At 49.0% G+C, this 57671-nt stretch carries 44 protein-coding genes and 4 tRNA genes (2 of these 48 only partly in view); 34 read left to right on the top strand and 14 right to left on the bottom strand.

Annotation, left to right across the window (positions count from 1 at the left end):
* From purL to MHM95_RS16300, 4 genes are all read left to right on the top strand, one after another.
* A protein-coding gene (gene purL / locus MHM95_RS16315; protein ID WP_239385784.1) for a phosphoribosylformylglycinamidine synthase crosses the window boundary here: on the top strand, positions 1–2893 show its 3' portion. Its footprint begins 992 nt before the window's first position; 2893 of the gene's 3885 nt are visible here — the last part of the coding sequence; its start codon lies off the left edge, out of view; its stop codon occupies positions 2891–2893.
* A 137-nt stretch (positions 2894–3030) separates the two neighbouring features.
* Positions 3031–5478, top strand: coding sequence for a YdbH domain-containing protein (locus tag MHM95_RS16310; protein ID WP_239385783.1), 2448 nt, complete (start codon positions 3031–3033; stop codon positions 5476–5478).
* A gap of 4 nt (positions 5479–5482) precedes the next feature.
* Positions 5483–5668 carry a YnbE family lipoprotein gene (locus MHM95_RS16305; protein WP_022944728.1) on the top strand — a complete coding sequence of 62 codons (186 nt, stop codon included), beginning with the start codon at positions 5483–5485 and terminating at the stop codon, positions 5666–5668.
* 8 nt (positions 5669–5676) lie between these two features.
* On the top strand, positions 5677–5997 hold the full coding sequence (locus MHM95_RS16300; RefSeq protein ID WP_022944727.1) for a YdbL family protein: 321 nt from the start codon (positions 5677–5679) through the stop codon (positions 5995–5997).
* 102 nt (positions 5998–6099) lie between these two features.
* On the opposite strand, the gene MHM95_RS16295 is transcribed toward MHM95_RS16300, so the two are convergent.
* Positions 6100–7056, bottom strand: coding sequence for a hypothetical protein (locus tag MHM95_RS16295; protein ID WP_053910646.1), 957 nt, complete (start codon positions 7054–7056; stop codon positions 6100–6102).
* A gap of 260 nt (positions 7057–7316) precedes the next feature.
* Between MHM95_RS16295 and MHM95_RS16290 the strand changes: the two genes are divergently transcribed.
* Together MHM95_RS16290 and MHM95_RS16285 are read left to right on the top strand one after the other, a co-directional pair.
* Positions 7317–10193 (top strand): M16 family metallopeptidase, encoded by a 2877-nt coding sequence (locus MHM95_RS16290; RefSeq protein ID WP_239385782.1) that lies wholly within the window; start codon positions 7317–7319, stop codon positions 10191–10193.
* 105 nt (positions 10194–10298) lie between these two features.
* Positions 10299–11768, top strand: a complete 1470-nt coding sequence (locus MHM95_RS16285) for an alkaline phosphatase D family protein (RefSeq protein WP_239385781.1) — start codon at positions 10299–10301, stop codon at positions 11766–11768.
* Positions 11769–11804: 36 nt separating this feature from the next.
* On the opposite strand, the gene srmB is transcribed toward MHM95_RS16285, so the two are convergent.
* Complete coding sequence (gene srmB / locus MHM95_RS16280; RefSeq protein ID WP_239385780.1) at positions 11805–13040, bottom strand: ATP-dependent RNA helicase SrmB; 1236 nt, start codon at positions 13038–13040, stop codon at positions 11805–11807.
* A gap of 68 nt (positions 13041–13108) precedes the next feature.
* Between srmB and MHM95_RS16275 the strand changes: the two genes are divergently transcribed.
* Both MHM95_RS16275 and MHM95_RS16270 read left to right on the top strand, forming a co-directional pair.
* Positions 13109–13804 carry a methyltransferase gene (locus tag MHM95_RS16275; RefSeq protein ID WP_239385779.1) on the top strand — a complete coding sequence of 232 codons (696 nt, stop codon included), beginning with the start codon at positions 13109–13111 and terminating at the stop codon, positions 13802–13804.
* Positions 13805–13922: 118 nt separating this feature from the next.
* A complete protein-coding gene (locus MHM95_RS16270; RefSeq protein WP_239385778.1) occupies positions 13923–15917 on the top strand; it encodes an alpha-amylase family protein in 1995 nt (664 codons plus the stop codon).
* Positions 15918–16484: 567 nt separating this feature from the next.
* Here the strand turns inward: MHM95_RS16270 and MHM95_RS16265 are convergent.
* A complete protein-coding gene (locus tag MHM95_RS16265; RefSeq protein WP_239385777.1) occupies positions 16485–17159 on the bottom strand; it encodes a cation transporter in 675 nt (224 codons plus the stop codon).
* Positions 17160–17323: 164 nt separating this feature from the next.
* Between MHM95_RS16265 and MHM95_RS16260 the strand changes: the two genes are divergently transcribed.
* On the top strand, positions 17324–18202 hold the full coding sequence (locus MHM95_RS16260; RefSeq protein WP_239385776.1) for a LysR family transcriptional regulator: 879 nt from the start codon (positions 17324–17326) through the stop codon (positions 18200–18202).
* A gap of 34 nt (positions 18203–18236) precedes the next feature.
* Here the strand turns inward: MHM95_RS16260 and fldB are convergent, their stop codons facing one another.
* Positions 18237–18755: a flavodoxin FldB gene (gene fldB / locus MHM95_RS16255; protein WP_045980667.1), complete on the bottom strand. Its 519-nt coding sequence runs from the start codon at positions 18753–18755 to the stop codon at positions 18237–18239.
* Positions 18756–18872: 117 nt separating this feature from the next.
* Between fldB and xerD the strand changes: the two genes are divergently transcribed.
* The 18 genes from xerD (at position 18873) to MHM95_RS16165 (ending at position 35638) form a co-directional block, all read left to right on the top strand.
* Positions 18873–19775 (top strand): site-specific tyrosine recombinase XerD, encoded by a 903-nt coding sequence (xerD, locus tag MHM95_RS16250; protein WP_022943332.1) that lies wholly within the window; start codon positions 18873–18875, stop codon positions 19773–19775.
* A gap of 87 nt (positions 19776–19862) precedes the next feature.
* Positions 19863–20612: a bifunctional protein-disulfide isomerase/oxidoreductase DsbC gene (gene dsbC, locus MHM95_RS16245; RefSeq protein ID WP_239385775.1), complete on the top strand. Its 750-nt coding sequence runs from the start codon at positions 19863–19865 to the stop codon at positions 20610–20612.
* Positions 20613–20680: 68 nt separating this feature from the next.
* Positions 20681–22387 carry a single-stranded-DNA-specific exonuclease RecJ gene (gene recJ / locus MHM95_RS16240; protein WP_239385792.1) on the top strand — a complete coding sequence of 569 codons (1707 nt, stop codon included), beginning with the start codon at positions 20681–20683 and terminating at the stop codon, positions 22385–22387.
* Positions 22388–22584: 197 nt separating this feature from the next.
* Positions 22585–23683 (top strand): peptide chain release factor 2 gene (gene prfB, locus MHM95_RS16235; RefSeq protein WP_100229275.1). Its coding sequence is split into 2 segments (ribosomal slippage): positions 22585–22659 and positions 22661–23683, totalling 1098 coding nucleotides; the frame shifts between segments, so codons are not numbered across the junction.
* A gap of 28 nt (positions 23684–23711) precedes the next feature.
* Positions 23712–25247: a lysine--tRNA ligase gene (gene lysS / locus MHM95_RS16230; protein ID WP_022943328.1), complete on the top strand. Its 1536-nt coding sequence runs from the start codon at positions 23712–23714 to the stop codon at positions 25245–25247.
* A gap of 261 nt (positions 25248–25508) precedes the next feature.
* Entirely contained in the window at positions 25509–25688 is a 180-nt protein-coding gene (locus MHM95_RS16225) for a hypothetical protein (protein WP_022943327.1), read from the top strand.
* Between the two features lie 159 nt (positions 25689–25847).
* Positions 25848–25940, top strand: a tRNA-Ser gene (locus MHM95_RS16220).
* A 34-nt stretch (positions 25941–25974) separates the two neighbouring features.
* Positions 25975–26051: transfer RNA gene (locus MHM95_RS16215), tRNA-Arg, on the top strand.
* Positions 26052–26097: 46 nt separating this feature from the next.
* A tRNA-Arg gene (locus MHM95_RS16210) sits at positions 26098–26174 on the top strand.
* Between the two features lie 42 nt (positions 26175–26216).
* Positions 26217–26293: transfer RNA gene (locus MHM95_RS16205), tRNA-Arg, on the top strand.
* A 656-nt stretch (positions 26294–26949) separates the two neighbouring features.
* Complete coding sequence (locus MHM95_RS16200) at positions 26950–28365, top strand: SH3 domain-containing protein (RefSeq protein WP_239385774.1); 1416 nt, start codon at positions 26950–26952, stop codon at positions 28363–28365.
* Positions 28362–29471 carry a dipeptide epimerase gene (locus MHM95_RS16195; protein WP_239385773.1) on the top strand — a complete coding sequence of 370 codons (1110 nt, stop codon included), beginning with the start codon at positions 28362–28364 and terminating at the stop codon, positions 29469–29471. Before MHM95_RS16200 ends, MHM95_RS16195 begins: the two co-directional genes overlap by 4 nt.
* Positions 29468–30223: a L,D-transpeptidase family protein gene (locus MHM95_RS16190; RefSeq protein WP_239385772.1), complete on the top strand. Its 756-nt coding sequence runs from the start codon at positions 29468–29470 to the stop codon at positions 30221–30223. Before MHM95_RS16195 ends, MHM95_RS16190 begins: the two co-directional genes overlap by 4 nt.
* Positions 30224–30235: 12 nt before the next feature.
* A complete protein-coding gene (locus MHM95_RS16185; protein WP_239385771.1) occupies positions 30236–31807 on the top strand; it encodes a sodium:solute symporter in 1572 nt (523 codons plus the stop codon).
* On the top strand, positions 31800–32669 hold the full coding sequence (locus MHM95_RS16180) for a BadF/BadG/BcrA/BcrD ATPase family protein (protein ID WP_239385770.1): 870 nt from the start codon (positions 31800–31802) through the stop codon (positions 32667–32669). Before MHM95_RS16185 ends, MHM95_RS16180 begins: the two co-directional genes overlap by 8 nt.
* Positions 32670–32673: 4 nt before the next feature.
* Positions 32674–33615 (top strand): N-acetylmuramic acid 6-phosphate etherase, encoded by a 942-nt coding sequence (murQ, locus tag MHM95_RS16175; RefSeq protein WP_239385769.1) that lies wholly within the window; start codon positions 32674–32676, stop codon positions 33613–33615.
* A gap of 37 nt (positions 33616–33652) precedes the next feature.
* Entirely contained in the window at positions 33653–34777 is a 1125-nt protein-coding gene (locus MHM95_RS16170) for a DUF1343 domain-containing protein (RefSeq protein WP_239385791.1), read from the top strand.
* Between the two features lie 87 nt (positions 34778–34864).
* Entirely contained in the window at positions 34865–35638 is a 774-nt protein-coding gene (locus tag MHM95_RS16165) for a delta-class carbonic anhydrase (protein ID WP_239385768.1), read from the top strand.
* Here MHM95_RS16165 and MHM95_RS16160 read toward each other — a convergent pair.
* Positions 35635–36480, bottom strand: a complete 846-nt coding sequence (locus MHM95_RS16160; protein ID WP_022946440.1) for an SIS domain-containing protein — start codon at positions 36478–36480, stop codon at positions 35635–35637. The two genes, MHM95_RS16165 and MHM95_RS16160, sit on opposite strands and share 4 nt — an antisense overlap.
* A gap of 319 nt (positions 36481–36799) precedes the next feature.
* On the opposite strand from MHM95_RS16160, the gene pbp4b reads away from it, so the two are divergent.
* The 4 genes from pbp4b to MHM95_RS16140 all read left to right on the top strand — a co-directional run bounded on the left by pbp4b (position 36800) and on the right by MHM95_RS16140 (position 40831).
* Positions 36800–39244, top strand: coding sequence for a penicillin binding protein PBP4B (gene pbp4b, locus MHM95_RS16155; protein WP_239385767.1), 2445 nt, complete (start codon positions 36800–36802; stop codon positions 39242–39244).
* 232 nt (positions 39245–39476) lie between these two features.
* Complete coding sequence (locus MHM95_RS16150; RefSeq protein WP_235419819.1) at positions 39477–39920, top strand: hypothetical protein; 444 nt, start codon at positions 39477–39479, stop codon at positions 39918–39920.
* Complete coding sequence (locus tag MHM95_RS16145; RefSeq protein ID WP_239385766.1) at positions 39917–40123, top strand: hypothetical protein; 207 nt, start codon at positions 39917–39919, stop codon at positions 40121–40123. The genes MHM95_RS16150 and MHM95_RS16145 overlap by 4 nt, the downstream gene beginning before the upstream one ends.
* Before the next feature lie 75 nt (positions 40124–40198).
* Positions 40199–40831, top strand: coding sequence for a hypothetical protein (locus MHM95_RS16140; RefSeq protein WP_239385765.1), 633 nt, complete (start codon positions 40199–40201; stop codon positions 40829–40831).
* Positions 40832–40875: 44 nt separating this feature from the next.
* Here MHM95_RS16140 and MHM95_RS16135 read toward each other — a convergent pair whose 3' ends face one another.
* Positions 40876–43899 carry a carboxypeptidase regulatory-like domain-containing protein gene (locus MHM95_RS16135; protein ID WP_239385764.1) on the bottom strand — a complete coding sequence of 1008 codons (3024 nt, stop codon included), beginning with the start codon at positions 43897–43899 and terminating at the stop codon, positions 40876–40878.
* A gap of 268 nt (positions 43900–44167) precedes the next feature.
* The gene (lysA, locus tag MHM95_RS16130; RefSeq protein WP_045978495.1) at positions 44168–45430 is read right to left on the bottom strand and encodes a diaminopimelate decarboxylase; all 1263 of its coding nucleotides are present in this window, start codon (positions 45428–45430) and stop codon (positions 44168–44170) included.
* A gap of 91 nt (positions 45431–45521) precedes the next feature.
* On the opposite strand from lysA, the gene MHM95_RS16125 reads away from it, so the two are divergent.
* On the top strand, positions 45522–46895 hold the full coding sequence (locus tag MHM95_RS16125) for a Na+/H+ antiporter NhaC family protein (protein ID WP_045978496.1): 1374 nt from the start codon (positions 45522–45524) through the stop codon (positions 46893–46895).
* A 110-nt stretch (positions 46896–47005) separates the two neighbouring features.
* Complete coding sequence (locus MHM95_RS16120; RefSeq protein WP_022946447.1) at positions 47006–47512, top strand: DUF3087 domain-containing protein; 507 nt, start codon at positions 47006–47008, stop codon at positions 47510–47512.
* A gap of 6 nt (positions 47513–47518) precedes the next feature.
* Here MHM95_RS16120 and MHM95_RS16115 read toward each other — a convergent pair whose 3' ends face one another.
* The 6 genes from MHM95_RS16115 to MHM95_RS16090 form a co-directional block, all read right to left on the bottom strand.
* Positions 47519–48217, bottom strand: a complete 699-nt coding sequence (locus tag MHM95_RS16115) for a manganese efflux pump (RefSeq protein WP_239385763.1) — start codon at positions 48215–48217, stop codon at positions 47519–47521.
* Entirely contained in the window at positions 48217–49920 is a 1704-nt protein-coding gene (locus tag MHM95_RS16110; protein ID WP_239385790.1) for a hypothetical protein, read from the bottom strand. Before MHM95_RS16110 ends, MHM95_RS16115 begins: the two co-directional genes overlap by 1 nt.
* A 67-nt stretch (positions 49921–49987) precedes the next feature.
* Positions 49988–51847, bottom strand: coding sequence for an alkaline phosphatase PhoX (locus tag MHM95_RS16105; protein ID WP_239385762.1), 1860 nt, complete (start codon positions 51845–51847; stop codon positions 49988–49990).
* A gap of 243 nt (positions 51848–52090) precedes the next feature.
* A complete protein-coding gene (locus MHM95_RS16100; protein WP_138547646.1) occupies positions 52091–53641 on the bottom strand; it encodes a sensor domain-containing diguanylate cyclase in 1551 nt (516 codons plus the stop codon).
* Positions 53631–54059, bottom strand: coding sequence for a hypothetical protein (locus tag MHM95_RS16095; RefSeq protein ID WP_022946452.1), 429 nt, complete (start codon positions 54057–54059; stop codon positions 53631–53633). Before MHM95_RS16095 ends, MHM95_RS16100 begins: the two co-directional genes overlap by 11 nt.
* Position 54060: 1 nt before the next feature.
* Entirely contained in the window at positions 54061–55284 is a 1224-nt protein-coding gene (locus MHM95_RS16090) for a porin (RefSeq protein ID WP_239385761.1), read from the bottom strand.
* Between the two features lie 221 nt (positions 55285–55505).
* On the opposite strand from MHM95_RS16090, the gene MHM95_RS16085 reads away from it, so the two are divergent.
* Positions 55506–56747, top strand: coding sequence for a divalent metal cation transporter (locus MHM95_RS16085; protein ID WP_239385760.1), 1242 nt, complete (start codon positions 55506–55508; stop codon positions 56745–56747).
* A gap of 68 nt (positions 56748–56815) precedes the next feature.
* Here MHM95_RS16085 and MHM95_RS16080 read toward each other — a convergent pair whose 3' ends face one another.
* A protein-coding gene (locus MHM95_RS16080; RefSeq protein WP_053910673.1) for a VWA domain-containing protein crosses the window boundary here: on the bottom strand, positions 56816–57671 show its 3' portion. Its footprint extends 344 nt past the window's final position; the window shows 856 of its 1200 coding nt (coding positions 345–1200); the start codon falls outside the window, past its right edge — the gene reads right to left on this strand; it ends in the stop codon at positions 56816–56818.

The raw sequence follows: 57671 nt of genomic DNA, 5'->3' as shown, positions 1-57671 counted from the left end.
CTTTAGCGTATCTAATCTACGTATTCCAGGTTTTGAACAACCATGGGAGAGCGAATACGGTAAACCAGGGCGCATTGTTGAAGCGCTGGATATCATGATTGATGGCCCGCTAGGCGGCGCCGCGTTTAACAATGAGTTTGGTCGTCCAAACCTACTGGGTTACTTCCGTACCTATGAAGAGCGAGTTAATAGCCACAATGGCGAGGAAGTGCGCGGTTATCACAAGCCTATTATGATTGCCGGTGGTTTAGGTAACATTCGTACTGATCATGTACAAAAAGGCGAGATCCCGGTAGGCGCGAAGCTAATTGTGTTGGGCGGCCCGGCAATGAATATTGGCTTGGGAGGCGGGGCGGCTTCGTCCATGGCGTCAGGACAGTCCAATGAAGACCTCGACTTTGCTTCGGTGCAACGTGAAAACCCAGAAATGGAACGTCGCTGTCAAGAAGTCATCGATAAATGCTGGCAGCTAGGCGATGACAACCCGATTGCTTTTATCCACGATGTGGGCGCCGGTGGCCTGTCAAATGCCTTCCCTGAATTAGTGGATGATGGCGGCCGAGGGGGCGATTTTGAATTGCGTAATGTGCCAAACGATGAGCCCGGTATGGCGCCGCACGAGATTTGGTGTAATGAATCACAAGAGCGTTACGTGCTGGCGGTAGCAGAAGAAAACTTCGCTCGCTTTGAGCAAATATGTCAACGTGAGCGCGCCGAGTACGCAGTCATTGGTACTGCGACCGAAGATCGTCACTTACGGGTTTCTGACTCGCACTTCAACAATAGCCCAGTGGATCTGCCGCTTGATGTGTTATTGGGTAAAGCGCCAAAAATGCACCGTGATGTCAGCACCAAGCAGGCTCAGGGTGAAGCGCTTAATACCAACGCGATTACCGTACAAGATGCGGTGCAACGACTACTGCGCTTGCCAGCAGTTGCTGAAAAAACCTTCTTAATCACCATTGGCGACCGCTCGGTAACCGGTTTGGTTGCCCGTGACCAAATGGTTGGCCCTTGGCAGGTGCCGGTGGCCAACTGTGCCGTTACAGCTGCTGCGTACGACACCTATCATGGTGAGGCCATGTCTATGGGTGAGCGCACACCTGCGGCGCTGCTTAATTATGGTGCTTCAGCGCGTTTAGCGGTCGCCGAGTCACTGACCAATATTGCCTGTGCTGACATTGGCTCATTGAATAACATTAAGCTATCAGCAAACTGGATGGCGGCAGCCGGGCACCCCGGTGAAGACGCCGGTTTATATGAAGCGGTTAAGGCCGTGGGTGAAGAGCTGTGTCCAGCCTTGGGTTTAACCATCCCGGTAGGCAAAGACTCAATGTCGATGAAGACCACATGGCAAGATAATGGTGAAGATAAAGCCGTGACTGCGCCGCTGTCTTTGGTAATCACTGCGTTTGGTCGTGTTGAAGACATTCGTAAAACGGTCACGCCACAGCTGCGCACCGATAAGGGCGATTCAACGCTCTTGCTTATCGACTTGGGTGCTGGTCAAAACCGCATGGGGGCATCAAGCTTGGCGCAGGTTTACAAGCAACTGGGTGACAAAACCCCAGATGTTGATAGCCCTGAACTATTAAAAGGCTTCTTCGAAGCGATGCAAGCGCTGGTAAGCAAAGAAAAACTACTGGCTTACCATGACCGCTCCGACGGTGGTTTATTCGTAACTGCTGCGGAGATGGCCTTCGCGGGTCACACTGGCGTAACGCTAGAGCTAGACGCGTTAGCGGGGTCTGATTTAGAGGTCCTATTCAACGAAGAGTTGGGTGCCGTTATTCAGGTTCGCAATGATGACCTAGACGCGGTGAAGGCCATCCTTGCCGAGAACGGTCTTTCGGCGCTAAGCCATGAAATCGGTACGTTGAACGATGCTGATCAGCTGGTTATTAACCGTGGTGGTCATGCACTAGTGGATAATAGCCGTACTGAGCTGCGTTTAGCGTGGGCGGAAACCACTTATCAAATGCAGTCCCTGCGTGATAACCCTGCCTGTGCTCGCCAAGAGCATGATGCCAAAGCTGATGCCAATGACCCAGGTCTTAACGTGAAGCTGAGCTTCGACATTAACGAAGATGTCGCCGCGCCTTATATTGCCACTGGCGCTAAGCCACAAATGGCTATCTTGCGTGAGCAAGGCGTTAACTCACACGTTGAGATGGCGGCGGCATTTAACCGTGCAGGCTTTGCCGCCGTTGACGTACACATGAGTGACATTCTAGAGGGGCGCTTAACGCTAGAGCAATTCAAAGGCCTTGTGGCGTGCGGTGGCTTCTCATATGGTGACGTGCTCGGGGCCGGTGAAGGCTGGGCGAAGTCCATTCTATTTAATGACATGGCACGCGAGCAGTTCCAGCACTTCTTCGAGCGTCAAGATACCTTCAGCTTGGGTGTGTGTAATGGCTGTCAGATGCTATCAACATTGCGCGAGCTGATCCCAGGCACGGAGCATTGGCCACGTTTCGTAACCAACCAAAGCGAGCGTTTTGAAGCGCGTGCAACCTTGGTCGAAGTACAAGACAGCCCATCGGTGTTCTTCAGCGGTATGGCGGGTTCACGTATGCCAATTGCGGTGTCACACGGTGAAGGCCGTGCCGAATTTGCAAATGAGGCGGCTATTCAAACAGCAGTGAACTCGGGTACTGTGGCGGTGAAATACGTAGATAACTACGGTAACCCAACTATGCAATATCCGGCGAACCCCAATGGTTCACCAGAGGCAATCTCGGGTATGACCTCTACAGATGGTCGTGCTACGGTGATGATGCCACACCCAGAGCGGGTATTCCGTGCGGTAGCGAACTCATGGCACCCAGATGAGTGGCAAGAAGACAGCCCATGGATGCGCATGTTCCGGAACGCGCGCAAGCACATTGGCTAACTATCTAGTGCTTATCTAATCTAAAAAGGCTGCCTTGGCAGCCTTTTTTGTTGCTCTTATTGATGTGTTCCAATCTGCTGCGCTTCATGAGAAACTTTTAAAATGATCACCTACCATTTGCCGCTTTAAGGAAAACTATGCTGCGCAAGCTGTTGATTGGATTAGCAGTGATAGGGCTCACTCTAGCTACCGCCTACTTATTTCGCATTGAGCTCACCTTTATGGTAGCGAAACAGTACCTTGATGCCGATGAAACAGAGTTAACCTGTGTTGATTGGCAATGGGGGAGTGGGCTGACCACAATCACAGTCAATAAGTTATGTGTAGGTTATCGCCAGCATCGGCTTGTTATTGAGCAGGCGCGAATCACACCGCAGCATATCGATATTGAAAAAGCAGCCCTAACCCTGGCTAAGCAACAAACTCAACCATCCAGTGGTACTGGTGAACCTCAGGCGCTTAATTTGCCGCTGACAGACAGTCGTCCGTTGGTAACTGTTGAATCCCTTTTCGTGTACACGCCTTATGCCGCTGCGCCTGTGCGTATGACGGTAAGTGAGCCGCAACTCAATCAGTGGGTGTTAAATGGTGATATAGCCGGTGATATCGCCATAACCTCGCAGCATATCGATTATGAACTGCATGCCAATCAAGCCTTAAGAGCCCAGCTTATGGCTGTGGCCGAGCCATCACTCATGCGCTTTAATATCTCTCAGTGGGCATTGCCGGAGCTACAAGTACAAGGGCGCTATTACGGAAACCGCATCGATAACCAGATCACTATTGCCAGCCAAGCTACTTGGCAACATACGCCTTGCCCGGTGCAGGTGAGTAGCCAGGGTCGCATCGAGGTGTGCTCCAAGAATATGCGTCGCTTTAGCTTAGACACCAGTGCACTGACAACGCAATTGCGAGCGCAGGCTCAATGTGACTATCAAGCCAGCCTAAAACCCTATTTCCCAGAGCTGCTCAAGGGGTCATGGCAGCTAACGTTGGCCGAACCAAGGGTGAGTATAGATAAAAGCGAGGTGGAGCTAACGCAAGTGCTGCTTACGCATAACAGCGAACAGACTAAAGTGGGTGTCCGCTTAGAGGCGCCGCGTGCCAATTGGCGCACAGCACAGGTGGCTGCCGAGTATGCTTTACAGCTAGAAACCCAGTCGTTAGGGCGGCTTAGTGTTTCGGGACAGGCAACTGAGCAGCGCATTAGCGGCGCCTTTAAAGGCCAGGTAGCTGCGCCGGTGGGTGAAAACGTGCATGTTGCCCCCGTAAGCGCCACTGGCGAGTTCGACCATAACTTTGCTGGGGCTACTGCGCTGCATGGGCAACTGAAAACCGCACAGTTAACAATGGCGCCTTATTCTGGCGAACAGGTAGCGGTTACTGTTGATGCCACTATCAGCGCAGATAACTCGATTTCAGCGCGCTTAGAGACCGTTGCTGCTGTTGCGGCGAGTGCTGATATTAAACTCCTTGATGTCGAGCAAAATTATCAGGTACAGGCTGATTTAGGGGCAGGGCGGCGCAGCGCTCAGGTTGAGGTGCAAAGCCGTATTGGGCAACTAGATTCTGCGCAGCTGAGGTTAAGTGAGCTCAGTGTCGATAGTCAAGTTGATATTGCTCGCAGCATTGATGGTGAGCACCTTATCTCATGGCAGCAGGCTCAAACTTTGGTTAAGCACAGCTGGCAAGAAACGGCTTTTCCTATCACCGTGGTATTGCCGCCGACGCCTTTGCCTTCATTGCAAGCCATTGCCAGCCAATTGGCCCCTGAGTTGTCACTGACCGCCGGCACACTCAGCGCTCAACTGCACGGTGATGCGCGCCTTCAGCGTATGCAATGGCAGCTAGAGGTGGACGACGCCAGCGTGCTTTATCAGAGTTACTTAGCTGAAAATATCGATACGTCGCCGCAAGGACAGTGGAATTCAGGGCAACTTCAGCTCGATGATACTAGCTTTACTATTTCCCAACTACGCGCTGGACCGGTGTTGTCACAGGTGCAAGGGCTCTGGGGTTATGACCAAGATGCCTACCTCAAAGAGGTGCAGGCCGAGGTGTTAGGTGGCACTTTGTCGCTGGATAAACTTTATGTGACTGGGCTAACGAAGCGTCGTGCTCCCACCTTAGTTGAGGTAGCACAAATTAATGCCCAAAGCCTACTGGCGCTAGAGCCACAGCAGGGCATTGAGATCACAGGGGTATTGGCAGCAAAACTACCAATACGGTTAGAGGAGCAGGGAGTCAGTGTCGAAAATGGCCGTATTTATTCGCAAGCTCCGGGTAAATTGACGATTAAAGATAACGCCGCCTTCGATGCGGTGAAAGCACAGCAGGAAGAGCTTGGGCCGATGTTGGGCATGTTGGAAAACTTAGATATCAACAGCATCAACGCCGATGTTGATTTAAAAACCGATGGTTGGTTAACCATGGCGATGCAATTAAAAGGGGAAAACCCCGAGCACCAGCAAGCTGTAAATTTTAACTATAATCATCAAGAAAATATCTATACCCTATTTAAGGCGCTGCGCTTAAGTGATGAAATCACTAAGAAAGTGGAGCAAGAGTATCAAGCGAAGGAGTAAGCGAATGAGCAAACTATCGCTGGTGGCAGTGGTCGCTATGTTAACTTTAATGGGATGCACCCATAAGGTTGAGGTAGAGAGTAAAGAGCCAATCACCATCAACCTAAATGTCAAAGTCGATCATGAGATCCGCGTCAAAGTGGATAAAGAACTCGACGAATTATTCAGCGATGACAGCGAGCTTTTCTAGGAGGGGTTATGAAACTAGTTAAATGGAGTATGTTAGTCAGTGCCGCCATGTTGGCCTTCAGTGCCTGGGCGCTAACTTTAGACCAAGCTAAGGCGCAAGGTATCGTCGGCGAAACCAGCAACGGTTATTTAGCCTTAGTACAGAATAACAGTGAGGCGCAAAAGCTAATTGCCGAGATTAACGCTAAGCGTAAAGCCAAGTATTTATCATTGGCGAAGAAAAATGGTATCAGTTTGAGCCAAGTGGAGGCGTTAGCAGGCGCCAAAGCTATCGAAAAAACGACCGCAGGGCATATGGTTAAAGTCGACGGCCAGTGGCGTAAAAAGTAGCACTAGGGTGAGCACAGTGCAGTAGCACGCTGCACTTTTTTCCGCTCAAAATGCCCAGCGCTATCAGTAGGTATAGCACTGGGTGGGCAAAAGAAAGGTAACCTAGGCGATTTGTCGTTCTGCCAAGCTCAGCTCCATGGTGGCTTTAAGCAAACGATACAGGTTGATGGATGCATCGATTTCCTGTTTACGGTTCGTTAGTGACTCGATATTCAACCCCAGCGGCACATCCAGATGGGCGCAGCTACGTAAGATCAAATCTAAGTTTTCGCGGCAGATGCGCACCGACTCACTCAAGGTGTTTTCGGCATCAAGCATGCGCCACTTAGTTGCCTCTGGTACGGAAATCCCCAACCACTGCATAAAATCCAGCGTTTTTTCACCGCCACAAGGGGTGAAGGTCAGAATAATACGCTGTGGCGAGAGCCCTTGCTGGCGGCAGCTGCGGGCATAACTGGTGATTAGATCAATGGTCGCTTGCGCATCGTAAACCGCCTGAGAGATAAAAAACTGACACCCTTGCGCCGTTTTGGTCAGCAAGCGCTCATGTTCATTGCGCTTATTGGCATGGCGCTCGGCAATGGTCACGCCACCTAAAAAGAAGTCTTGGTGATGAGCGGCAATCTGGGTGTAGGCATCATTTAAGCTTAGCTTGATATCCCCTTGTGACGACGGACTTCCGACTAAGACTAAGTTATTTAAATCATGGTCATTGGCGGTGCTATCAAGCCATTGATTAAATTCATCCTGATTGCGCTGAGCCACACTTTTATAGGTGATCACATCGGCGCGTGATAAGCGCCGCAATAACTGGCCATAATCACGTGGGTCAATGGTGTGTTTGAATGGAAAGGGGCGCGGCGTACTGATGCGGCTGCTCTCGTCCTGAATGTCATAAACCACCACACCGTCATATTCAATTTCGTGTAAACGCCCAAGCAACTTTTCGGCAATTGCGCGCATAGCGACTTCATCAGTATCTGCTTTAGGTGGCGTAGTGCCAATTAAATACACGCCCTGACGGGGGTCCTCTATTTTTTCTCGCAGTGATAAAGCCATGGTTCTCATTCCCAGCAATTGACAATGAAATAACTATAACAGCCATTTAGACGTCTAAACAGCTTTTTATAATGAAACTTACTCAACTCGAGTGAATTTGCTTCAAGTTAAAGCGTTATTCAGCATGAGCTGACCGTTATACCCATTTTGTCGTGGCTGACATATTTGTTTACAGCAAAGTGACGCCCCTAAGGTGCGTTTGCGATGTGATTTATTGCATAATGAGGAAGCTAAAAAACAACAAAACATCAAGGTTGAAGATGAAACTTTCTCTATTAGCGACAGGTGTCGCCTTCGCGCTCACTCTTGGCGGTTGCCAAAGCACGCAAACGACGACCAGCACCCGAACGGCTGCTGAGGCCGCGCCACAGTCACAAGCGGTGTTCTCCCAAGACTATGTACTTGAAGAGCTTGATAATGGCCTGCGAGTCATGGTGGTGAAAACAGACTACCCCGATGTCGTGTCATTACAAATCCCGGTGTCCGTAGGCTCACGTAATGAGGTGGAACCAGGAAAAACCGGCTTTGCACACTTCTTTGAACACATGATGTTCAAAGGCTCTGAGAAATTTCCTGCACACGTATATGCAGATATCTTGAAAAACTCCGGGGTCGATAACCGCGCCTACACCACGAATGATTACACCAATTATCACCTTAACTTCTCCAAAGAGCACCTCGATAAGGTGCTAGAAATTGAAGCGGATATCTTCCAAAACTTAAGTTACAGTGAAGAGCAATTCCGTACCGAAGCGCTGACCGTAAAAGGCGAATACTTAAAGAATAACGCCAGTCCTATCCGTAAATTACTAGCGGCGGTGCGTAATGAGGCCTTTGACAAGCATACCTATAAACACACCACCATGGGCTTTTTTGCCGATATTGAAGCCATGCCAGATCAAAGTGAATACGGGCAAACCTTTTTCGAGCGCTTTTATAAGCCGGAATATGTCTCTTTGGTAATTGTCGGTGATGTTGACCCGCAAGCGACCATCGCGATGGTGAAAAAGCACTGGGGCAATTGGCAGCAAGGGGATTATCAAGCCGATATTCCTGTTGAACCGCAACAACAGGCGCCTCGTTATGTGCATGAGCAATACGAAGGGCTACCCGGACACTGGTTATTAGTATCATACAAAGGTGCAGCGTGGCAGCCGCAGAAAAAAGACCGCGCGGCGCTCGATTTGCTCTCACAACTATACTTTTCTGAGAACTCAGATTTGTATCAAGAGCTGGTTGTTGATAAACAAATTGCTAGCCAAATGTTCACCTACAACCCGGAAACCAAAGATCCAGGCTTGATGCATGTGTTTGTGAAGGTAGATGATGAGCAGCACCTCACCACCGTGCGCGATGCTATCAACCGCACTTATGCCAAGGCACGTACAGAGTTGGTCGATGAAAGCCGACTACAAGCCTTGAAATCTCACCAAAAGTATAGCTTTATTAATAGCTTAGATTCATCACAAAGCATCGCTTCAACCCTTGCGCGGTACATGCATTTCGAGCGTGACCCTGAAGTGATCAACAGCTTGTATGCCACTGCCGATAACATTAGTGCCGAAGATATTCGCGCCATGGCGAATAAGTACTTTGTCGATAGTAATCGTACCACGGTGACGATGTCGGCTAGTGAGTCGGTCGCAGGCTTTGCCAACGAGGTGCGCCTTGATGCTTTAGTCGCTGAGCATCAAAATAAGCCCACCGAGCGCCATTTCACCGTGCTCGATAACACGAATAGTTCACCGCTGGTGGATGTTAACTGGTTATTCTACACCGGCGCTGCTGCCGACCCAGAGGGCAAAAAAGGTCTGGCGGCACTGACTGCGGCAATGATTGCCAAAGGCGGCAGTGAGTCACAAAGCTATAAAGATATTCAAAAGGCTTTATATCCCATGGCGGGGAGCTTTAGCTATCAAATTGATAAGGAAATGATGTCGTTTCGTGGTCGTATTCATAAAGACAATGCTGACAAATGGTATGCCTTGGTGAGCGAGCAATTGCTAAACCCTGGGTTTCGCGAAGACGATTTCCAGCGACTGCAAAAGGAGCTTGTCGATAGCATTAAATCAGGCTTAAAAGCGTCTAACGATGAAGAGCTGGGCAAGGAGGTACTGTATAGCAAGCTGTATCAAGGTCACCCCTATGAAAGTTATAATTACGGCGACTTATCTGATCTGGAAAATATTACCTTAGCGGATGTGCGGGCCTTTTATCAGCAACAGCTGACCCAAAGTAAACTGCACTTGGGTATTACTGGAGCCATGCCAGAAGAGCTGAAAACGCAGCTGTTAACGGACCTACAGGGCTTACCAAAAGGTGAGCAACGCCGCCTTAATGTGCCTGACGCTCCAGCGCTTGACGGACGTTACGCGACTATTGTCGAAAAGTCGGCAAAATCAACGGCAGTGTCGTTTGGCTTCCCTATTGATACCACGCGATCGCATAAAGACTGGACAGCATTATGGTTAGTGCGTTCATACTTAGGTGAGCACCGTAACTCGAACGCCCAGTTATTCCAGCGTATTCGTCAGGTTCGGGGGATGAACTATGGCGACTATGCCTACATCGAGTACTTCCCTCGTGGTATGTTCCAAACTAAACCGGATGCCAACCTAGGGCGCTCTGAGCAAATCTTCCAGGTATGGCTAAGGCCGCTGCGCTCAAATAACGATGCTCACTTTGCTACTCGCACCGCTTTATTCGAGCTCGATAAACTCATTGCGAATGGCATGAGCGAAGCGGACTTTGAAGCAACGCGAAACTTCTTAAGTAACTATGTGCCGCAACTGGTAGCCAGCCAAGACCGACAGCTAGGCTATGCCCTAGATAGTCGTTTTTACGACACCGATAACTTTGTCGACTATGTGCGTGAGCAGCTCAGTAGCCTAAGCGTCGAAGATGTAAATCGGGTGATCAGTGAGAATCTACAAAGCGACAATATGCACTATGTGTTTGTTACTGGAGATGGCGCCGATATGCAGCAACGACTAGCCTCGGAGCAGGAATCACCGCTGCAGTACAACACTGAGAAACCGCAATCGCTGCTTGACGAAGACAAGCAAATTCAAAGCTATCCTTTGCGTATTCCCGCTGAGAATATAGAGGTGTTGGCGGTCGACACCATCTTTGAATAAGCATTAATCTGCACGAAAAGCCGCTGTTGATGAGCGGCTTTTTTATTGCTGTGTTTCTGCTATGGTAATGAGCGACAACTCATTTGTATGCCATGGAGGGAGATAATGTCAGCCAAGCTATTATTGGGGCCTATTCTTGGCCTTGAATCAGATATCCTATACACCTTTGTCTTTGTGACCGATAACAATGTGCAGCAATGTCATGTCGCGGTGGGTGGGCAGAACCTAGAGGCGGTTGAAATCGGTTCCCTCAGTGCGGGGAAGGTATGGAAAGCTCGTATCGAACTTGACACCTCAGGTTACCTTGATTACCACATTACTATCAACGGCGAGGACGCCGCAGACCAACAAGGCCAACAGCTTTGGACATTTTACGTGCCTGAGCAGGGAGAAAAACCGCGCTTAGCCTATGCCTCATGTAATGGCTTTTCCGATTATAAGATGATGAATGCCACAGAAAAGCCTTACTACTTATGGCGTGAAATGCACGCACAACACCAGCAGGCACCATTTTCGCTGCTGTTAATGGGAGGCGATCAGGTTTACGCCGACTCCATATGGTCTCAAGTCCCCACATTACAGCGTTGGAATGAACTTGATAAAGAGCAGAAAATAACGCGCCAAGTTAGCAAAGAGATGCGCAACCAAGTGACGCGATTTTATAGCCAACTGTATTTAGCTCGCTGGAATAAAGCGCCAATGGCGGCAATGCTGGCTTCAGTGCCATCGTTAATGATGTGGGATGATCACGATATTTTCGATGGCTGGGGGAGTTACCCTGATGATTTGCAGAGTTGCCCCGTGTATCAGTGTATCTATGAGGCGGCGCGTGAGGTGTTCACTTTGTTGCAATTACGCGGCAGCGATAACCACGGTTTACTTGCCGGTGAACAAGGTTGTGACTTTTCATTTGCGCTGAGATTTCGCGACTATCATATTTTGGCCCTGGATAACCGCTCTGAGCGCAGTTTAAGCCAAGTGATGTCGGATACTTGTTGGGCTCATGTGACCGATTACCTCGATAGCCAATGCCAGCAAGGAGATTTGTTGGTGATGACGGCTGTGCCTGTGGTCTATCGTGATTTCTCTTTCGCTGAGCGTGCGGTTGATGCCACCCCTTGGCAAGAAGAGCTGACTGATGATTTAAAAGATCATTGGCGGGCAAAAGAGCATGAAGGGGAGCGCGCTCGTTTAATTATGCGACTCATTGATAATGCCAAGCAACGTCAAGGCAAAACCGTGTTGCTTTCGGGGGATGTGCATGTGGGGGCTTTGGGAGTGATCAGGGCGCCACAATCTCAAGGCGCGGTGAAAATTCACCAAGTGGTATCCTCGGGGATTGTGCACCCGGCGCCGACCTTTATGCAGTGGCTCGGGATTTGTGCGATCACCAATGACGATTTGGAATACATTGATGAAGGGGAGCAAATTACGGCTTCCATGCTGCGCCCATTTGGCTCAGCAAAGTACATTCGCGCTCGTAATTTTGTGTCCATGTGCCAAGGTGATGACGGCAAACTTTGGGTCAATTGGCTCATTGAGGGCAAAGACAAGCCGAGTTACCCCATTAACTAGAGAGTAAAAAGGCCTCTTTAGGGAGGCCTTTTTTAACTACTTTTTGGCTTTGATTTTAGCCTTGGCTTTTTTGCGCTTGGCTTTGATCTTGGCTGGATCTTTTTTCTTTTTCGGTGGCAACTTAGGCTCTTTATGTTGTGGCTCTAAGCCCTTTATTTTGCGCCGTTTCAGTACTTGATCGGTATAACGCTCTATTTTGCCAACCATGGCCACATCATGGGCCTCAACTAAGGAAATTGCGGTGCCTTTTTTACCTGCACGGGCCGTGCGGCCAATGCGGTGCACGTATACATCGGCCGTGCGTGGCATATCAAAGTTGATGACATGGCTGATATCGCTGACATCAATGCCGCGTGCGGCGACATCTGTGGCCACCAAAATATTAGTGCGACCACTGTGAAAGCTAGCCATGGCTGCCATGCGTTTATCCTGTGGCATCTCGCCACGTAGCCATGTGGTTTTTATATCATTGGTATAAAGCTCGCCCACTAACTTTTCTAAACGCTCGCGGGTTTTCACAAACACCACGGCCTTTTCCACATCACTTTGTTTCAATAGATGGGTGAGTAGTGCCAACTTGTGCTCGTAATCATCGGCCAAGTGAACCCATTGTAAGATCTTGCCGCGCTCGCGGCGCGAGGGCGAAGCTTCAAGTTTTGCGGGTTCATTAAGGATTCGCGCGGAGAACTTTTCTACCGCTTCGCCTTCTAAGGTGGCCGAAAACAGCAGACATTGGCGTCGGTTTTTGGCTTCTTCACAGATGCGCAGCATTTCTTTACGAAAGCCCATATCTAGCATGCGATCGGCTTCATCGAGGATCAACATTTCCACATCCTCGGCATGGAAGTTTTCGGTATCCAAATACTCCATTAACCGTCCAGGAGTGGCAATCAGCACATCGTTGTTCTTTTCAAAGATTTCTTTATGACTGCCGTAGTTGATGCCGCCGGTCACCACGCCAATTTTTAGGTGCGTGTGGGCTGCGAGCTTTTCGCACTGCTCATGGACTTGGTAAGCAAGTTCGCGCGTTGGTGCCATGATCAGCACGCGAGCGAAACCAGGGTTGCGACGCGGGTGGTCGAGTAAGTATTGAATTGCAGGGATCAAGAACGCTGCCGTTTTCCCTGTGCCCGTTGGTGCACCCGCAAGTACGTCGCGACCATCAAGGGCCTCTGGGATGGCGAGCTGTTGGATGCTGGTGGCTTTGCTAAAGCCCATGGCATCAATGGCTTTTAAAAGCGCGGCATCAAGATCAAAATCGGCAAATTGCATAAAGGAGTCAAAATGAAGGACAATTGCGTTAATTATACGTGGCACATACACAAACACAAAGGGCAAAAGTGGCAGGATTTAACTTTAAACGCTTCTCCATCGCACAAGACAACGTCGCCATGAAGGTCTCAACCGATGGCATCATGCTCGGTGCGTGGGCCGATGTCAGCCAGGCGCGGCGTATATTGGATGTAGGCACGGGCACAGGGCTACTGGCGTTAATGTCTAAGCAGCGGGCGCCTGACGCGTGGGTGCACGGCATTGATATTGAACCGGATGCTTGCACTCAAGCGCAGCTTAATGTTGCTGCGAGCCCTTGGCCTGAGGTGGCTATAAGCCGCTGTGATGCTAATACCTTCACGCCCGAGCAAGCGGTTGATTTAGTGATCAGTAATCCACCGTATTTCGATAATGCTCTTAAAGCCGGTAGCGACAAACGCACGTTGGCGCGCCATACCGATAGTTTACCTTTTAGTGAACTACTGGGTGTGTGGCAGCGAGCCAGCCACAGCCAGACTGAATTGGCGGTGATTTTGCCACTATCCGGCGCCGAGCAATTGCACCAATTGGTGCTGCAACAAGGGGGGTATTTACGCCGTTGTTGTCGAGTGAAAACCACCGCCACTAAAGCCGTAACGCGCTGTTTAATGCAGTGGAGCTGGCAGCCAAGTGATTGCCACTATAGCGAGCTGGTGATCCATCAAGGTGATGATTACAGCGCCGAGTATCGCGCATTGTGTCAGGATTTTTATCTGCGTTTTTGATTTTTCAGCGCCTTTGTCTCGGTAATGAATACGTATTCAATTGCCACAGTGATGCGCTCAGTCTAGTGTTAAATTTTTGTAAATTAAGCGCAGGCTAATAACGAAAATGAGACACACTATGACAACTAAAACCCTCCTTGCTGCGAGCCTCTCGTTAGGTCTTGCAATCCCGGCGACAAGTTATGCCGCCCCGACCACCTTTGTTCACTTGTTTGAATGGAGTTGGCCGGACATCGCTCAAGAATGTGAGCAGTTCTTAGGCCCCAAAGGCTATGCTGCTGTGCAGGTGTCACCGCCCAATGAGCATATCCAAGGCAGCCAATGGTGGACTCGCTACCAACCGGTCAGTTATGAGCTCACCAGTCGCGGTGGCAATCGCAGCGAGTTCATTGATATGGTCAAGCGTTGTGGCGAGGCCGGCGTGGATATCTATGTTGATACCCTGATTAATCACATGGCGGCGGGCAGTGGTGTTGGCACGGCAGGACACAGCTATGGGGATAAATATTTCCCAGATTACAGCCCACAAGACTTCCATACTAGCTGCGCTATCAATCCTGAAGATTATGGCAATGACCGTTGGCGGGTGCAGCATTGTGAATTGGTGGGCCTCGCGGACCTAGACACCGATGCCGAGTATGTGCAAAACACCTTAGCCAATTACATTAACTCACTGCAAAGCCTAGGGGTGAAAGGGTTTCGTTTTGATGCTGCGAAACATGTTGCAGCAGATGATATTGCCAGCTTAATGAGCAAGGTGGTAGGCAACCCAGTGGTATTCCAAGAGGTGATTGATCAAGGCGGTGAAGCTGTCAGCGCTTCGGAATATCTGGCCACAGGCTTGGTCACCGAATTTAAATACAGCACCGAGCTTGGCAACACCTTTCGCAATGGCAAACTCGCCTGGCTGAGCAATTTTGGTGAAGGGTGGGGGTTTATGCCGAGCTCCTCAGCAGTGGTGTTCGTCGATAATCACGACAACCAACGTGGTCACGGTGGGGGCGGTAATGTGATCACCTATGCCGATGGCCGTTTATATGATTTAGCGAACGTGTTTATGCTTGCCTATCCCTATGGTTACCCTAAGGTGATGTCGAGTTATGACTATCACGGCGATACCGATGCTGGCGGGCCCAGTGTGCCGGTGCATAATAACGGCGAGTTAGCGTGCTTTGGCAGCAATTGGCAGTGCGAACACCGGTGGTCTTATATCGCCGGTGGCGTGGATTTTCGCAATAACACCACCGAGCACTGGCAAGTGACGCAGTGGTGGGATAATGGCAATAACCAAATTGCCTTTGGTCGGGCGGATGCCGGGCATGTGGCCATTAACAAAGAAGAGTTCGCGTTGCAGGCGACGATCGCCACCGACATGGCTCCAGGGCGCTATTGCAATGTACTTAAAGGTGCGCTGAGTGAAGATGGCAGTCGCTGTAGCGCTGAGGTCATTACCGTACAACCCGATGGTACTATTAACCTTGATGTGGCCCCTTGGGATGCGATGGCTATTCATCATCAAGCCAAATTACCTGCCGTCGATGACGGTGACTGGCAGCGTACGGTGATCTTTATCAACGCACCCACCGCAAGCGGCGAGGATCTATTTCTACGCGGCGGCATTGACCACCACTATGCTAACACCACACAAGGGCGCGATTGCCAAACCAGTAACTACCAATGTGCCATGCCTATTCGTCAAAACAACCTACGGAACGCCACCACAGCGCCGTGGAAAATCAATGATAACTACCTTGATTGGTATGGTAGTGAGGAGGGGCAAAGCAGTGATGCTCCCGGCAGTGCGACCGACTGGACCACCGACCTTTGGCCCAGCGACTGGGGCACTGAGCGCACCGTGAGTGTTGATGGTTATGGGATGACAGCGCTTAATACGTGGGGGCCGCATTATTGGATGCTGGATGTTGAGATGGATTGCAGCCGCGCGGTAAATGGCTGGTTTGAAATTAAAGCCTTTGTGCGCAATGGCCAAGGCTGGGAGGGAGATATTAACCAGCCGAATACCCCTTATGCGAGCGCAAATCACTTTGCACAATGTGGCAAAATAAACACCTTTGAATTCAATAGCGATACCGCACTCATACAAAGTTTTTAGCCTTTATTACCCAAGTCAGGAGCGGCTAAATCACCCTGACTTGGGTTAGCCGATAGGTTAAAGCCCATTTTTGACCTTATGTACTAAGGTAAAATTGTAGCCCTAAGGTTTTGGGTTCAATCGGCATGTACAAAAGTTACTCTTTCGATAACTTATATAAGCCAGGGATCAATAATGAAACGCCTAGCGAGAGTAGCAATACTAACGCCACTCTTAACACATCCAAGGCAATGAAATCACTCAGCGCTCTTTCTAAAGCGAGCATCAAGAGGATTGAAATAGCCGATGTGTATTTTCTTCTTTGAGTAAACTCATGAAGCGACTTGCACTTCACGCACCTGTACTTGGTGGAATGAGAAGATAGCTCAAACCATGCGAGAGATAGTTTGTGTCCACAGTTTAGGCATGTTATAGACATTTAGAGCATCCTTCTCAATTTTAAACCCTTGTCTACGGGTTTATGGCCCATTCCTCCATGATAACACCACAATCCTAAAGATGAATCTAGATAGCAAAGGCTTAGTAAGACTTTTATTACCGCAATTTCTTGCCTAGTTAATTGTCCATTTAATCCAACTCACAGCTACAGTAACTATGCTGCACTGGGCAGGTTTGTAATTGCTTAAGCGCTGCTAGCATCATTTTTACAGGCACAACAATAAAGTAGACGGAGGCAACAATCACCATAATGGGGTCGGCGTAGGCCGCATACACACTTAAATTGAAATAAGTGAGCAGGGCTGCGATGAAAAATCCGGCGATAACCGCAGCGCTGATCACCGCATCCATAAACCATTGCTTGGTTTCAGCTATTACCAAAGCAGATGCACTAGCTTGGGCTTTAATCACTGTGTAAGCACCTATACAAGCAAGCAGGTTGATGACACCAAATAGCAGTGCGGCCGAAGTATTGATAGTGCGACCACCATCCATCATAGCCAGCAGGGCAGAGATAAAAGACACACTGCACATCAGTGCGATAACAAACCCCTTAAAAGCAATAACAATGGAGGGTAAGCGCTGACTTAATAAGGCACGTCGTTGAGAGCTTAGCGAATTTAGATATGCGGCGGTAAGCAGTGAGATAGCCGTTAATAACACACTGACAAGGGAGTAAGCACCGTCAAATAAAATCACCAAGGAGTCTAACCATAGACCCAAAATGAGGCCTAATAAGGCTAATAAAAGCGCGCTGATGCAAGAAAACAGCAATAGCTTCTGAGTATTTAAAGGAGACATCATAAACCACCTCACAATGGGGATGTGTTCAATAGCAATTAACAACTTGCTGCCAGCGTAATGTCATAGAACTCACTTCCAAAGCCGCTGAGCGACGATATTTACGTCGCTGAAAAGGCATAAACTTGCTATGGTAAATAAAACCAGCAAGATATCTGCGGCACGGTATGAAAGTCAGTCAAATTGAAATATTTCTCGCTATCAGCGAATCGGGCTCGATTGCAGACGCGGCGCGACGAATTGGCAAAAGCCGCACGACGTTAAGCTCGGCACTTACCGCCCTTGAGGATGAACTTGGCGTTGAGCTGCTCACTCGCACCGGTAATCAAGTCTCGTTAACGAATATTGGTGAGGTGATTAAAAATGACTGTGAACGCTTGGCGATGATCGCCAACGACATCACCGGTCGCTGTCATCAGCACTTGCAAGGCGTTGAAGCCTCGCTGCGCATTGCCCGTGACGATGCTCTCCCTGAGGCTTATTGGCGACAACTGATTCATGAAATGAGCAGACAATTTCCTAGTATTAGCGTTTCTGTGTATATGGCGCCGCCGCCGGAGCTCAACGATATGGTGGAGCAAGGGGTCGTCGATATTGCTTATTGTCTGTTACCCCAAAGCCAGCAACTAACAAGTAGCCATCAAGTCAAGCTAGGTGAAATTCGTATGATGACCGTGGCCAGCAAAGCCCACCCGCTCACGACACTCAGCCAAGTAGTTAAAGCCGACCTGTCCAGGTATACCGAATTTGCGTTAGCAACTATTGATGAAACGGGGCTGCATGCGGTTACTCCAGTCTCAGGAAATTACATCGCGTTGCCTTTTTATGAGCACCTGCGCAATGCCGTGCTTGATGGCACCGGCTTTGCCAGTGTGCCCTCGGTTTTAATTAATCCCTATTTACGCGACGGCAGTGTTAAAGTTTTGAAGTACGATCAAGCGATGACATCGCAAGCTTATGGCATGATTCAAACCCGCTATAGCCAGCTTGGTCGGCTAAGCCAGTGGCTAGCGCAACAAATTGCTGCCTACCTGAGCGAATCTTAGCGGCTGGTTGAGAAAAATGAGAAAGCAAACAAGGTTATAACGCGCTGTACTCATTCATGATTTGTTCTATCCAAGTAGCAATGCGTTCATCGCTTTTATCGTACTGGCTGTCCTCATCTAGCGCTAAGCCAACAAAGTGAGATTGATCCTCTGTTAATGCTTTAGACGCTTCGAACTCATAGTCATCGCCATTGGGCCATTGGCCAATAAAGTGCACACCTTGTGGCTTAATTTCGTCGTGGAGCATACCCAGTGCATCTTGGAACCACTGGCCATAACCTTGCTGATCGCCCATTCCGAAAAGTGCGATCACTTTGCCACTCAAATTGACGCCACTGATATCATCCCAGTGCGACTCCCAATCTTCTTGGATTTCACCAAAGTCCCATGTTGATATCCCGAAGATTAGAAATTCGTAATCTTCAGCTTTTTTCAAAGGCTCATCTTGGATGTTGTATAAGTCCACCACCTCAGCACCAATGATGTCGCGGATTTTTTCCGCTGCTATTTCGGTGTAGCAGGTAGTCGAGCCATAAAATAAACCAATCTTCATAATCGCCGTACAACTGAGTGAGTAATGGCCGCAGTTTAACGTATCGGCTCGCGACTATCTATGGCGTGCTTTATGATATGATGGCAAATAGGTAAATACACACTAAGCGCCTTACTTGTGAACAAGCAACCAATACACAGCGATAATATCGAGCATATAGAAATGTTCTTAGATGCGTTATATCTGGAGCAGGGTAGTAGTGAGAATACGCTGTCAGCTTATCGCACGGATCTCGTTAAGTTCAGCGAGTTTATAGCGCCGCAAGCGCTGCTGGCAATTGATAGCACCGACGTAGAACACTACTTAGCCTATCGTGTAGACAAAGGCCTTAGTCCGCGTAGTACGGCACGGAGTATCAGTGCACTAAAGCGCTTTTATCAATATCAGGTGCAAGAAAAGCGTTTGCCCAGCTCCCCTATGGAAACCATATCTCGGCCTAAACCAAGCCAGTCATTGCCTAAAACGCTAAGCGAAACAGACGTTGAAGCTCTCCTAGCAGCACCGGATTGTGATGAGGCGATGGGCCTTAGAGACCGCGCAATGTTAGAGCTTCTTTATGCTACAGGCCTGCGTGTCAGCGAGCTGATAGGCTTACGCATGGAGCATGTTAATCAGCGTCAGGCGGTGGTGTTTGTAAAGGGTAAGGGGAACAAAGAGCGTCTAGTGCCTATGGGGGAGGAGGCACTGTTGTGGCTAGAGCGTTATTTAAAGTACGCGCGCCCATCATTGGTTAAGCTCGCTACTGACTTTGTATTTGTCTCTAAGCGGGGCATTGGCATGACGCGGCAAACCTTTTGGCATCGCATTAAACACTATGCTATGTTGGCGAACATTAAATCAGATTTGTCCCCGCATACCCTACGTCATGCATTTGCAACACATTTGTTGAATCATGGAGCTGACTTACGGGTTGTACAAATGATGTTAGGGCACAGTGACTTGTCGACCACACAAATTTATACTCATGTGGCGAATGAAAGGTTAAAATCGGTCCATGCTGAACATCACCCCCGTGCCTAGGCAACAGGTTAAATTGCTCAGGTGCTGGAATTTATTTGTATAAGCGCGGTCTAGTTTATTGTGCAAGAAGCAGTTAGAGATTTTATTATGAAAAAGTTAGTTGTTGCGCTGGCGTTTGCTGGTGCCAGTGCCGGAGCGTTTGCTCAAGGCGTCAGTGTAGAGCCGCAAGACACCATGGAGCAGCAGGTGAGTGTGATCCAAAGCAAGCTGGCAGAGCTTGGGGTGAATGTAAAGCAAGTGCATCCAAGTCCGGTGCAAGGTTTACAGGAAGTGATCACCGATAAGGGCGTGTTTTATGCCAGTGCTGACGGCCGTTATCTTGTGCAAGGTACGATGATTGACCTTGTTAACCGTGAAAACTTAACAGAAAGTGCACTGAGTCATGTGCGCCTTGAAGGTGTCGCACAATACCAAAACTCAATGATCACCTATAAAGCAGATAACGAAAAAGGCAAGATCACCGTCTTTACCGATATCACTTGTGGCTACTGCCGTAAGTTACACCGTGAGCTGGATGACTACCTAGATGCTGGCATTACCGTGCAATATTTGGCATTTCCGCGTGGCGGACTGCGTGGCTCTGGGTACACAGACCTGATGAATGTGTGGTGTGCTGATAACAAGCAAGAGGCACTGACGGAAGCAAAAGCAGGTGAAAAACCAGAAAAAATTGAAAACTGTAACGCACCGGTGGCAGAGCACTATCAATTAGGGCAAAGCTTTGGTATCAGCGGTACTCCAGCCATTATTTTATCTGATGGCAGCATGATCCCAGGTTATCAGCCTGCGGCTGCAATCAGCTCAGCGATTGATGAGTTAAATAATAACAAATCTTAATGTAGAATGGGCCGCATCTAACGACGGCCCTTTTTTTGGAGTTTGCCTTGCAGGCGCATACCACCATAATGGCTCGCCCGCGAGTCGATGACAGCCACCTAAGCGATAAGCTTCACCCCGTTATTCGTCAAATCTATGCCTCTCGTGGCGTCAATAGTAATGAGCAAATAGATAACCGTGCCAATACCTTGCACGATTTCCGGCTATTTAAAGACATTGAATTAGCAGCAGAAATACTCAGTGACAGTTTACAGCGCCAAGACAAGGTGCTGATTGTCGGAGACTTTGATGCTGATGGTGCCACCAGTACTGCCACCTTAATGCAAGGCTTGGGTATGTTTGGGTTTAGCCAATTGGATTACCTGGTGCCGGACCGTTTTAACTTTGGCTATGGGCTAAGTGTGGAGTTGGCAGAGCATATTGTCGCCATGGCTCCTGATTTGGTGATCACCGTCGATAGTGGCATTTCGTGCTTAAAAGGTATCGAGCACGTCAAGGCTGCCGGTATTAAGGTCATTGTCACCGACCACCATTTACAAGGTGAACAATTACCCAACGCTGATGCTATTGTTAACCCCAATCGTCACGATTGTACTTTCCCATCAAAATCGATAGCTGGTGTCGGTGTGGCTTTTTATGTGCTTATTGCATTGCGCCATACGCTGCGTGAGCGTCGTTATTTTAATGAGCAGCGTCCTGAGCCGAATTTAGCCAACCTCCTCGATCTTGTTGCTCTTGGCACGGTTGCCGATGTGGTGGCGCTGGATGCGAATAATCGCACCTTGGTGCATCAAGGGCTGGCGCGCATCCGCAGTGGTAAGACTCGCCCTGGTATCGAAGCGCTGGTTGATGTGGCACGGCGCACGCAAGCGCGTTTAAGCGCCTCAGATTTTGGCTTTGCTCTAGCGCCACGGTTAAATGCGGCGGGTCGATTAGATGATATGAGCTTAGGCATTGCTTGTTTGCTATCACCGGATATTAATCACGCTCGGCGCATTGCCGGTGAACTGGATATGCTTAATGCCGAGCGCAAAGAAATAGAGCAGGGCATGCAACAAGAAGCGCAAGCGGCGCTGGCCAAGCTCTCTTTAACAAGTGCGCAAACGCCCGATGCGTTATGTCTGTACCAGTCCGATTGGCACCAGGGTGTTATTGGTATTCTCGCCGGGCGTTTAAAAGAGCACTATCACCGCCCCACGGCGATTTTTGCCGCCGGAGATAATGGCCTACTGAAAGGGTCTTGTCGCTCCATTGATGGCGTGCATATGCGTGATGTATTGGCGCATATCGATGGTCAATACCCAGGGCTGATCGCTAAATTCGGCGGCCACGCCATGGCTGCGGGGTTAAGTATTGAGGAAGCGCGATTCAACGAGTTTCAACAAGCCTTTGCGCAAGAGATAGGTAAAGTGCTTACCGAAGAAGCGAAGGAGTGTATTTTACTCACTGATGGTGAACTGCCCAGTGATTGTTTGAATATGGAGTTTGCTGAGTTGCTGCGTCAAAGTGGGCCTTTTGGTCAGCATTTTCCAGAGCCCATTTTTGAGCATACCTTTGAGTTGCTGCAACAGCGCGTTGTTGGTGATAAACACCTTAAGCTAGTGCTGCGCCATAGCAGCGGCCGAGTGCTTGATGCTATCGCTTTTAATGTCGATGTACGCGCTTGGCCTGATACCCAAGTGCGCTATGTGCACCTAGCTTACCAGCTCGACATTAATGAATTTCGTGGCCAATTTTCTTTGCAGTTGATCGTTCGAGAGCTGCAAAAACAATAGCCACAGCAAGTTGGCTTAGAGCAAATAAAATTAGATAAAATCATGTGAAAGCGCTAATAAATGCAGCAGTTTTTTGCTAAAATCGAGCGCTTTTATTGATGCGCCGAATTCTCAGTATACTTGAAGTGTAAATGCTTACATCAAGATGGCTAAAGAGATAGACCTTGGCGCCACCATCATTTTGCGGAGTGACATGCATGTTTGAAGTGAATCCTGTGATTAATCAAATCAAGGAAATTCGCGAGCGCACAGAGCTTCTTCGGGGGTATCTTTGACTACGCTCTTAAGAAAGAGCGCTTAGAAGAAGTGAATGCTGAACTCGAAGACCCAGCAGTGTGGAATGAACCTGAAAAAGCCCAGGCTTTAGGTAAAGAAAAAGCCAGTCTTGAGGTGATTGTTGAGACTATCGGCAAGCTTGAAGACGGTACTGACGATGTCGAAGGGCTGGTGGAGTTGGCTGTTGAGGCCGAAGATCAAGAGACCTTCGAAGAAGCCCAAGCTGAACTTGAAGAACTCAATGCCCACCTTGAAAAACTCGAGTTCCGTCGTATGTTTAGTGGCGATCAAGACGCTAACGATGCGTACTTAGACTTGCAAGCGGGTTCGGGTGGTACAGAAGCACAAGATTGGTGCAACATGTTATTGCGCATGTACTTGCGTTGGGCCGAGGCGAAAGGCTTTAAGGCTGAAATCGTTGAAGCAACTGACGGCGATGTGGCTGGTATTAAAGGCGCTACAGTAAAAATTAGCGGTGAATATGCCTATGGCTGGCTGCGCACGGAAACAGGCGTGCACCGTTTAGTCCGTAAGAGTCCTTTCGATTCTGGCGGACGCCGCCATACCTCGTTTGCCTCAGCGTTTGTTTACCCAGAGATTGACGACAATATCGAAATCGATATCAATCCAGCCGATTTACGCATTGATGTATATCGGGCTTCGGGGGCTGGGGGTCAGCACGTTAACCGGACAGAGTCAGCGGTGCGAATTACCCACTTGCCAACCAATACCGTGGTACAGTGCCAAAATGACCGCTCGCAGCACAAAAACAAAGACCAAGCGATGAAACAGTTAAAAGCAAAACTGTTTGAGCTGGAGTTGAAAAAGCAAAACGCTGAGAAGCAAGCGCAAGAAGAAGCAAAGTCAGACATCGGTTGGGGCTCGCAAATTCGCTCCTACGTACTTGATGACTCACGCATTAAAGATTTGCGCACCGGTGTTGAGAACCGCAATACCCAAGCGGTACTCGATGGAGACCTTGATAAATTTATTGAAGCAAGCCTTAAATCAGGCCTGTAATGTAACGCCAAACCAATAGAGCTAGAAAATGACAGATCAAATTCAAGACGAAAATAAACTAATTGCTGAGCGTCGTGCCAAGCTCGACGCCATTCGCGAAAACTGCAGTGCTAACGGCCACCCAAATGGTTTCCGTCGAAAACATTACACTGCTGATCTTCAAGCCGAGTTTGGCGACAAGTCGAAAGAAGAATTAGTTGAGCTTGATCATCAGGTGGCCGTTGCTGGGCGTATTCTTGCTAAGCGTGGTCCATTTATGGTGTTGCAAGACATGAAAGGTCGCGTACAAGCCTACGCTTCAAAAGATGTACAAAAAGATCTTAAAGCTAAATATGGGCAACTAGATATCGGTGATATTATTGGCGTTGCTGGACCTTTGCATAAATCAGGCAAGGGTGACCTCTATGTTGATATGCATGAGTACGAGTTACTGACTAAGTCTTTACGTCCATTGCCAGAGAAATTCCATGGCTTGTCTGATCAGGAAACCAAATATCGCCAGCGTTACGTTGACTTGATCACCAACATGGATACGCGTGAGACTTTCCGCGTTCGCTCGAAGATCATAGAGGGGATCCGTCGCTTCTTGGCTGAGCGTGATTTTATGGAAGTAGAAACCCCTATGCTGCAGGTCATCCCTGGTGGTGCAACAGCGCGTCCGTTTGTGACTCATCACAACGCGTTAGACATCGATATGTATTTGCGTATCGCTCCTGAGCTTTACTTAAAGCGTTTGGTCGTCGGTGGTTTTGACCGGGTATTTGAGATTAACCGCAACTTCCGTAACGAAGGGTTATCAACACGCCATAATCCTGAATTCACCATGATCGAGTTCTATCAGGCCTATGCTGATTACAATGATCTAATGAACTTGACCGAAGATATGCTGCGCACCGTAGCGCAAGACGTATTGGGTACAACCACTATCGTCAATACCACTAAGAATGACGACGGTGAAGTAATCGACAGTGTAGAATATGACTTTGGTCAGCCATTTACGCGTTTGAGCATGGCCGATGCAATCATCAAGTACAACCCTGATTTTGACGCTCAGGTATTTGCAGACCCTGAAAATCACCTAGAGCAGTTGATTGCCTATGCCAAGCAAGTTCATGTCAAGATCCCTGACAACTGTGTATGGGGCGCGGGCAAGTACATGTGTGAAATCTTTGAAGAAACAGCAGAACACCAGTTGATTCAACCGACTTTCATTACCGAATACCCATGGGAAGTTTCACCATTGGCACGTCGTAACGATGCTAACCCATTCGTTACCGACCGGTTTGAGTTCTTCGTCGGTGGACGTGAGTTAGCCAACGGCTTCTCTGAGCTTAATGATGCTGAAGACCAAGCCGCACGTTTTGCTCGTCAAGTTGAAGAAAAAGATGCCGGCGATGATGAAGCCATGCACTTCGATGATGACTATATTCGTGCACTTGAATATGGTTTGCCACCAACAGCAGGTGAGGGCATCGGTATTGATCGTCTAGTAATGTTGTTTACTGACTCGCCGACGATTAAAGACGTTATTTTGTTCCCGCATATGCGCCCTGAACAAGAGTAACAACTTAAATTGTTTAAAAAACGCGGCCTTAGTGCCGCGTTTTTTGTACCTCTTGTGTGCGATATGTCTCAAAAAGTCCCTCGTCCCCTCGTAAATGAGTCCCTGTTTTCTGTATTGCTTTTTGTTAAAATCATGATATATATAGGTTTTTAATTTCAGCTTTAATTAAGCTGTGATTTGCCACGCTATTATTTGTAAGTCCTTAGGCTAATATTTAGGCGTAGTCGATGCGCTAAATAAAATTAAAAGGGAGTGTGGCAAATGGAAAACGACGATTTTTTACCAGAAATTCCAGTGGATAAGAAGCGCCAAGCTTATTACCGCGAGTGTATTCGCGAGTTTGAATTACTCGGATATCGCGACCAGTTTCTACGCGAAATTAGCGAGGATTTAGAAGCCGTCGAGAGAATGCAGAGTGATAAGCCAACAAGCGATCAATAGTGCTTATTTTTAGATGTTTAACGCCCCAAAAATGGCCCTTAAGGGTCATTTTTTATGCCTTTTTAGCGGTTGTGGGTAAAGTCTGAGCAGATGGATTGATTTTGCTATAAAAGTGTTTGACATATTTGCTCAGACCTTTATTATACGCCCCACAAAGACGGAGAGGTGGCCGAGTGGCTGAAGGCGCTCCCCTGCTAAGGGAGTATAGGGTTTGTAGCCCTATCGAGGGTTCGAATCCCTCCTTCTCCGCCATTTATTTTAAATGGCTTTCTTTGTTTATAGATACGGACGCATAGCTCAGCTGGATAGAGTACCTGGCTACGAACCAGGCGGTCGGAGGTTCGAATCCTCCTGCGTCCGCCATCTTCCTTCAAGATGGTCTAATATCTATAAATCACTTTTATGTACCGGACGCATAGCTCAGCTGGATAGAGTACCTGGCTACGAACCAGGCGGTCGGAGGTTCGAATCCTCCTGCGTCCGCCATCATTTAAGTGAAAATTAAGAACGTAAGTTCACACATATAACGGACGCATAGCTCAGCTGGATAGAGTACCTGGCTACGAACCAGGCGGTCGGAGGTTCGAATCCTCCTGCGTCCGCCACTTCCTTTAAAGAGAAGTGATAATAAACCAACGCAAGTTGGTTTTTTTATGCCTGAAATATAACCCTCGACTCTTTACTTGAAAGTTAAACCGCTCAGCTACTTATCCATCGGTTTATCTTACGTTGTAGGTCAGACTTCAGTCTGACAATTTTGCCGTCCTACACCCGCCACTTCCTTTAAAGAGGAGTGATAACAAACCAACGATAAGTTGGTTCTTTTGTGCCTGAAATATAACCCTTTATTCTTTACTTAATAGTTAAATCGCTCAGCTATTTATCCATCGGTCTATCCCACGTTGTAGGTCAGACTTCAGTCTGACTACTTCGTCGTCCTGCACCTGTTTCTGCTTTTATCTACCTTTTGTCTCACTGCGAAAATAGCGCGCTAGCTGGGATTGTCCTCTTGCTTGTTTGTCACCTACCTATGTCAATAAACTAAAGCTTCGCTCCAAAGTTATTGCCTAGAGCAGGTTACAGCTCGTTAAGGCTAAATTGAAATCATGACCCATGGACGATTTATTGTTAAAAAGGAATAAAGTATTCCTTTTTGTTGTTTGTTTTTATAATATTTTGATAGGATGAATTTAAGCCATTTATTTAATCTGTGACGGTTGCGCCCAATCGGCGCGCTATCAAGGTGATGCGGAGCATAACAATGACAAAAACCCCAGTATCGATAGTGTGTGCGTTAGTTTTAGGTTGTACATTAGGTGCAGGGCACAGTGTTGCCCAACAAAGCAATTACGCCCCTTTTGTAAGTGATGTGCCTTTAGTTCAGCAACCTATGCTTAATCCTGAATTTTGGTTGCAACGCCAAAGTGACAGTAAACCGCTGATGTCGCAGTCGCAAATCCAAGCCTTCAATCGCAGCCTCATCAATAATAACCCTTACATTATCGATCCCCTAGCAATGCCTGATACGCTCTCTGCTAAGGCGTTACGCAGTTATATCCGTAACACCAGTAGTACGCCTTCAAGTCCTCGCTTTTATGTTGATGGCAAGCAACTTGAACGGGCCGATTTTGCGCGTTATCACGCCAATACCAATATTGATGCTGTGACTGATAGTAATCCGGTGCGCTTTGGACTGATTGTTGAGCGCACCTCATTGCGTACCTTCCCAACCGCCGACAGGGTGTTAAACAGTGAAATGGATATCGACTTAGACCGCTTTCAAGAAACCGGGGCGTTTCCGGCGGAGCCTGTCGCTGTATTGCATGAAAGTGCTGATGGTCAGTGGTATTTGGTGGCAGCCTATAACTATACCGCTTGGGTCAAACGCTCCGCAGTGGCGGTAGGTGATAAGAACCGCATCCGTACCTTCACTCAAGCTGATGACTTTATCGTAGTGACCGGTGATAAAATAGAAACCACTTATGTTCCTAATGAGCCGCGTGTTTCCGAGGTGCAATTGGATATGGGTGTGCGTTTGCCGCTAGCCCCAAAAGAGCAGGTCAAACACCTAACTCATGGGCAAAATAGCTTTGCCAGTTTTATTGTGATGTTGCCTGTGCGCAATGACGATGGCACCTTGAGCTTTGCTCAAGGCTTGATACCGCGCAGTGCCGATGTGCATTTAGGTTATTTGCCGCTCACTGCGCACCATTTAATAGCTCAAGGGTTTAAGTTTTTAGGTGAACGCTACGGCTGGGGGCATGACTATAATGCCCGTGACTGTACCGGCTTTGTCGGTGAAATTTACAAGGCCTTTGGCGTGTGGATGCCGCGAAATTCATCGTGGCAAGGTAAAACCGACTATGGCCACAACTGGCGCTTTGATAAAGACAGTACTGAGGCACAAAAGCGCGAGGTTATCGCGCAAATGCAGGTGGGCGACCTTATTTACATCCCTGGCCATGTAATGATGTATATAGGTTCATACCAAGGCCAACCTTATGTCATTCATGATGTGAAAGGTCTAGGTTATATCAAGCAAAATGGCGAGTTTTACGATGGCGAGCTCAATGGCGTGTCGGTAACGCCCCTATTACCCTTGCACCTAAATAGCACCACTTCTTACCTTGAGCGCACCTATGCGATTAAGCGCATTGCTCAAGGAGCAGAGCAATGATCATTCAGTCTGTGCGTTTTGCACGCTTATCGGTGCCATTACATACGCCATTTAAAACGGCGCTGCGCACGGTGACGCATATTGATGACCTAGTGCTGATTATTGACACTCGATGTGGCCGCCGAGGTTATGGTAGTGCACCCTCGACGCCTGTTATCACCGGCGACACCCACCAGTCGATACTAAGTGTTATCGAGCATGTCCTTCAACATCAGCTTATTGGCCAGCACATACAAGATATCAATCGCTTATGTGATGACCTAGCGGCGGCAGTGGTGGGTAATTATTCCGCCAAAGCGGCGTGTGAAATCGCCCTCTATGATTTATGGAGCCAAAGCTTAGGTGTGCCGCTTTATCAGGCTCTGGGAGGGCACCAAAGTGAACTGAAAACCGATGTCACCATCAGTGTAGATAGCATAGATAAAATGCTCAGCGACTGTGATAGGGCACTGAGCAACGGTTTTGATGTGCTTAAAATTAAAATTGGCAACGAGCTTGAGCAAGACATTAAGCGGGTGCAGGCCATTGCTGCTCATGTCGATAGCAAAGCGTCTTTACGTTTAGATGTGAATCAAGGCTGGGATGCCAAGCAAAGCGTGCGTGCACTGCAAGCAATTGAAAGCCAAGGTATTGTACTGGAATTGGTCGAGCAGCCCGTGCCAGCTCATGATATTGATGGCCTGTGCTACATCAGTGAGCGCGTGCAATCGAAGATTATGGCCGACGAAAGCGCCTTTTCTGCTAAACAAGTGCTTACCCTATTGGCGCGCGGCGCCGTTGATATCATTAATATTAAATTGATGAAAAGTGGCGGTTTAAGCCGTGCAATCCGCATTGGCGAGGTTGCGGCAACTTATGACTGCCCGTGCATGATTGGCTGCATGCTAGAGGGCAGTATTGCGGTGTCGGCAGCGGCTCACCTGGCTGCAGCAAAGACACGGCAAATTAGTCTCATTGATTTAGATGGTCCGGCTCTGGGGCAATATGACCCCATCCAGGGTGGGACGAGGTTTTCAGGCCCTGTGATCAGCCTTAATCAAACAGCCGGGCTTGGTATAGCGGCGATAGACGGCCTTATCGAACTAGCTGATGGAGTATGGCAATGAATAACACATTACTAAGCTTGCTACTGCTAATAAGTACCTTAATGAGCGGTGGCGCCGCATCTAAGCCACAACCCATAACGCTGAACAACCAGCAATTGGTGGTGGTGGTAACTGACTCATGGACCGATATAAAAGGCGACATGCTCTTATTTGAGCGCAACGAACAAAAGCGCTGGCAGAGGGTGGGCGAGCCCAGTGCCGTGGTCATTGGTCGTACTGGATTGGCCTGGGGTCTAGGTCTGCACCCCGCACAACCAGGTCAACAAAAAGTCGAAGGCGATGGTAAAGCACCCGCCGGGATATTTGCTTTAGGTGAGGCCTTTGGTTACTTACCGTCGCTGAAGACCGGGCTTGAATACCAGGCCATGGATGCCGGCGATTACTGTATAGACGTTAAAGGCTCGCCCTATTATAACCAGATGGTCAATACGCGGGAGGTGGGGAGTCAGGCCGTTGAAGGCTCATCTGAAGCCATGCGTCGAGATATACATAGCCAAGATGAGCTATACAAAAAAGGCGTTATCGTCGCGCATAATCCCGACAATATAGATGGGGCCGGCAGTTGTATCTTTATACATTTGTGGCGTGCCGCAGATAAGCCCACAGCAGGGTGTACGGCAATGGACGAGGCGGATATGGACCGTTTACTAGCCTGGCTCGATAAACGCAAACATCCGCTGATGGTGATTGTACCGCGTGTGGAATATGCTCTCAAACGTGCACACTGGCAACTGCCAGCACTGCCACGATAGGCGTATACGGTTATGAATGCGCATTATCAACCTCTAGATTGGCTGGTCTTTGCCGCCTATGCCTTACTTATCGGCGCCACCGCTTGGTGGTTTAACCGCAAAAAAGCCACCACTAGCTCAGAGTATTTCCTCGGTGGTAATGCGATGCCCACGTGGATGGTGGCTGTCTCGGTGTTGGCCACCTCGCAGTCGGCGGCGACCTTTATCGGCGGTCCGGACCAAGGTTATCAGGGGGATTTATCCTATTTAGCGACTAACATTGGCGCCTTTATCGCCGCTGTCATTGTTGCCAAGGTGCTGATCCCGCGCTTTTATCGCTACCGAGTGTATACCGTGTACGAGTTGCTGGAGCAGCAAATTGGCCCCAAAGCCAAACGCAGTGCGGGCTTTATGTATTTATTTGGGCGCGTTTTTGCCAGTGGCGCGCGGCTGTATATGGCGGCCATTGCCGTGGCGATGATTCTTTATGGCAATATTGCCGCTAGCAGCGTGATCATGGCCACCTTAGTGCTGGTTTTGGTGGGCCTGCTGTACACCGTGTTTGGCGGCATTCGTACGGTGATCTACTCAGACGTGATCCAATGTGCCGTTTATACCGGCGCCGCCCTATGCGTCATTGTGAGTTTATGGCTGGCGATCCCGGCCGACTTCAGCACCGTGATTGAAGCGTTGCAAAACCCCGCCCCCGGGCAGCCTTCGAAGCTAGCACTGCTAAAGTTTGAACTCGATTTTAGTGCCAGCGGGGTATTTAATATATGGTCCGTGTTTACTGGCTTTGTGCTGCTCAATATTGCCGCCTTTGGTCTCGACCAAGATATGACCCAGCGGGTGCTCACCTGTAAAGACGCTAAATCAGGTAGCCGTGCGATGCTATTATCCATCGCCTTAGTGATCCCGGTGATGTTGCTGTTTATTATTATTGGTTTGCTGTTGTTTGTTTTCTACCAACGCCCAGACATTATGGCGCAAGGGGTGGCTAGCCAAGGCGTGGGGCAGTTCCAAGGTGAGAAAATCACGGTGTTTATGCACTATGTACTTAACGAGATCCCCGCAGGTGTGAGGGGGTTGGTTACCATAGGTATTATTGCGGCGGCCATTTCTACGTTGAACTCTGGGCTAAGCTCAATGGCATCGGTATTAGTGCAAGATTTATATAAACCTTGGCGGCAAAAACGCAAACCAGATCAACACGATAGTCACTATGTGGTGGCCGGACGCTGGGCCATGTTAGTGGTGTCTCTGGCGCTGGGAGGGATGGCGGTTATTTGCTATTTTTGGCAGCAATACTCGCAAATGCCGTTATTAAAATTTGCCCTCAGCGTCATGGTGTTCTCTTATTCCGGATTATTAGGGGTGTACATTAATTCGGTGTTTTTCCATCGCGGCAGCGAGTCATCGGTGTTAGCGGCACTGGTTATTGGCTTTGTCGCCACCTTATTGATGCAGCCTTATGTGCAAGCGGCGCTATTGCCAAACGCTTGGCACTTTAACCTCGGATTTACTTGGCAGTTATGTTTAGGCACCTTACTTGCCACGTTAGTGTGTGCTTTGGGTCGCCCCAATAGGCGGAGCAGCCATGAATAATTATGTGTTAGCGGTTGATGGCGGCGGCAGTAAAACCGCCCTAGCAGTATTTAATCGCAATGGCGAAGTGATTGCTTCTGAGCAAGGCGCGGGGAGCTCATTGAGTTACGATTTACAGTTGAGCTGTGAGCGTATGATGCAGCAAGTGGCAAGCATTATGAACACTACAGCCATACCAGCGCATCATACCCAGTGTATAATAGGTGTTGCTGGCGCTGGGAATCCGTATAATCGAGCCGCATTGCTGCAGCGTTTAGAGACATTCGCTTTTGCTGATACCCGTGTGACCTCGGATGCCGTGACCGCTGCCCTGGGCGCAAATTTAGGTGCGCCGGTGGCTTGCGTGGCATTAGGGACCGGCTCGGTGGGGGCACGTTTAGATAGCCATGGCCAGTTACAGCTCGTCGGCGGCTGGGGATTTACACTGGGCGATGGTGGCAGCGGAGCGCGATTAGGGGCCATGGCGGTACAAGCACTGATGCAGGCGGTAGACAGGCAGCAGCCGCTACATGGGCTGATAGCCACTATAGCTAAAGAGGTGGGGGAGACCCGGGCCGATATCAGTGCCTGGGTGCGCCAAGCCACAGCCAAAGAGTTTGCCACACTCAGTGAGCGAGTATGGCCGCACGCTAATCATTGCCCCATTGCTTCGGAGATCCTTGCTCGGCATAAAAGCGCGGTGCTGCAACTTATTGCTGATACTCGCCAAGATACTGAGCTGCCGGTGATGTTACTGGGTGGACTGGCAGACAAAAGCAGGCAGTTACTAAGCGACAGCGAACAACGAATTATTATGCCAGCACGCGGCAATGCCTTAGATGGCGCCTGGGTGCTGGCAACACAGAATATACAAGTGGAATAACTACATGAGTTTACTGGATGATCAACGATCGAAATTATTACATGAGCTAAATAGCATCGTGTCGGAAGGGCAAAACCCCGAGACCCTCGATATCGATTTATTAGCGACAGACGATATCTTGTATAAGCTCAATGATGAAGACCACAAGGTTGCTCCAGCAGTACGCGCCATTATCCCAGATATTGCTAAAGCCGTGGATGCGATTGTGCATGCCTTTAGCAAAGGGGCGCGGCTGATCTACATTGGTGCGGGCACCAGCGGTCGGTTAGGTATTCTTGATGCATCCGAATGTCCGCCGACATTCAGTGTTGACCCCAGCCAAGTGGTGGGCATTATTGCCGGTGGCGCCAAAGCGATTCAAACCGCTGTCGAGGGAGCCGAGGATAATGCCGAACAAGCCATCGCCGATCTTAAAGCGCATAACCTGTGCGCCGACGATGTGTTAGTGGGTATTGCCGCCAGTGGCCGCACTCCCTATGTGGTATCGGCACTGAATTATGCCCGGCAATTAGGGTGTGTGACAGCGGGGATCAGCTGCTCGCCCAATGCCCCAGTCCTTGAAGCCGCACAGATCCCATTGGGGGCAATCGTAGGCCCAGAAGCGCTTGCCGGTTCTACTCGATTGAAATCAGGCTCGGCACAAAAGCTTATTCTTAACATGTTAACGACAGCCAGTATGATCCGCAGCGGCAAGGTGTATCGCAACCTAATGGTCGATGTTAATGCCAGTAATGACAAGCTTAAAGCGCGCGCGGTACGCATTGTCATGCAGGCGACAGAGTGCACCGCAGAACAGGCGGCTGAAGCCTTGATGCGCAGCGAGCACAGCGCCAAACTCGCGATTTTGATGCTGCTCAGCGGCGTTGATGCGCGCCAGGGTAAAAGCATGCTAGCCAAGCAACAAGGCTTTTTACGTGCCGCCGTACAAGGTAAAGCTCATGATTAGAGCGTTGGCGCTGATACTGGCCTGCATCGTCGCGCTTATGGGCTGTGCGCAGACACACAAGGAGGATGGTGCAATTCGCGTGGGCGCTGAACAATTCGGCAAATATGCTCCCTTACTTGCAGGCAAGCGTGTTGGCCTGGTGGTGAATCAAACCTCGCGGGTACAAGACAGCCACTTGGTTGACTTTTTGCTGGCGCAGCAGGTAAATGTAACCACTATTTTCGCGCCTGAGCACGGCTTTCGTGGCGATCATGATGCCGGGGCCCATGTTCAATCTGGCGTAGATGCACGCACCGGTATCCCCATCGTTTCCATTTATGGCGCCAATAAGCAGCCTGCTGCGCAAGAGATGGCAGACATCGATGTGGTGGTGTTTGATATTCAAGATGTCGGGGTGCGATTCTACACCTATATCAGCTCCATGCACTATATGATGCAGGCCAGTGCTGATGCGGGGGCTGAGTTTATTGTTTTAGACCGGCCGAATCCGAATATTGCCTATGTTGATGGGCCCATTCTCGACCCTGACTTTCGCTCCTTTGTAGGTATGCATCCCATTCCCATTTTACATGGTATGACTGTAGGCGAGTTGGCACAGATGATTTTAGGAGAGGGCTGGCTTAACAGTGATGCGCAGCTACAGCTTAGTGTGGTGCCGGTGGCGCACTATAATCGCACTATGAAGTATTCGTTGCCCCTCAAGCCGAGTCCTAATTTGCCAAACGACCAAGCCGTTGGCTTGTATCCATCATTGTGTTTTTTCGAGGCGACCCCGGTGAGCATCGGCCGAGGCACTGACTTCCCATTTCAAGTGATGGGCCATGACAGTGTCGCATTAGGCGATTTTGCTTTTCGCCCCCGCAGCATTGTTGGCGCGGCGGCATCACCGAAGTTGCAGGGCAAGCTCGTCAAAGGCGTCGACTTGCGACAAAGCTCTGTGCGTGGTTTGGATTTGACGTGGTTGATTAGCGCTCAGCGGCAATTTGCGCAAGCGCAGCAGCTGCTATTTACCCGCCCTGACTTTATGGACAAACTTGCCGGTACCGATAAGTTACGTCAGGCCATTACTGAGGGGCACAGTAGCGAACAAATAAAGCAAAGTTGGCAGCAACCCTTGCAGCAGTTTAAACGCCAGCGTGCTCCATACCTACTTTATCCTTGAATTTTTTACATATTCGTTGAGTTCTTGTACCTTTTTTAGGTTGGGCATGATACACAGTTGTTGGCAAACAATAACAAGGGATCAATCATGCCTAAACGCTTTCTATTGTTCATGGCCGCCGTTACCACGTCGCCCGTGTTCGCGGCGCAATGTGATTTGGCTGGGCCGCAGTCACCGCGCGATATTAACCTTAGCGAGGGGAGTAATCCGGTGCATTTTGCATCAGCTCCTAACTATAATGAGCTCAACCTTTGTAATATCCATTTTCATAAAAATGCTGAGCATCGCGCCGCAGCCTTTTCGGTGACTGCTCACTCCAGCCCAACAAACACTGGCTATCAGTGCCAATTGAGTAAAGCGCTTGCTGAGCAGGAAAAAAAGCCATTGCTTACGCCGGCCTGTGATAATCTACAAAGTGGCGATACCATTGAGGTGCATTGGGTATATAGTTCGGCGCGGGTTTCCCCAGGGCCAGGCTTGGGTAGTTGCGTCAGTACCGCTAGCGCGAACCCCGATTTGCGCGTTGAAGCCCAAGTATTCACTTTGGTGAATGACACCGGCGCCTTAAACTTTACTGAGATGACGCGCATCGTCCAGCGTCACGGCCGTTACCAGAGCAATGAAATTCCACACGACAGTGGCGAGCCGGTGCGCTACCTCGGGTCCACCACTGGGCCCAGTTACTCGCAACATCAATGCTCGCCTTATCAAGTAAGTTGGTCGGTGCGTCCGGATTGTCGCAAGCTTGATATTCATAGCTTGGCTAAGTGGTGTGAGGACAACCCCTTTAACGAGCATCAGGCGCACGGGGTGCGCCAACTAGTGATTGATGCGCAGCAATTATCAACGATTGATGATTAACTCTCGCGGAACGCTTTGACCACATCGTTGGAGTGTTCCAGCAACTTACGCCCTGGACGTGTGGCTTGCGTCAACGCGATAAAGACAATATCGATAACAAAGTCTTGCGCGGTACGCGCCAAAATCGATGATAAGCGAATAGACTCTTCCTCAGCGACGGAGTAAAGGTTAACGGTGGCGCAATCGGCCACTGGGTTGGCGCCAAACTTAGTAACAGCGATCACCGGGCAGCCATTGGCTTTGGCCTGACTGGCTGCTTCTGCCACTTCGCGGGTTTTCCCGGACTCACTGATAGCGACGACTAAATCGTCTTTGCCTAGGGTTGATACGTAGGCCAGCTGTGCATGACCATCGGCATCGGCGATAGCGGCAATGCCAAGCTTTTGCAATTTAAAAGCAAAGTCTTTGGCCACCAATGCCGAGCCACCGAGGCCACATAAAGCCACACGCTTCGCGTTTTTTAACAAGCTGACCGCTTGTTCAACCGCTTCAGCCTCATTGAGGTTTTTAGTTTCACTCAGGACCGCCATTTTACTGCTGAGCAGCTTTTCTGCTATTTGCTCTAAGCTATCATTTAGGGTGATTTTACCGTGCAGCTTAGGTGCGGGTGTCTCGGTGTTTAGGGCATCAATTACCGCGAGCTTAAAGGCCGGAAAGCCTTTATAACCGAGCTTTTGAGCAAACTTCACAACGCTGGACTGACTAACACCAACCACCTTGGCCAGCTCAATAGAGGAGAGGTCGCGAATGGCATTAGCAGAATTAAGGGTGAAGTCCGCTAATTTTGCTTCACTGCTAGAAAACGATTTACGCAGTGCTTTGATTTTTACAAATGTCGACATAAGAAGGTACTTTATTGTTAGATTATATTGGTGCTAATGAGCGCTTATGGGCTCATCGAATGCACACTTACAACGACGTTAATTACAGTGTAACCCGATATTCCTACACAAAGGAATAAATAATTTGATATACACTAGTACCTATATCTTTACTTTGGCAACCGTACAAACGGCCATAACCGAACATAATTTAAATCCATGAATATTGTTTTCGCCTATTTTTAATTGAGCGAAATAAAATATTATTATACTGTGGTCATTATTTGTATTAACCCAGTGCCTAGGAACAGGCGGGCAGCAAAACATAATGTAGGCTGATATGAATTTTCCATACTTTGATACGCCAATGCGAACGTGCTTAGTGCTGCTAATGTGCATGGCTTCCCTTAGTTGCGTTAACCACTACCCCATGGAGCCGTCACACAATTATTCAAAACGTATTAAGTTTTTGGTGATGCATTATACCGCCATTGATTATCAAAAGTCGGAGCGGGTGCTGGTTGATGAAGGCGGGCTCAGTGCCCATTATCTGGTGCCACAAAGTGGCGATCCGAGTTATCAACGCAGTGAGCTTGAAGTGGTGCAGTTGGTGGCTGAGCAAGATAGAGCTTGGCATGCCGGTAACAGTTTTTGGCAAGGTCGCAGCGATTTAAACGATCATTCCATTGGTATTGAAGTGGTGAATGTACCGCGCTGTGCTGCGGCTGAGCGCACCGCCAAGGCCGCAGCAGGGCAAGAGCAAAAGCTGTGCATGTACCCCGATTACGACCCACAACAGGTGCAGTTATTGATTGCCCTGAGCCAAGATATTCTTGCCCGTAACCCGGATATTGGACCAACACAAGTTGTCGGTCACTCCGATATTGCGCCTGGGCGCAAAAGCGACCCAGGCCCGCGCTTCCCTTGGTATCAATTATATAAAGCCGGCGTCGGCGCTTGGTACAAACAAGCGGATGTCGAGCATTATTGGCAGCACTTCAGTACCGCAGCGCCGACGACTGCCTTGATGCAGCAAGCACTGCGTGATTATGGCTATGGTGTTGACGTTAGCGGCCAGCTAGATAGAAAAACGGTAGCAGTTATCAAAGCCTTCCAGGCTCACTTTCTGCCGTGGCAGGTGCATGGTCAAGCAGATGGCAAAACGGCAGCGGTGTTGTTCGCCTTATTACACCGCTATAAGCCGGATAAAGCCCAAGCACGTTTTCGTGACTATCAGGCCTTGAATACAGCGCAGCCAGCACCCAGTAAACCTTTGGGTCATGAGCAGCTATTGGCGAGCTATCCCGCAAAGGCGCTGAGCTCGCGAAAAGATGTTAACAACAAGTACCGCTTTAAGGCGTACCAAGGCCGTGGCGAGATCATTATTGATAACGTGAATGCCGTTGCTGCTGAGCTTGTCGTCAATGGCCAAACTCTGAATATCGCAAAGCCGCTAACGGCGGATACCCAATACCGTTATTCGCTTAGTAAGCGCACTCGCACCGGGGTGAATAGTTTGCATATTAAGTCGGTAACACCAGAAGATGCGCAACTGCATATTCGTATTCCTGCGCCAGTGTTAACGCAGCGCCCAATACCTAAACGTTTTGAACAGGTTGATGCGCTGATTAATGCTGAAATTGAGCAAGGGTTTCCCGGAGCCGTGTTGGCGGTCGTGCACCAAGGGGAATTGGTTAAGCTTTCGGCTTACGGTGAGGCGCGTAAATATCATGATGGCGGCGAGATGATGGCCACACCGCAGCCCATGCAAACCGATACCTTGTTTGATATTGCCTCGAACACGAAAATGTTTGCCACCAACCTGGCGTTGATGCATTTGGTATCGCAAGGGCACTTGGATGTCTCATTGCCGGTGAGCTTTTATTTGCCCGAATATCGCGGTCAAGGGCGGGAGTTACGGCGTGTCAGTGATTTACTCGAACACAGCGCTGGCTACCCTGCTGTGGTGGACTTTCATCGTCGTGATAACCAGCTTGGCGAGCAATTCTATTCCATTAGTAGCGATTGGACCAAGCAGCTTATTGTCCAAGGAGTGCCTTTCACGGCGATGCGCAAGCAACGCCACCTGTACAGTGATATTGACTATATGTTGTTAGGGTTGCTGGTGGAACGTATCAGCGGTATGCCCTTAGATGCATATGTTGAAAGCCGGCTCTATGCGCCCCTTGGGATCACCTCAATGATGTTTAACCCGCTGCAAAAAGGGGTGTTAGCACAGCAAATTGCAGCCACCGAAATTCAGGGAAATACGCGGGGTGGGCGGGTGCACTTCGAGGGCGTGCGCGATTACGTATTACAAGGTGAGGTGCATGATGAAAAAGCTTTCTACTCACTTGCTGGGGTCGCAGGCCATGCTGGGCTATTCGCCGATGCCAAAAGCCTAGCGCAATTGTGTCAGCTACTGCTTAATCGCGGCACTTACGGTGAAAAACAGCTATTTACTGCGTCGGTGCTGGATCAGTTTACTAAACCGAGTAGGAGCGACGAAAGTTATGGCTTGGGTTGGCGCCGAGCGGGAAATGGCGCGCGTAAATGGCACTTTGGCCCTTATGCCAGTACGCAAGCGTATGGACACACAGGCTGGACAGGCACAGTTACGGTTATCGACCCAGAGTATGATTTAGCCATAGTGCTGCTGACCAACGCCCGGCATAGCCCGGTGATGGGCACTGAGCAGCAGTATCAATTTGTGGGTAAACAGTTTGAGACCGGCCAATATGGTTCGGTGGTCACTCGCGTTTACGAGGCTATACTTGGATTGTAGTGAACGTTAACGACTAACACAGGATGCCCCTGCCAGGGCACCTGACCCAAATGGCATCGTTTAGATGCCATTTTCTTTTTCCTTTAGCGCCTCAGTCATTTGCTAATTCAATGCATTCGTTATTAAATAACTGGCTAATTATTTTACTTACCCAAGGAAGAGACATGCCGATTAGGATTGCATGTAAGTCCAGTCCGTTCGCTATTTATGAGCCGCCTGGGCTGGAGATAGGATGACTAAACTTTCACACTGGCTGTTATTAATGTTGCCGCTGTTCGCGCACGGCGCAGAGCTGCGCCCATTTACCACTGATGGTTGTAGCTTGTTCCCCGATGGTACCCTAACAAACAGCGTTAAGTGGCAGCATTGTTGTATTAGTCATGACTTGGCCTATTGGCAGGGTGGAACTCAGACACAGCGCGATGCCGCCGATGCTGCATTAGCGCAGTGTGTGCGCGATTTGGATGAGCCTGCAATCGCTACTTTGATGCATATCGGCGTTCAGCTCGGTGGTGGGCCACTTTATCCAACTTGGTATCGCTGGGGCTATGGCTGGCCTTATGTTCGCAGCTATGGAGCATTAACGATTGACGAACAACAGCAGGTGCAAAAGCGATTGGCAGAGTTAGTGCCTGACTCACTACCTAAAGATCCCTCCGATGAGGAGCGACCATGACCGAGAAATTTGCACGGCATTTGGGGATTGTTCTGGGCGCTCTGTATGGCCTCGGCTTTCGGCTGTTATGGGAAGTAGAAGCGCTACAATCACTGGGGAGTTTGGTGACCCTGTCGTTTATGTTCTTAGTCCCTTTTGTGATCGGGTTTATTCGTATTTATTGTCAATGTAGAGTCACTCCTTCGCTGTCTTATACAAAATGATTGCCCTAGCGTGGCAGCCTATTTTTGTATTTTTAGTGGTCAGTGTCGTGACCTTACTGGAAGGCAGGATTATGTGTGCGCTTGGTGCATCGTAAAAAGCGTGGCGCCTTATTCAGCATCGTCGTTTTACCTGTGATTGTTGCCCCGTTAGAGCTGCACTTTTTAACTCGTTCAGCCACCTATGTGATTGAAGACAGTATTGATATTAACGCTCCAGCGGCAGCGGTTTGGCGACAGCTGGCAACGGTATCAACGATTGAGAGTAATGAGTTACCCACCACCTTCGCATCGCTCATTGGCGTACCTAAGCCCATCGCCGCAGATATGTCTGGTCAAGGTGTGGGCGCTGTGCGTACCAGTCACTGGCAAAAGCAGGTGCAATTTAATGAAGTGATCACTTCATGGGTCGAAAATCAGCAAATGACCTATCGTTTTGATATTGACCCAGAGCGTATCCCTGATAACGCCTTGGACAAACATGTCAAACTTGGTGGCAAGTACTTTGCCCCACTTGATGGTGGTTATTTTATAGAAGTACTTGATAGTAAAAGAAGTCGTTTAACGTTACGAACTCGCGTTGAAGACAACACTCATTTTGGCCTGTATTCGCGCCTATGGGGAGAAGTCATTTTTCATGATTTTCATACTTCATTGCTACAGCTTATGAAAACCAGAGCGCAAGCTGATTTTGCTGAACATCAAAGCTAAAAAAAGCGCCGCAAGCGGCGCTTTACGTGGTTGCTGGGGGGAGCTTAGAACTCGACTTTGACCGACAGTTGAACTCGGCGAGGGCTATAGTATTGGCGCGGCTCAGCGAAGTTTTCATCATCAAAATAGGGATTGTTGTTATACCCAGTTTGACGGTCAAAAACATTGAAAATATCGGCGCGAAATTGCATCGCCACATCGTTATACACCGTGAATTCTTGAGTGTAATTGAGGTCTAACTGCCAATGACTGGCACTACGACGACTGCCGGCGGGCTCGGCATAGCGGCTGGTATCGCTAGCATAACCGTAGGGGGTGCCATGCCACTTTTCCCAAGGCTTACCGGATTGAAACACAAAGTAGGCACCGACGTTCGCATCCCAAGGGGTGGTGTAATAGCCGTAGACTTTAAATAAGTGTGGCTTATCCCCAGCTAGGGTGCCATAGCGGTAATCCCAAGGGTAACGGCCGCGACCGTCACCGTAAAATGACGAACCGACGAAGTTATTGGCATCGTTGGTCGCAGTGGTGTTGTCTTGGTCAAAATTACCATAGTAATGACTCCACACATAGGAGGCGTTGACATAGGTGTTATCGCCCATGTATTCAGCTTCAAGACTGGCTTCCCAGTATTTGGTTTCGCCTCCCGGCACTTCGGCGATAACATAAGAAGAGCCACCAATTTCCTCGCGAATGGCATCGAGGTTATCAATGAAGAGTCCTTGCTCGGCGATATCGGCAGGAATACCTGGCACATCAAGGCCACTGTAATCGGTTAATCTGGCGTTATTGGGCATATCTTCCCAAAAGTGCATGCCTCGGCGGTGACGCACATGGGCGCGTACCACCAAGTCACTGCCAATGTATTTGGTTGTGCCCACGGTGAACTCATTAATACGCCGTGGTTTTAAGCCTTTCTCGAACGCTTTACCTGATGAGCCACCGCGTGGCTCGGCATAAATAATATTGCCATCGCTATCGAATTCGATTTCTTGCTCGCCACGGGTATTACGGTCCCACGATGCAGCACGAGCCAGTGAGCTAGTATCGGGGTTATACATGGCAAAGTTGGCAAATACCGAGTCTTCGCCTGCATAATTCCAAGTGACGCCGAGGCGGGGTTGCACCATATCGGCCCAGTCGGTCTGGTACATTTGATATTTATTACCCGGGGCTAATTCATACCCAGAAACCGTTCCTGATTTTGCTCTTAACCCTTGGCCATAGTAGGTATCTTGGCTGAACATAACGCCAATGTTGTAGGTCCAATCGCCGATTTCAATGGTATCGTTAATTTCAAAGTTAAGGGTTTCGGTGCTCGAGATAATAGATGGCACCGTATCGCCTTGGTTATCAACTAGGCTCATTTGCTCAACGAAGGCGCGGTAAATCACCGGTGTGCTACTGCCTTGCTCTAAGCTTTCGTCCAAGCCGCCAACGTATTCTATACGGCCCCAACCATTTGATAAGCGAGTGAGCACTTCCTCACCTTCAGACCATTGGCCACCGAAGTGTAGAGTGTGGTAGCTGTCGCCCCAACTAAATTCATGGTCGAGGGCGAGCTCGAAGGAGTCGCGGTAGAAGTCTTGGCTATCATAGCGATAATACGCACCAACACCGCCGCCGCCTTTTTTAACACCATTTTCGCTGTATCCATATTGTTCAATAAGCGCATTCGCGGCACTGTTAAAAGCGGCTATTTGCTCTGCGGTGTAGCCTGAGTCAGCATCCAGTGGTGTGGGGACACTAAAGTAACCCATTTGCTCAAGGTTATTGATATCGAGTTGCGCCGATAGCGAAGGCTGCACGCTAAGTTCAGTATCAGGGCGTGAGCCGCTTTCTAGCTCAAATTTACTGTATTGAAACGAGAGAGTGGTGGCCGAGCCGACCAGCCACGAGCCATCAACAGTGAAAATATCTTGGTCGGTTTGTCCGCCCACCGAGACGCTGTCGGCTTCAAACTGACCGATGGAGTCGCCCTCAAGGGTTTTCTCCGACATCCGCTGCGAGATATTAAACAGCAAGTCGTCAGTGGGGGCCCAGGTCAGCTTGCCAAAGTACTCATCGCGCACGCTCTTATAATTTTTGACCTCGCCATAAGCAGTGCCCTTGTTGCTGCGCTCTTCCTCCGGGCGGTAGTAAGAAGTGTAGAAATACAGTGTATCTTCAATCAGCGGGCCGCCTAGGCTGGCTGTCAGCCAGCTTTTATCGAGCTCATAACTTTCCTCGCCAACAGGGCTCGCTACGAGGCTTTTGGGCTGCACTTTATATTCCACGCCACCGCGAAACTCGTCGGTGCCAGATTTCGACACGGTATTGATAGCAAAGCCTCCGGAGCGGTTAAAGTCCACAGCCTTAGCGCCGCCGCGATCCATGGTTACGTACTCAATATCATGCGTCGAGGGCTCGGAGGCGAGGTTGCCGAACATCGGCAATGAGACATTGACGCCGTCGAAACCATAAGAGTTATCGACCCCAGACCCGCCGGCTGAGGGGCCAAGGATGGAGTTTTCAGAAAGCTCGACACCGGGGACCAATTTCAGTAGATCGCGATAATCTTGGCCGATGGGGACGCCTTCAATGGCGCTTTCTCCTAAGGAGTTGGTTAACGATGAATTACCCTGGCGGTATAGTCGGCTGCCAGTAACGGTGATCACTTCGGTGTTGCTGCCGGTCATGCTTAGCGCCACATCCACCTTTGAGGTTTGCTCCAAGAGCACTTGTACCGTCATACGCTGACTGGCACCGTCTTTATTGGTAAAGGTCAGCTCGTAAGTACCCGGTTTGAGTTGCGGGAGGTCATAGCTACCATCTGCTCGGGTTACGGCTCGTCGCGGTTTTGGCATGACGTTACTGGTGGCGATGACTGTGACTCCGGCCATGGATTGGTCGGTTTGCTCGGCAATCACCTTGCCTTTGATGCCACCGGTGAGCGCCGCCAGCGCTGGGGCGCTAACAAAGGCTGCAGCGATTAAAGTGGAGGTGAGTGCCGTTTTTGGTGCGCGCAGCGCCAGGCCAGTAGCCTGTGTTAATGCGCTAAGGCTAAACCCGGATGTGATCTGTTTCATTGTATCCCCGTCCTTATAATAAATTATTTATCGGTTGGACTTTTTACCCTGTGATGTATAAGAGCAACGTCAAATGTTGCTTAACTATTAAACAAGTGTTGCCATCATTAATCAAGAATAAAATTTTCTAACTATTCTTTAAAGTAAAAATAAAATATATAAAAGGAGTCGCGCTTAAGCACCTGAGGTGCCCCTGGGCTTCTGTAGGTTATCTATATAAAAGTTATAAGTATGAATTGATTAGAGCCAAGTAGGCTTGGCTCTAAGGCTATAACCAAGAGGGCAGGGAATCCATGGCAATAAGAGTATCGTAATCGATACGCTCGCGAATAATACTGTATTGATCATCCTTTACCAGTACTTCTGGAGCATTAAGGCGGGAATTGTAATGTGAGGCCATCACTGCACCATAGGCGCCTGCGCCCATAATCGCTACCAAATCGCCACTTTGGCACTGGCCAATGGTGCGGCCTTTGGCAAAAGTGTCCCCCGTTTCACACACCGGACCGACAATATCATAAGTGACCTTTTGCGTTTGCTCGGTGACCGTGACAATGTGATGATAGGCATCGTACATACTGGGGCGAATAAGGTCATTCATGGCCGCATCTAAAATTAAAAAGTGACGCTGTTGTCCGGTTTTCACATACTCAACGCGTGACACTAACACCCCGGCATTGCCAAGTATTGAACGCCCCGGCTCGACGATAATTTTACAACCAAGGTGGCCTAAATGGGCTTTGGCAAAGCTAGCATAGGTGGTGATATCTGGCTCTTGGGATTGCTCTCCATAGTTGATCCCGAGCCCGCCGCCAATATCGATGACCTGAATATCAATACCGTGATGCTGCAGGCTTGTCACCAGGTCAGCAACTTTACTAAAGGCCTGGTCAAACGGGGTCAGCTCGGTTAACTGCGAGCCGATATGTACGTCAACACCACTCACCTCGATGCCCGGCAGATTGGCGGCCCGTTTATACAGTGCAGGAGCTAAGTCGATGGCAATACCGAATTTATTCTCGGCCATTCCCGTGGTGATTTTGGCATGGGTCTTGGCTTCAACATCCGGGTTAACACGAATCGAGACCCGCGCGCGTTTGCCCATGCTGTGCGCTTGTTCGCTGATGCGCATCAGCTCCGGTTCGGATTCTACGTTGAACTGTAAAATGTCCTGCGCCAAAGCGTAGCGTATTTCAGCAACACTTTTGCCTACGCCGGCAAAGACGATTTTATCAGCGCTGATCCCGGCGGCTAGGGCACGCCGTATTTCGCCTTCAGAGACGGTGTCGGCACCGGCGCCTAAACGCGCTAAGGTCGCCAATATTGCCTGATTGGAGTTGGCTTTTACGGCATAACAAATTAAGCTATCCAACCCTGCAAATGCGTCACTGTAGCGCTGGTAATTGCTGGCAATCGCTTTACTGGAATAACAGTAAAAGGGCGTTGGCACCTGCTGAGCAAGCGCTTCTATAGCAAGGCCTTCGACTTGCATTTGCTGACCCACGTAGGGGAAGTAGGGAAGTGGATGCATAACTAAAAAATTACAGTAAATTTAAAATTAATTGAATAATCTATGCTCATTTGCAAGACTATTCAAGCTTTATAAGAACAAGGATAACAACATGTCTTGGTATTCCATTTTGCCGCCGTTGATTGCCATTGCAATCGTATTTTGGCGCAAAGAGGTCATAATGGCGCTGTTAGTCGCGGTGGCCTCTTCGGAGTTTTTGCTTGCACTCCAGGGTGACGGTAACACACTTTTCTTCACTTTTATTAATACTATAGAACGTGTGGTGGCAACGGCGTCCTCTGCGGGGAATAGTCGCGTGCTGTTATTCAGTATTCTTATCGGTGCACTGCTTGCCTACATTCGCGAGTCTGGCGGGGTGGCGGCAACCGTAAACCTGTTAATAGGCAAAGGGGTGGCAAAGTCAAAGCGGCAGGTGGGCTTTTTGACCATGTTTTCCGGTATTGCCGTATTTATCGAGTCAAACCTCAGTGTCTTAACTGCGGGGATCCTCTCACGCGGCCTATTCGATAAATTTAAAATGAGCCGGGCGCGTCTGGCCTATATTATTGATAGCACCAGTGCTCCAGTGTGTATTTTAATTCTGCTTAATGGCTGGGGCGCTTATGTGCTTGGGCTGTTAGAAAACTATGAGCTGGAGCAGTCTGCGGTGTCTATCTTATGGGGCAGCATTGGTTATAACTTTTATGCCATTATCGCCTTATTGATCGTGGCCTACACTATCGCCTTCGATAAAGTACACGGACCAATGAAAGTGGCCGAGCAAAAGTTGGAGCGCCTAGAGGTTAACGAAACAGCGGACAAAGGCACTAAAGCACGCTTTATGCTGGTGCCCTTGGCGACATTGATAGTTTCTATGGTTGGTTTTATGTTCTGGACTGGTAACGGTGATATTGCCAGTGGCAGTGGCTCGAAATCAGTGTTGTATGCGACTATTTTAGCCTGTGTTGTTGCTTATTTCTTACTCAGTACAAGCCGCCAATTCAGCCATCACCAATTGGTGGACATGGGCTTTAAAGGCATGGGCGAGCTATTGCCATTGGTGGCGATTGTTTTGCTATCGATGACCTTGGGCGCGAGTTTAAAAGAGCTCGGTACAGGGGTGTTTGTTGCTTCATTGGTAGGCGATTACCTGCCGTTGGTATTGGTGGTGCCAATGCTGTTTGTAACCGGCGCGGTGATCTCCTTTACCACCGGCACCTCGTGGGGCACCTTTGCTATTTTAATACCCATAGGTGTGCCGCTGATCCAAGCGTTAGGATTACCACCTTCACTGGTGATAGCCGCTATTTTAGGGGGTGGCGTGTTCGGCGATCACTGCTCGCCAATTTCTGATACCAGTGCGGTGTCTGCCATTGCTTCGGGCTCCGATCTGCTTACTCACGTAAAAACGCAAATGCCTTATGCTTTATTCGGCGGTGCATTAACTTTTATTGCATACCTATTGGTGAGTTTCATCGTTATTTAACAACTAGGCCCATAGCCAACGACTGTGGGCCAGTGTTTATCCATAAGTGATAGTACTTTGCTCGCAGCGCTTGCTATAATCGCTGCGTTTTTATATCTGTGGTTGCCCTTATGAAGTTACAGCAAATCGATAAAGCGCGTTATAGAAAGCATTTAAACCGAGTTTTAGCTGCCTGTATTGGTGCCTTGGTCTTGGGGAGTCTCGGCATTGCGCGATTACTGATTATCGCTTTTCCCAGTGCATCCGGCAGTCATTTTCACTGGAACTTGCTCGGCGTGATTATCACCTGTGCGGCCATTGCCTTGGTACTAAAGCGTGTGCAACACCACCCGTATTTGCGAGAAGTGCTGTATGTATGGCACTTAAAGCAGGCGCTGAATCAGATCACGCGCCGCCTGCGTAAAATTAAGGCGGCGGCGGAACAAGGCAATGTCGAGGCCATGCATGCCTTGCAATTCAGTTATTCTGGTTCGCGCCAGCTTTGGCAACTTGACGATAACACCATCACCATGGACGAATTAGCACTGGAGCAGGCCAAACTGGACACCTTAGCCGAACGTTACCAAGTAGAGCCCAGCGCGGAGCGTTATCACAGCAGCACCCTTAAGCAATTTTAAGCTTGGCTAAGCACACTTAGGTGTGCCTGCTTGGCCTACCTTGCGAAGCGCTAATAGCAGTGCGTTAATAATTGCACACAGTGCCCAAATAGCCCACCAAGGGGTATCCCAAGCAAAGGTATAACGCAGCAAAGCCAGTACCGCGAAATAGCTAATCACCGAATACTGTAACCACAGGCCAAGCTGGTGGCTGAAGTGTGTTGGCGCATAAAGCACAGCTTTGCGGCCAAGGTGTAAGCTAGCGACTGCCAAGAGCGCGACCACCAGACCCACTATCACAAATGACAACCACACCATCCACTGCGCCCAGTCGATGACTTGTGCAGATTTAGCCGGCCCCGACCATAGTGCATCCCAACTAACGGTAACGATCAGTGCCGCACTCAGTAATTTGGGGTCTATACTAGGGGCGTGCTCGCTATTGCTGCGATACTCACTGAGCAAGTAATAACCTACAAATATGAATGCGATAACTCCAACAATTGGAGTGAGTACGGGGACTTGCTGCACGCTAAAATAAGCCGCGAGGTAACCAAGCATAGGAAACATCGTATGTGTTAGTGTGACCCCCGCTATCCAAGTGAATACACTACGCCGGCTCGAGAGCTGCTTCGCTTGGGTTAGGGTGGCGATGGCGACATCAGCACCAATCCCTAAGCCCATGAGCAGACTTGCTAATACAAAAGCTTCTATGGGTGTGCCCATCACTCACTCTCCTGAACAGTGGGTGTGCGGGCTTCATCGCGTCGCTGAGCATGCTCCCAGTCTAGGCGCATATCCCATACGTACCGATGTTGCTCTTCGAGTGGTGCCTGGGATTCATCTACTTGCTGTAATACGTTAGTGGCTTTGGCAATAGTTGCATCACGGCCAAATAAATAGCTCTGCTCAGCGACAATTGTGCGATACGCTTTATTTAGGTCCAGTGCTCGGCGTGGTGAGGGAGTGATCAACTCGTAAATGCTGTCGATGGCTGTCACCTTAGCTTTATTCACACTGCCATCTGAGTTGAACCAACGCCGCAGCATTTCTTTGTTCTGTCGGAATTCATCGCCACCTCCCACTCGTTGAAGGTAAGTTAAAAACTCGCCTTGGGTTTCACCAATGTTGGGTGCATCGTGCATACTTGCCAAGTTTATATAGCCCCAACCTTCTCGCCCTGTGACTTTGCGTGGAAAGGAAAAGGTTTGATCAAACGTCGCTCCCACGGTTTTATGGCAGCCATTGCAAAATGCCATTTCCTGAATGTCTTGGTGGCGTAGTTGCCCTTGCTCATCTTCGATATAGCCATTGATGGTCCACCCAAACATATTATTAATGCCTTTATCACCTAATGGTCGAGTGCGTGGCAACTTTTCGAAATGCTTCTCTTTCGCCTCACTGTAATAGAAAGAGGCCAAGCGTGCTTTTGATTTAAAGTTGTGTTTGCGCATGTAGCGTACTTCTTTCATGCGTGGTGCATTATAAATACGCCCTTGTGGGTCCACGCCAATGTAACGCACGGTGTGCAAAAACTCAGTATCTTGAGGGTAGAGCTGGTAAGCCAACTCGATATCTTGGGCATCGCCTAAGTAGTGACTGCGTTTGCTAATAGCGTGTATTTGCTTTTCGAGTCGGTTGTTGCCGTTAAGATCTACACCGATCGCTTGCTCGGAGATAGAAGGCGTACTCAATTGCTCTAAGCCCTTAATGGCCATCTCCACTAAGCTGAGGTTGGCAATGTATACATCTTGATTATATTGCCCGTTAAGTTCACGAAAGGGGGCACCAAGGCGGATCATCACATCACCGGTGGAGCCGTTGGTGGGCCAAAAGGTGCTAGGGAAGGGTTTATAATTAAACGCAACCCAGTGGCTCTTGTCGCGAGCAAAACCAAGCTCATCAAAGGCTTGCTGCGGATAAGCAAGGTTTTGAATATGCGCTATTTCACCTTGCCACTCGCTGTCTGCCAGCAGTTTTTCAATAAATGGCGAATAGTTATCTTCGTTTATCCACTGCTTTATTTCTTCATCGGAAATAGATGCGATCATCTCACTGCGATCAATAAATAAATTACGCCAATGATTCTTCATTCCCAAATCCGAGAACTGGTATTCACCTTGCAGATTACCATCATTCATTTGGTTCGGACGTTTGCTATCTTGGCGGTCTGTCTGATGACAGGCGTAGCAAGGATTATGTTTACCTTGTGTTTTAGTGTAGCACTGCGGCGGGATCACCGACTCAGGATTATACACTGCACCATGCTCTAAATAGGCGGTTGCAGGAATTTGCTCTGTGGGTTGGTAGGCAAAGTCTGCGCCCTCACTGGTAGTTGTGGTCGTTAATAATGGTTGCGTACGCTGTTGTTCCGAGCATGCACACAGCAAAACAGCCAGTGCAAGGGCCAGCGCCGAGTTAAGTTTCATCATAATGGCACACCGATGGGAAGTTATAGGTAAATGAGGGGGGCAACCCCCTCATAGAGTGCGAGGATTAGTTGCCTGCTGGGTCGTACAACCAAAGGGTGTTGTTTTCTTGGAATCCATCCTCACCGATGATCACGCGACCATCGCGCATGACGATGGTGTTATCTGGTTGTGATAACTGCTCTACGTCACAACGTGCTGCGCCATCAAGACTGCGGCGATAGGTGGAGCCCATTACCACAGGTTCAATACGGGTGAGGCTGTAGTTGCTATCTATGTGTGCACGATATAAGCCACCACAGTCTTCCACGCGATTGGATAATTGCATGTCTCCTTCATCGTCAATCATGGTGTTATCGATATCAGCGATACCAATATACATAAACGCTTCGGTGACGATTTCATCGGCAATCATATCTTGGCCAGTGATTGCTTCCATAACGCGGTCATGATTGATACTAATGCCTTCGAGCTTACGCCACTCTGCGGTGGCTCCTTTTAAGCGAGCTGCTTGGCGAGACTCTAAAAAGGCCGCACGGTCATCCATAGGCTCACCAGCGGTAACAGGGCTTCCGCCTTGTGCTTCACTTGGGTAATGAGTGGCGCCATCAGCCCAGGCCTGTACGTCAGCCATGCTCATATAGCTGGTTTTACCTGCAACATAATCACTGGTATCAATGCCATCATAATCAGCAATCCAAGCTGCAATTGTGGTGTTATCGCCACTGGCCAGAGCTATCCATTCAACATCAAATCCTGTGACCGCTGGGTCACTAAGGCCTTCATCCTGAGTCAATTTTGCCCCGTATAATGTGCCAGCAGTCAAATCTTCCGGGGTATCGGCGACAAATTTAAACAACACCCCACCGGTATCATCTTGTGACGAGTACACGGTTTTTCTATCCGGCATAACCACTGAGTTTTCATGCTCATAGCGGCCAATAGTGTAGTGTTTTACCACTTCTGGATTGGCGCTGGTGGGCGCGGTGATTTCAGCAATGTAACCATAACGGTAGGGGTTAGGGAAATCCGGTGCTGTAAGCATCTCAAGACCATCGGTACTAGTGTCTGCTGGGTCATTCCAGCTGGCATCGGTGGTTGAGTCAACGCTTGAGCGCACAATCCACTCTTCTGAGGTTAATGGGGTGCCCCAAGGAGACACTGAACCAAAGCAGTTAGCTGCGGTGCCCCAAACATTATCGAAATCAACCATCATGGCTTCAGCGATTGACCAAGTACCTTGAGTATTTTTGCTTAGCTTTAAGCGGCTAACTCCCCCAGGGTATGACTCCCAGTTAGTGAATAAGTAGCCCTCACTGTCGCTAGTAGGGATAAAACCGTTAAAATCTGGGTTTTCATTCTCAATAATTTTCTCATTGCCGACCATGGAGTAATGCACACCTAACCCACCGGGCAAGCCTTTATCACCTAAATCAGCAAAGGTATCACCGGTCTGGCCTAACACTTGGTATTGGCCTACCGCTGACACTACGGTTTGACGCTCATAATCCGATTCTGGCACTGGTGAGCTAACGATATTTTTAGGCAGCTGGTTGAAGTTTACGCCCGCTAGTACGCCTACGGTACCACGATTAATAGCGCGGCCATTGAACTCATCCATGGCGGCATTGGTGTCATCAGGGTGCTGAACATTGAAAAACAAATCGCCCTGACGAGTTAAGAATGCACCGGTCACTTCAGCTCCAGCAGGTACCGTTGCCAAGCGTGTTAATTTGCCACTTGCTTGTGCATTTGCGCTGTCTTCGCCACTTGCTCCATCTTGGCCATCGGCGCCATCCTGTCCAGCTGGGCCTTGTTCGCCAACTGGGCCTTGCGGACCTTGTTCACCGTCGTCGCCATCGCAGGCTGCCAACGCTAAGGCCATGGAAGCAGTCAAAAAAGATAATTTTAGCTTAGTATTAAGCATGTGAAACGCCCCTTCACTTATAGTTATTTAATCAATGTTGCAGTCGATACTGCGACCTAAGGTCTCGCTGCAGCGATATAATTGCCTGTTGAAAGCGGGGCTTATACTAGGGAGCGGTTATTGCAAAGTGATGGACAAAAGAAGACCTTTTTGTGGTACTTATAATACACTAATGTGACTTTATAACGTTTTTGTAGAGAGGTATCCGCATCCGCTATATCAAAATAGAGGCGCTGAGTTTAGCTAAATATCAGCCATAGCAACGGCATTTTTTTGCTGGTTTTTTACCTTGTACATGGCTTGATCGGCGGCAATCACTAGATCTTGTAAGGTGGTACCGTGTCCAGGAGAAGTGGCGATACCTATACTGGCACCGACACTTACTTGCTCGCCATTGTCCAATCGTGTGGCTTGGCTGAGCGCCTCTCGGAGTTTGTCGGCAAGGTGTAACGCCGGTGTTTGTTCAAGCGCATCGAGAATGATGACAAACTCATCACCACCCCAACGAATACATACATCCTCTTTGCGCACATGGTGTTGTAGTTGTGTTGCCACATGGCAAAGGATGTCGTCGCCTGCGTCGTGGCCATACACATCATTGATCGGTTTAAAGCCGTCAAGATCAATCAACATCAAGGTAATGTCTTGGTCGTTATCAAGGCGTTGTTGTGCCGCCTGTTCGCCTCCTAGGCGGTTAAATAAGCCTGTTAAACGGTCTGTGGTGGCTGCTTCGTTAAGCTCAGCGACCATTTTTTTGTGGCGAGTAATATCATTAATAAAAATCTGTAGGTAGGTATCTTGTTCCTTACCATAGCTGCGAGTAACAAGAATATGAGCCCAAATGCAATCTTGTTGGCAGTCAGTGCATAGCTGGTACTCACCGGTGGCAATATCATGCTGATCTAAGGAGTTGCGAATAGAGCGGATAATTTTTTCAGGCTCATTAAAAGTACGCGCCACAAGTTGATACAAATCTTTTTCCAAAGGAATACCGAGGCGGTTAAACAGCCGCTCTGTGGACGCGTTATAAAGGATGATATTGCCTTCGCGGCGGGCGAGGATCATTGCTGACGCCGCATGCTCGAATAATAAGCGTAGCCGACCTTCTAGCTTTTGTACCTCAGAACGCAGTGCCCGCTCTTGGTTAAAGAGCCGCTCCGTTTGCGCAAGCATAGCGTTAATACTGTGGGTAATTTCGCCTATTTCACTGGCGTTGTGCGCGAATGGGGTGTGCAAGCGATTATCGCCGCCGGGGGTGATGCCCTTAAGCTGAGTGTTAAGTCGCGCCATTGGCTTGGTAATTATAAAATAAGCCAAAATCGTAAAGGTGAGTAATACCGCGAGGGTTTGAAAGACCAATAGTTGCGCACTGGATTGCGCTATCGACCGTGCTCGCTGTTCTATCATGGACCAGGCCGGTAATAGACGCATTTGTCCGACCGCCTCATTGGCAAAAAAGGGATTATACAAGGTGAAAGTTTTTGCTTGCTGCCAATCACCTTCTCCTTGACTTGCTAATGGCTGAGTGCCTTGGATTTGCGCGGCAAGAATACTGTCGTTCTTTAACAGGCCACTGATAACTTCGATTGCTAAGTCTTCGTCTTGCAAGTAAGCGGCAATAGAGGCAGTGCTCGAGACTGTCATATGCAGCTGAGCAATAGCAAGGTTGGCTTTCTCTACCTCCTGCTGGTAGACGCTACGGTAATAGTATTTCACTGCGATAACGCCAACGATTAACGAAGTGAGTACAAGCGCAATGGCTAAGCGCAGGATCAGGCTATGTTTATTGAACAAGAGTATAAACTACCTTCACGTCGTTAGTGACTTCTTTAAGCTTTACATAGCCGATGGCATTGTCAATTTCTCGGACCCTTTTTATTACCTCAGCGCTGCTTGCCATAGTTAAAGGCGGTTTTGCATGGCCACTGAACTTGACCCGTGACCAATACGCATTAATGCTGCCAATCGGACGCTTAGTTAGACCTTGATAGAACTGCTCACGCAGCAATGAATCCGGTTGCATGTCCAAAGGTGCGGCATGTTCCCCAGAGGGAAAAGCGATAAGTCGACCCATATACAAGTCAACTAACTGCTTGGTGGTTAAACTTTGCGTAGGGTTTGCCTTATTAACTATAACGGCTATTTTTTCTTGTCCGTACGCAACCGCGCTCAATAAAGCGTAAAGTGCGCACGTGATGATGAAGGCTCTCATACTAGAACACCCAATCAATCGTCGCGCTTACAACGGTGAATGATTCTGGCGTAGAAAACACCTCGCGGCGCAGCATAAATTGGTTATCGCTGCTGTCTAAATCAATGTACTCGAGCTGCAGTTTAGCCGCCATATCAGCGCGAAAATCATAGCGAGTGCTGAGCGAAGTTGTTGACTGATCGTTGACGTAATAGTTAAAGCCGCGCTCAAGCTGAAAATGCAGTTCATTGGCGAGGGGGTTTGTTAGTTGTGGTTTATCAATCTGCTGGCGCTTGCCATGCGTCACTGAGTAACCCAGTTGCACAGTGAAATCTTGCCATCTTGTGCCGAAAACGACATACCCGTTGTGCAAATGTGAGAGAATGTCTGAATCAGCACTGACACGGGCAATTTCCGATTGCACATAGTACTGACCGTTATCGTACTTTGCGCCTAAGGTCACGTACTGCAACCGTGTATTCACCGTTTTTAAACGCTTGGCAATATCTTGTGCTTGAGGCCAGATTTGTTCAGGCACACTTTGCGCCAGCTCGCGTAGTTGGGCGTAATGGTCGGGCTCATTATCGATATAGGCTTGGGTATAATTGGCTCGCCAAAGCCAGTTACCTTGCTCTAGTGTGAGCGTAGCGCCAGCGATATCATCAAGAGCTATTCGCCATTGAAAATCGAAATTTGTAAGGTAATCCTTTGACTTGCCGTAATACCAGCGTGTGGAGAACATCCCCTGATCGGTGGCGTGGGCTGAAGATAGTTCGATACCATCAATGCTGCGATGGGGAATAAGGCCATAAAACTCAATGGGTGCGTGGGTCGCTGTATAGGCATAGCCTATGTTGCGATAAGGACTCATCATAAACAAATCAAACGCGGTACGCCCGGCTTTGATGGTCCAGTTTGGCTTTGGTGAGTAACTTAAAAATGCCAGTTGGGTAACATCGCCAAGGCTATAGTCGGGGTGGCTTTTCAGTACCCACTGGCCCGTAAAGCCCCACTGAGTATTAAACTGCTTGTGTAACTGAATGCCTAATCGCGACAACGAGGAAAAGTCTAATTCAGAGTTTGTTTTACCATCGGTTACCGATACATCAGTACGAAACCCGTATTGCTCGGATTCATTATAGCTTACGCCGACAGTGGCAAAGCCGCTAAGTTGAGCGGGTTGTGCCAGTGCTGCCGCGCTACTAATAAGCAATGAAAAACCACTAAGTGAACGAAATAAGCGCATGATGCCTCTGAAATTTAGCCATAAAAAAAGGAGCCTGATGTGGGCTCCTTGCTTACGAATCGCGGCGAATTATAAGAAGGTTAGCTGCAACTGGCAACTAAGTGGTCAGTCCTGTTTGCTATTTGAGCACCTAAGTTGATTAAAAATAGTGCACTATGTACTTGAATTGAATGATGATTCCACCTAGCCTGAGAGCCTAGAAAAAAATATAAGAAAAACCCATGCAGTTAGTGAATTATGCGCAGTATGTAAAGGCTTTAGGGCCGGGAATATTAATGGCGACTGCCGCCATCGGCGGCTCACACCTGGTTGCTTCGACCCAAGCCGGGGCGTTATTTGGGTGGCCGTTGTTATGGCTGATCATCGCCGTGAATGCGCTTAAATACCCTTTTTTTCGTTTCGGCGTGCATTACACCTTGGCGACCAACGACAACCTAGTCGAGGGTTACAAAAAGCAGGGGCCTGGGTTTTTCTATAGCTTTGTAGCCTTGAACCTGATTGCTGCCATCGTTAATACTGCCGGGGTACTGCTATTAACGGCGGCGCTGGCCCATTATATGCTCGGTGGAGCGCTTGGGTTAACGGCGTTATCAGCCCTGATACTGTTGTTTTGTCTGATATTGCTATTGTTAGGCCATTATCGCGCCTTAGACAGCGTGGCTAAAGTAATTATGGCGGTACTGGCGTTGAGCACGCTAGGTGCATTGGCCATTGCCTGGGTGCAAAGCGGCGGTGCACCGATGGCGATGAGCGCAGAGTTTCAAGCGCCCGATCTCTTTTCTTTGGCGGCGCTGAGCTTTATTGTAGTGATGATGGGGTGGATGCCCGCACCTATCGAAATCTCCGCGCTTAACTCATTGTGGCTGCAAGCAAAGCGGCGCAATACCACGATAACTACAAACACTGGTTTATTCGACTTTAACTTGGGGTATGTGGTCACCGCGCTCTTGGCAGTGGTATTTTTTGCCTTAGGGGTGTTGATACAATACGGCGGCAGCAGTGAGATTGCTTTGGCTGGGGTCGCGTTTGCACAGCAGCTCATCGATATGTATACGCAAACCATAGGTGAGTGGTCGCGTTGGCTGATTGCCGCCGTGGCGTTCTTATGTATGTTGGGGACCACGCTTACGGTGCTAGATGGGTATGCCCGCACGCTGTTTACCAGTGCCAAGTTAATTAACCGTCGGTTGCTACCACGTCACCTCCACTCCTGGCTGATACTGCAAGCGGGTGCCGGGATGGCAGTGATCTTATTTTTTAAAAGCAACTTAAAAGAAATGCTTACCTTTGCCATGACCCTTGCCTTTTTAACCACGCCGGTATTTGCATGGCTTAATATGCGTTTGGTCAAACAGGCAAACATCAATCAGCCAACTTGGTTAAAGGCGTTAAGCTGGTTGGGCATGGCCTATTTAATTAGCTTTAGCCTGGGTTTTGTCGCCCTACAGTTTTGGTCGAGTTAAACACTGATGGATTTGCGGAAAAAATAACGTGCTTTTTCTAATCTAGATGTTATTCCATGTTGCCACAGCTAAGTTAACGCTTTAATTGCTGCACTAATACCATCAAGGGTGAGCGGAAACATGCGGCTTTGCTCGTTACTTGCCATGAGTTGGTCTATCATCTCGATGGAGTGGTAATAACGCCAATGCGATTGTGGCTGTGGGTTGAGCCACACTACTTTGTCAAAATGTTGGGTAATACGCTGTAGCCATAACGCGCCAGGCTCTTCATTCCAGTGCTCAACACTGCCACCGGGGTAGGCTATCTCATATGGACCCATGGTGGCATCACCGACAAAGATGACTTTGTAATCGCTGCCAAAGCGCTGCATCAGGTTGTGGGTATCAATGACTTGGTCGTGACGACGGTCATTGTCTTGCCATAGGTGTTCATACACGCAGTTGTGGAAGTAAAAGAACTCCAGGTGTTTAAACTCACCATGAGCGGCGCTGAACAACTGTTCGCATAGGTGAATATGGTCATCCATGGAGCCGCCAATATCGAACAGCATAATGACATTTACGGCGTTATGTCGCTCGGGTGCCATTTTTACATCCAACATGCCCCCTTGTTTCGCCGTTGCCCGAATAGTCTCAGGTAAATCTAAGGTATCGCTGGCTCCGGTACGGGCAAACTTACGCAGTTTTTTCAATGCCAGCTTCATGGTCCGAGAGCTGATATCTGCGCTACTATCGAGGTTACGATACTGGCGTTTATCCCACACTTTTACCGCGCGGCGCTGCCGTGACCCTGGTTGACCAATGCGAATACCCTCGGGGTTATAGCCAAAAGCACCAAAGGGCGAGGTGCCGCCGGTGCCTATCCATTTATTACCACCGGCATGGCGTTTTTGTTGTTCTTCAAAGCGTTTCTTTAATTCTTCC

This window comes from Pseudoalteromonas sp. CnMc7-15 (assembly GCF_022347925.1).
GTDB lineage: Bacteria > Pseudomonadota > Gammaproteobacteria > Enterobacterales > Alteromonadaceae > Pseudoalteromonas > Pseudoalteromonas ruthenica.
The sequence above is the reverse complement of the archived record's forward strand: the minus strand, read 5'-3'. Positions and strand labels throughout refer to the sequence as shown.

Bases quoted from the DNA above. Each gene is read 5' to 3' on its own strand.
- MHM95_RS16295 (WP_053910646.1), bottom strand. From the start codon at position 7,056: ATGGCTTTATCACTGCGAGAAAAAATAGAGGACCCCCGTCAGGGCGTG.
- dsbC (WP_239385775.1), top strand. From the start codon at position 19,863: ATGAAAAAGTTAGTTGTTGCGCTGGCGTTTGCTGGTGCCAGTGCCGGA.
- MHM95_RS16190 (WP_239385772.1), top strand. From the start codon at position 29,468: ATGAATAACACATTACTAAGCTTGCTACTGCTAATAAGTACCTTAATG.
- MHM95_RS16105 (WP_239385762.1), bottom strand. From the start codon at position 51,847: ATGCTTAATACTAAGCTAAAATTATCTTTTTTGACTGCTTCCATGGCC.
- MHM95_RS16170 (WP_239385791.1), top strand. From the start codon at position 33,653: ATGGGCTGTGCGCAGACACACAAGGAGGATGGTGCAATTCGCGTGGGC.
- fldB (WP_045980667.1), bottom strand. From the start codon at position 18,755: ATGAAGATTGGTTTATTTTATGGCTCGACTACCTGCTACACCGAAATA.
- MHM95_RS16185 (WP_239385771.1), top strand. From the start codon at position 30,236: ATGAATGCGCATTATCAACCTCTAGATTGGCTGGTCTTTGCCGCCTAT.
- MHM95_RS16225 (WP_022943327.1), top strand. From the start codon at position 25,509: ATGGAAAACGACGATTTTTTACCAGAAATTCCAGTGGATAAGAAGCGC.
- MHM95_RS16115 (WP_239385763.1), bottom strand. From the start codon at position 48,217: ATGGGCACACCCATAGAAGCTTTTGTATTAGCAAGTCTGCTCATGGGC.
- srmB (WP_239385780.1), bottom strand. From the start codon at position 13,040: ATGCAATTTGCCGATTTTGATCTTGATGCCGCGCTTTTAAAAGCCATT.
- MHM95_RS16150 (WP_235419819.1), top strand. From the start codon at position 39,477: ATGACTAAACTTTCACACTGGCTGTTATTAATGTTGCCGCTGTTCGCG.
- MHM95_RS16270 (WP_239385778.1), top strand. From the start codon at position 13,923: ATGACAACTAAAACCCTCCTTGCTGCGAGCCTCTCGTTAGGTCTTGCA.
- MHM95_RS16095 (WP_022946452.1), bottom strand. From the start codon at position 54,059: ATGAGAGCCTTCATCATCACGTGCGCACTTTACGCTTTATTGAGCGCG.
- MHM95_RS16180 (WP_239385770.1), top strand. From the start codon at position 31,800: ATGAATAATTATGTGTTAGCGGTTGATGGCGGCGGCAGTAAAACCGCC.
- MHM95_RS16300 (WP_022944727.1), top strand. From the start codon at position 5,677: ATGAAACTAGTTAAATGGAGTATGTTAGTCAGTGCCGCCATGTTGGCC.
- recJ (WP_239385792.1), top strand. From the start codon at position 20,681: ATGGCTCGCCCGCGAGTCGATGACAGCCACCTAAGCGATAAGCTTCAC.
- MHM95_RS16310 (WP_239385783.1), top strand. From the start codon at position 3,031: ATGCTGCGCAAGCTGTTGATTGGATTAGCAGTGATAGGGCTCACTCTA.
- MHM95_RS16165 (WP_239385768.1), top strand. From the start codon at position 34,865: ATGCCTAAACGCTTTCTATTGTTCATGGCCGCCGTTACCACGTCGCCC.
- lysA (WP_045978495.1), bottom strand. From the start codon at position 45,430: ATGCATCCACTTCCCTACTTCCCCTACGTGGGTCAGCAAATGCAAGTC.
- MHM95_RS16290 (WP_239385782.1), top strand. From the start codon at position 7,317: ATGAAACTTTCTCTATTAGCGACAGGTGTCGCCTTCGCGCTCACTCTT.
- MHM95_RS16135 (WP_239385764.1), bottom strand. From the start codon at position 43,899: ATGAAACAGATCACATCCGGGTTTAGCCTTAGCGCATTAACACAGGCT.
- MHM95_RS16085 (WP_239385760.1), top strand. From the start codon at position 55,506: ATGCAGTTAGTGAATTATGCGCAGTATGTAAAGGCTTTAGGGCCGGGA.
- pbp4b (WP_239385767.1), top strand. From the start codon at position 36,800: ATGAATTTTCCATACTTTGATACGCCAATGCGAACGTGCTTAGTGCTG.
- MHM95_RS16265 (WP_239385777.1), bottom strand. From the start codon at position 17,159: ATGATGTCTCCTTTAAATACTCAGAAGCTATTGCTGTTTTCTTGCATC.
- MHM95_RS16110 (WP_239385790.1), bottom strand. From the start codon at position 49,920: ATGAAACTTAACTCGGCGCTGGCCCTTGCACTGGCTGTTTTGCTGTGT.
- MHM95_RS16090 (WP_239385761.1), bottom strand. From the start codon at position 55,284: ATGCGCTTATTTCGTTCACTTAGTGGTTTTTCATTGCTTATTAGTAGC.
- MHM95_RS16260 (WP_239385776.1), top strand. From the start codon at position 17,324: ATGAAAGTCAGTCAAATTGAAATATTTCTCGCTATCAGCGAATCGGGC.
- murQ (WP_239385769.1), top strand. From the start codon at position 32,674: ATGAGTTTACTGGATGATCAACGATCGAAATTATTACATGAGCTAAAT.
- MHM95_RS16200 (WP_239385774.1), top strand. From the start codon at position 26,950: ATGACAAAAACCCCAGTATCGATAGTGTGTGCGTTAGTTTTAGGTTGT.
- MHM95_RS16285 (WP_239385781.1), top strand. From the start codon at position 10,299: ATGTCAGCCAAGCTATTATTGGGGCCTATTCTTGGCCTTGAATCAGAT.
- MHM95_RS16145 (WP_239385766.1), top strand. From the start codon at position 39,917: ATGACCGAGAAATTTGCACGGCATTTGGGGATTGTTCTGGGCGCTCTG.
- MHM95_RS16120 (WP_022946447.1), top strand. From the start codon at position 47,006: ATGAAGTTACAGCAAATCGATAAAGCGCGTTATAGAAAGCATTTAAAC.
- MHM95_RS16195 (WP_239385773.1), top strand. From the start codon at position 28,362: ATGATCATTCAGTCTGTGCGTTTTGCACGCTTATCGGTGCCATTACAT.
- MHM95_RS16160 (WP_022946440.1), bottom strand. From the start codon at position 36,480: ATGTCGACATTTGTAAAAATCAAAGCACTGCGTAAATCGTTTTCTAGC.
- MHM95_RS16125 (WP_045978496.1), top strand. From the start codon at position 45,522: ATGTCTTGGTATTCCATTTTGCCGCCGTTGATTGCCATTGCAATCGTA.
- MHM95_RS16305 (WP_022944728.1), top strand. From the start codon at position 5,483: ATGAGCAAACTATCGCTGGTGGCAGTGGTCGCTATGTTAACTTTAATG.
- lysS (WP_022943328.1), top strand. From the start codon at position 23,712: ATGACAGATCAAATTCAAGACGAAAATAAACTAATTGCTGAGCGTCGT.